At 36.3% G+C, this 57,671-nt stretch carries 46 protein-coding genes and 3 tRNA genes (2 of these 49 running past the window's edge); 20 read left to right on the top strand and 29 right to left on the bottom strand.

Features of this window, described 5'->3' with window-relative positions:
• Window positions 1-832 carry the 5' portion of a DNA polymerase III subunit epsilon gene (gene dnaQ / locus HX005_RS05200; RefSeq protein WP_286376537.1) on the bottom strand. It extends 608 nt beyond the left edge of the window, so the window shows 832 of its 1,440 coding nt (coding positions 1-832); the start codon lies at window positions 830-832; its stop codon lies off the left edge, out of view.
• A 215-nt stretch (window positions 833-1,047) separates the two neighbouring features.
• On the opposite strand from dnaQ, the gene HX005_RS05195 reads away from it, so the two are divergent.
• The 6 genes from HX005_RS05195 (at window position 1,048) to HX005_RS05170 (ending at window position 11,323) form a co-directional block, all read left to right on the top strand.
• Complete coding sequence (locus tag HX005_RS05195) at window positions 1,048-4,350, top strand: LysM peptidoglycan-binding domain-containing protein (RefSeq protein WP_286376536.1); 3,303 nt, start codon at window positions 1,048-1,050, stop codon at window positions 4,348-4,350.
• A gap of 42 nt (window positions 4,351-4,392) precedes the next feature.
• Window positions 4,393-6,237, top strand: coding sequence for an extracellular solute-binding protein (locus tag HX005_RS05190; RefSeq protein ID WP_286376535.1), 1,845 nt, complete (start codon window positions 4,393-4,395; stop codon window positions 6,235-6,237).
• Window positions 6,238-6,294: 57 nt separating this feature from the next.
• Entirely contained in the window at window positions 6,295-7,374 is a 1,080-nt protein-coding gene (locus HX005_RS05185; protein WP_107006458.1) for a microcin C ABC transporter permease YejB, read from the top strand.
• Window positions 7,374-8,387 carry an ABC transporter permease gene (locus HX005_RS05180; RefSeq protein ID WP_107006459.1) on the top strand — a complete coding sequence of 338 codons (1,014 nt, stop codon included), beginning with the start codon at window positions 7,374-7,376 and terminating at the stop codon, window positions 8,385-8,387. The genes HX005_RS05185 and HX005_RS05180 overlap by 1 nt, the downstream gene beginning before the upstream one ends.
• Window positions 8,362-9,960: an ABC transporter ATP-binding protein gene (locus HX005_RS05175; RefSeq protein WP_286376588.1), complete on the top strand. Its 1,599-nt coding sequence runs from the start codon at window positions 8,362-8,364 to the stop codon at window positions 9,958-9,960. Before HX005_RS05180 ends, HX005_RS05175 begins: the two co-directional genes overlap by 26 nt.
• A 118-nt stretch (window positions 9,961-10,078) precedes the next feature.
• Window positions 10,079-11,323: an NADH:flavin oxidoreductase/NADH oxidase family protein gene (locus HX005_RS05170; RefSeq protein WP_107006461.1), complete on the top strand. Its 1,245-nt coding sequence runs from the start codon at window positions 10,079-10,081 to the stop codon at window positions 11,321-11,323.
• Here HX005_RS05170 and HX005_RS05165 read toward each other — a convergent pair.
• The gene (locus HX005_RS05165) at window positions 11,320-12,021 is read right to left on the bottom strand and encodes a glutathione S-transferase (RefSeq protein WP_286376534.1); all 702 of its coding nucleotides are present in this window, start codon (window positions 12,019-12,021) and stop codon (window positions 11,320-11,322) included. The genes HX005_RS05170 and HX005_RS05165 overlap by 4 nt on opposite strands.
• An 84-nt stretch (window positions 12,022-12,105) precedes the next feature.
• Here HX005_RS05165 and HX005_RS05160 point away from each other — a divergent pair, with 84 nt between their 5' ends.
• A complete protein-coding gene (locus tag HX005_RS05160; protein WP_286376533.1) occupies window positions 12,106-12,708 on the top strand; it encodes a YiiX family permuted papain-like enzyme in 603 nt (200 codons plus the stop codon).
• Window positions 12,709-12,771: 63 nt separating this feature from the next.
• Here the strand turns inward: HX005_RS05160 and HX005_RS05155 are convergent.
• From HX005_RS05155 to pyrC, 7 genes are all read right to left on the bottom strand, one after another.
• A tRNA-Glu gene (locus HX005_RS05155) sits at window positions 12,772-12,847 on the bottom strand.
• A 48-nt stretch (window positions 12,848-12,895) separates the two neighbouring features.
• Window positions 12,896-12,971: transfer RNA gene (locus HX005_RS05150), tRNA-Glu, on the bottom strand.
• Window positions 12,972-13,119: 148 nt separating this feature from the next.
• Entirely contained in the window at window positions 13,120-13,992 is an 873-nt protein-coding gene (locus HX005_RS05145; RefSeq protein WP_286376532.1) for a lipase family protein, read from the bottom strand.
• 130 nt (window positions 13,993-14,122) lie between these two features.
• Window positions 14,123-15,538: an amino acid permease gene (locus HX005_RS05140; protein ID WP_286376531.1), complete on the bottom strand. Its 1,416-nt coding sequence runs from the start codon at window positions 15,536-15,538 to the stop codon at window positions 14,123-14,125.
• A 211-nt stretch (window positions 15,539-15,749) separates the two neighbouring features.
• Window positions 15,750-15,825, bottom strand: a tRNA-Glu gene (locus HX005_RS05135).
• A 20-nt stretch (window positions 15,826-15,845) separates the two neighbouring features.
• On the bottom strand, window positions 15,846-16,505 hold the full coding sequence (gene rnt, locus HX005_RS05130; protein ID WP_107006466.1) for a ribonuclease T: 660 nt from the start codon (window positions 16,503-16,505) through the stop codon (window positions 15,846-15,848).
• Window positions 16,490-17,524: a dihydroorotase gene (gene pyrC / locus HX005_RS05125; RefSeq protein ID WP_107006653.1), complete on the bottom strand. Its 1,035-nt coding sequence runs from the start codon at window positions 17,522-17,524 to the stop codon at window positions 16,490-16,492. The genes rnt and pyrC overlap by 16 nt, the downstream gene beginning before the upstream one ends.
• Window positions 17,525-18,064: 540 nt before the next feature.
• Between pyrC and HX005_RS05120 the strand changes: the two genes are divergently transcribed.
• The 4 genes from HX005_RS05120 (at window position 18,065) to epmA (ending at window position 22,828) form a co-directional block, all read left to right on the top strand.
• Window positions 18,065-19,096, top strand: a complete 1,032-nt coding sequence (locus tag HX005_RS05120; protein ID WP_286376530.1) for a L,D-transpeptidase family protein — start codon at window positions 18,065-18,067, stop codon at window positions 19,094-19,096.
• A gap of 281 nt (window positions 19,097-19,377) precedes the next feature.
• A complete protein-coding gene (locus HX005_RS05115) occupies window positions 19,378-20,682 on the top strand; it encodes a GGDEF domain-containing protein (protein ID WP_286376529.1) in 1,305 nt (434 codons plus the stop codon).
• Window positions 20,683-20,771: 89 nt separating this feature from the next.
• On the top strand, window positions 20,772-21,839 hold the full coding sequence (locus tag HX005_RS05110) for a 4-phosphoerythronate dehydrogenase (protein WP_286376528.1): 1,068 nt from the start codon (window positions 20,772-20,774) through the stop codon (window positions 21,837-21,839).
• Window positions 21,836-22,828 carry an EF-P lysine aminoacylase EpmA gene (epmA, locus tag HX005_RS05105; protein WP_286376527.1) on the top strand — a complete coding sequence of 331 codons (993 nt, stop codon included), beginning with the start codon at window positions 21,836-21,838 and terminating at the stop codon, window positions 22,826-22,828. The genes HX005_RS05110 and epmA overlap by 4 nt, the downstream gene beginning before the upstream one ends.
• A 286-nt stretch (window positions 22,829-23,114) precedes the next feature.
• Here the strand turns inward: epmA and HX005_RS05100 are convergent, their stop codons facing one another.
• The 15 genes from HX005_RS05100 to HX005_RS05030 all read right to left on the bottom strand — a co-directional run bounded on the left by HX005_RS05100 (window position 23,115) and on the right by HX005_RS05030 (window position 40,385).
• Window positions 23,115-24,092 carry an acyl-CoA desaturase gene (locus tag HX005_RS05100; RefSeq protein WP_286376526.1) on the bottom strand — a complete coding sequence of 326 codons (978 nt, stop codon included), beginning with the start codon at window positions 24,090-24,092 and terminating at the stop codon, window positions 23,115-23,117.
• Complete coding sequence (locus HX005_RS05095; protein WP_286376525.1) at window positions 24,092-24,655, bottom strand: hypothetical protein; 564 nt, start codon at window positions 24,653-24,655, stop codon at window positions 24,092-24,094. The genes HX005_RS05100 and HX005_RS05095 overlap by 1 nt, the downstream gene beginning before the upstream one ends.
• A gap of 234 nt (window positions 24,656-24,889) precedes the next feature.
• A complete protein-coding gene (locus tag HX005_RS05090; RefSeq protein ID WP_286376524.1) occupies window positions 24,890-26,131 on the bottom strand; it encodes a multifunctional CCA addition/repair protein in 1,242 nt (413 codons plus the stop codon).
• A gap of 79 nt (window positions 26,132-26,210) precedes the next feature.
• Entirely contained in the window at window positions 26,211-28,490 is a 2,280-nt protein-coding gene (locus tag HX005_RS05085; protein ID WP_107006474.1) for an NADP-dependent malic enzyme, read from the bottom strand.
• Between the two features lie 134 nt (window positions 28,491-28,624).
• Complete coding sequence (locus HX005_RS05080; RefSeq protein WP_286376523.1) at window positions 28,625-31,483, bottom strand: sensor domain-containing protein; 2,859 nt, start codon at window positions 31,481-31,483, stop codon at window positions 28,625-28,627.
• 161 nt (window positions 31,484-31,644) lie between these two features.
• On the bottom strand, window positions 31,645-32,358 hold the full coding sequence (locus HX005_RS05075) for a 16S rRNA (uracil(1498)-N(3))-methyltransferase (protein ID WP_286376522.1): 714 nt from the start codon (window positions 32,356-32,358) through the stop codon (window positions 31,645-31,647).
• 36 nt (window positions 32,359-32,394) lie between these two features.
• Window positions 32,395-33,231, bottom strand: coding sequence for a methylenetetrahydrofolate reductase [NAD(P)H] (gene metF / locus HX005_RS05070; RefSeq protein ID WP_286376521.1), 837 nt, complete (start codon window positions 33,229-33,231; stop codon window positions 32,395-32,397).
• Window positions 33,232-33,414: 183 nt separating this feature from the next.
• Window positions 33,415-34,797 (bottom strand): adenosylhomocysteinase, encoded by a 1,383-nt coding sequence (ahcY, locus tag HX005_RS05065; RefSeq protein ID WP_107006478.1) that lies wholly within the window; start codon window positions 34,795-34,797, stop codon window positions 33,415-33,417.
• 394 nt (window positions 34,798-35,191) lie between these two features.
• Complete coding sequence (locus HX005_RS05060; RefSeq protein ID WP_286376520.1) at window positions 35,192-35,701, bottom strand: tetratricopeptide repeat protein; 510 nt, start codon at window positions 35,699-35,701, stop codon at window positions 35,192-35,194.
• Between the two features lie 98 nt (window positions 35,702-35,799).
• Window positions 35,800-36,138 (bottom strand): DUF3325 domain-containing protein, encoded by a 339-nt coding sequence (locus HX005_RS05055; RefSeq protein WP_286376519.1) that lies wholly within the window; start codon window positions 36,136-36,138, stop codon window positions 35,800-35,802.
• Window positions 36,135-37,841 carry a PepSY-associated TM helix domain-containing protein gene (locus HX005_RS05050; protein WP_286376518.1) on the bottom strand — a complete coding sequence of 569 codons (1,707 nt, stop codon included), beginning with the start codon at window positions 37,839-37,841 and terminating at the stop codon, window positions 36,135-36,137. The genes HX005_RS05055 and HX005_RS05050 overlap by 4 nt, the downstream gene beginning before the upstream one ends.
• A gap of 1 nt (window position 37,842) precedes the next feature.
• Window positions 37,843-38,199 carry a hypothetical protein gene (locus HX005_RS05045; RefSeq protein ID WP_502872719.1) on the bottom strand — a complete coding sequence of 119 codons (357 nt, stop codon included), beginning with the start codon at window positions 38,197-38,199 and terminating at the stop codon, window positions 37,843-37,845.
• A 208-nt stretch (window positions 38,200-38,407) separates the two neighbouring features.
• Window positions 38,408-38,794, bottom strand: coding sequence for a carboxymuconolactone decarboxylase family protein (locus HX005_RS05040; RefSeq protein WP_286376517.1), 387 nt, complete (start codon window positions 38,792-38,794; stop codon window positions 38,408-38,410).
• A 174-nt stretch (window positions 38,795-38,968) separates the two neighbouring features.
• Entirely contained in the window at window positions 38,969-39,373 is a 405-nt protein-coding gene (gene paaI, locus HX005_RS05035) for a hydroxyphenylacetyl-CoA thioesterase PaaI (RefSeq protein WP_107006483.1), read from the bottom strand.
• A 223-nt stretch (window positions 39,374-39,596) separates the two neighbouring features.
• Window positions 39,597-40,385 (bottom strand): rRNA large subunit pseudouridine synthase E, encoded by a 789-nt coding sequence (locus tag HX005_RS05030; RefSeq protein WP_286376516.1) that lies wholly within the window; start codon window positions 40,383-40,385, stop codon window positions 39,597-39,599.
• Window positions 40,386-40,938: 553 nt separating this feature from the next.
• On the opposite strand from HX005_RS05030, the gene icd reads away from it, so the two are divergent.
• The 3 genes from icd to HX005_RS19630 all read left to right on the top strand — a co-directional run bounded on the left by icd (window position 40,939) and on the right by HX005_RS19630 (window position 43,160).
• On the top strand, window positions 40,939-42,195 hold the full coding sequence (icd, locus tag HX005_RS05025) for an NADP-dependent isocitrate dehydrogenase (RefSeq protein WP_286376515.1): 1,257 nt from the start codon (window positions 40,939-40,941) through the stop codon (window positions 42,193-42,195).
• Between the two features lie 95 nt (window positions 42,196-42,290).
• On the top strand, window positions 42,291-42,773 hold the full coding sequence (locus HX005_RS05020) for a hypothetical protein (RefSeq protein ID WP_286376514.1): 483 nt from the start codon (window positions 42,291-42,293) through the stop codon (window positions 42,771-42,773).
• 51 nt (window positions 42,774-42,824) lie between these two features.
• Window positions 42,825-43,160, top strand: coding sequence for a pentapeptide repeat-containing protein (locus HX005_RS19630; RefSeq protein WP_353621994.1), 336 nt, complete (start codon window positions 42,825-42,827; stop codon window positions 43,158-43,160).
• Window positions 43,161-43,231: 71 nt separating this feature from the next.
• Here HX005_RS19630 and HX005_RS05015 read toward each other — a convergent pair whose 3' ends face one another.
• Window positions 43,232-44,395 (bottom strand): YbfB/YjiJ family MFS transporter, encoded by a 1,164-nt coding sequence (locus tag HX005_RS05015; protein WP_286376513.1) that lies wholly within the window; start codon window positions 44,393-44,395, stop codon window positions 43,232-43,234.
• A gap of 386 nt (window positions 44,396-44,781) precedes the next feature.
• Here HX005_RS05015 and HX005_RS05010 point away from each other — a divergent pair, with 386 nt between their 5' ends.
• From HX005_RS05010 to HX005_RS04995, 4 genes are all read left to right on the top strand, one after another.
• The gene (locus tag HX005_RS05010) at window positions 44,782-46,173 is read left to right on the top strand and encodes an L-cystine transporter (RefSeq protein WP_286376512.1); all 1,392 of its coding nucleotides are present in this window, start codon (window positions 44,782-44,784) and stop codon (window positions 46,171-46,173) included.
• 134 nt (window positions 46,174-46,307) lie between these two features.
• Window positions 46,308-47,138, top strand: coding sequence for a PhzF family phenazine biosynthesis protein (locus tag HX005_RS05005; protein WP_286376511.1), 831 nt, complete (start codon window positions 46,308-46,310; stop codon window positions 47,136-47,138).
• Between the two features lie 207 nt (window positions 47,139-47,345).
• On the top strand, window positions 47,346-48,521 hold the full coding sequence (locus HX005_RS05000; protein WP_286376510.1) for a winged helix-turn-helix domain-containing protein: 1,176 nt from the start codon (window positions 47,346-47,348) through the stop codon (window positions 48,519-48,521).
• Between the two features lie 115 nt (window positions 48,522-48,636).
• Window positions 48,637-51,405 carry a M16 family metallopeptidase gene (locus HX005_RS04995; RefSeq protein ID WP_286376509.1) on the top strand — a complete coding sequence of 923 codons (2,769 nt, stop codon included), beginning with the start codon at window positions 48,637-48,639 and terminating at the stop codon, window positions 51,403-51,405.
• A gap of 107 nt (window positions 51,406-51,512) precedes the next feature.
• On the opposite strand, the gene HX005_RS04990 is transcribed toward HX005_RS04995, so the two are convergent.
• Window positions 51,513-51,911 (bottom strand): DUF3144 domain-containing protein, encoded by a 399-nt coding sequence (locus HX005_RS04990; protein ID WP_107006492.1) that lies wholly within the window; start codon window positions 51,909-51,911, stop codon window positions 51,513-51,515.
• 54 nt (window positions 51,912-51,965) lie between these two features.
• The gene (locus HX005_RS04985; RefSeq protein ID WP_107006493.1) at window positions 51,966-52,343 is read right to left on the bottom strand and encodes a DUF3144 domain-containing protein; all 378 of its coding nucleotides are present in this window, start codon (window positions 52,341-52,343) and stop codon (window positions 51,966-51,968) included.
• Between the two features lie 90 nt (window positions 52,344-52,433).
• Here HX005_RS04985 and HX005_RS04980 point away from each other — a divergent pair, with 90 nt between their 5' ends.
• On the top strand, window positions 52,434-53,066 hold the full coding sequence (locus tag HX005_RS04980; protein ID WP_107006494.1) for a hypothetical protein: 633 nt from the start codon (window positions 52,434-52,436) through the stop codon (window positions 53,064-53,066).
• Window positions 53,067-53,114: 48 nt separating this feature from the next.
• Here the strand turns inward: HX005_RS04980 and HX005_RS04975 are convergent, their stop codons facing one another.
• Window positions 53,115-54,578, bottom strand: a complete 1,464-nt coding sequence (locus HX005_RS04975; protein WP_286376508.1) for a CHAD domain-containing protein — start codon at window positions 54,576-54,578, stop codon at window positions 53,115-53,117.
• A gap of 193 nt (window positions 54,579-54,771) precedes the next feature.
• Between HX005_RS04975 and HX005_RS04970 the strand changes: the two genes are divergently transcribed.
• Window positions 54,772-56,484 carry an ATP-binding cassette domain-containing protein gene (locus HX005_RS04970; RefSeq protein WP_286376507.1) on the top strand — a complete coding sequence of 571 codons (1,713 nt, stop codon included), beginning with the start codon at window positions 54,772-54,774 and terminating at the stop codon, window positions 56,482-56,484.
• A gap of 148 nt (window positions 56,485-56,632) precedes the next feature.
• Here the strand turns inward: HX005_RS04970 and HX005_RS04965 are convergent, their stop codons facing one another.
• Window positions 56,633-57,671: the 3' portion of a CYTH domain-containing protein gene (locus HX005_RS04965; RefSeq protein WP_286376506.1), read on the bottom strand. 419 nt of this gene lie beyond the right edge of the window; the window shows 1,039 of its 1,458 coding nt (coding positions 420-1,458); the start codon falls outside the window, past its right edge; the stop codon is at window positions 56,633-56,635.

Below are 57,671 nucleotides of genomic sequence, written 5' to 3'. Positions count from 1 at the left end.
TTTCAATCGCTCCAACCTCGACAATACGGTCACTGTCTTGAAAATAAAAACCTGTGGTTTCTGTATCTAAAATAAGTTGTCGTGGACCTTCAATATCGAGTTTTTTTGGAGTAATGACAATATCAGGATGCTGTTGAATATTTGTCGTTGAATGTTCTTGTTCTTTTGCTGCTGTTTCATGACTGAAATGTTGAGCAGAAGAAGATAACGCACCTATATTTTCATGTTCTTCACTTTCACTGCTCAGTTCAGTTTCTTCGGCTGTATCTTCATCTTCATTGACAAGATCAAAACCAAAAGGGTCATCTAAAAGCCAATCTGCTTCAACTTTTTTTTTATCTTGAGTCATGGTGGTCTTTGCCTGAGTTAAAAGTTTCTGAGTCGTGGTAATTTGAGTCTGGGTGATACCTTGCGCTGTATTTGATGCACCTAAATTGGCAAGTTGATCTGCCATTTCGTTGCCCGCATGTCCTGCATGTCCTTTAATCCAGTTCCATTCAATGTCACGATCTTTACATGTAGCATCGAGTTTTTGCCACAAATCAGGATTTTTGACATCTTTCCAGTTTTTCTTTTTCCAATTCTCAATCCACTCAGTGATGCCACGTTTGACATAGTTAGAATCTGTCCACAAAATGAGCTTGGCATCTTTGGGGCAAAATGCAATGCCTTCAATAGCGGCTGAAAGTTCCATCCGATTATTGGTTGTTTCTCTTTCACCACCACACAGTTTATGTTCTTCTGTTTCAGTAATGATATACGCACCCCAGCCGCCTAATCCTGGATTGCCTTTACATGCACCATCGACATAAAGCGTGATTGTTTGAGACATAATGATAACCAATGAATGAAATTTAGTGTTGAACATCGTGAGCTAAGAATTTATTGTATACGCAAATCGCGTTTTCCACCGCTAGAACTCCGATTTTTTTAATTTTTTGTAACATTTGTAAGCAGTTTGCTTGCAATAAGTGCCTTGTATGAGCCAGATGCTCTACTAAAATGGCATGGATAAAATAATTTACTATATGTTGTTCGGAATCCTGTATGTCTAAACCAACCACGATTGTGTGGCAGTCCACTACTCCTGTTTTATTTAAATTATCATTCATGACAACAGCACTGGCTGCCATTGGTTTAATGACAGGGTGTTCTTCTTCTCAAACTGTGAGTAAACCACAGACGAGTAAGCAAACAGGAATGTTGGATGCAACAAGTCTGGACTCATTAGAAGATCTATTATCAGCAACTGATATGCGTGCTGTAGAGGGCGATCGTTTACTTATTTTAAAACATGGTGATGTCTGGAAACGTATGTCAGTCGGTTTTAAAATGAATGAAGATCGTTGGGATCCGCGTATTGATGCACAACGTAGTTGGTTTGCTGCACGTCAGCCTTATATTGATCGTTTAAGTGCCCGTGCATCTCGTTATTTATACCATACTGTCAAAGAAGCTGAACGTCGTGGTTTACCAACTGAATTAGCACTTTTACCTATTATTGAAAGTTCTTATGATCCCGCTGCAACCAGTAGTGCAGCCGCAGCAGGCATGTGGCAGTTTATCCCGAGTACAGGGAAAATTTATGGTTTAAGACAATCTGGTTTGTATGATGGTCGTCGTGATGTGGTCGAATCTACCCGTGCAGCTTATGAGTTTTTAGGAAGTTTATATAATCAGTTTGGTTCTTGGGAGCTTGCTTTAGCAGCATATAATGCAGGTCCAGGACGTATCCAACAAGCAATTAATCGTAATGAAGCGGCGGGTTTACCTACAGATTATTGGTCATTACGTTTACCACAAGAAACCATGAACTATGTACCACGTTTCTTGGCTGTAGCACAGATTGTAAAAAATCCACAAAAATATGGTGTAACACTACCTCCTATTGCCAATCGACCACACTTTAGAGAAGTGTCTGTGCCTGCTGGGGTGCAACTGAATCAAATTGCTGCAACTACAGGTTTAAGCCGTGCAGAATTATATGCTTTAAACCCTGGGCATCGTGGTGAGGTTGTTGATATCTCCAGCCCAATGAAAATTTTAATTCCAGCAGATTTAAATCCAAATATTGATACAAAATTAAGAGGCTTACAGCCAAATTCAGGCTCATATTTAGCAAGTAATACGCCGACTTATGTACCAGCACCGACTTATGTACCTGCAAATACAGGGACGCCTATCGCGCCAACTAGAACGAATCCACCTGTACTAAGTGCAAGTAATACAAGTCCTCAACCTGTTGCACCTGTCACGACAACACAGCCTGTTACGCCTTCAACTGTAACGACAGTTAGAAATACACCACAAGGTGCTTCTGCTTTGGCGGCATTTGCCTCAGATGCAGTTATTCCAAGCGCACCCCGTATTCCTGTAGCCGTGACACAAGCCAGCAATGTAAAACCTGTTACAGTTGAGCCGCCATTATCTGCACAAGAACGTGAGCAAATTATGGCAGCAGTAAAAACTGAGGACGAAAAACTCACAGTTAAGCAAGTGATTGATCCTCAAGCAACACAAGCTGAAAAAGATGAGGTTGTCAAAGAAATTAAAGCAATTGCGCCACAAGGAACTGAAATTGTTGATCCTTATGACGGTAAAATTAAGCTTACAGCGATTCAAACGAGTCAGTCTGTGGCTGAGCAACAAGGACGAGAAAATACAGTCGGCTTTGCTTATCCAAAAGGTGTAGCAGAAACCACAGCGAAAACATCAGAAGAAGCAAAATTAAATCAAGATAAAAACTTTGCCAAAACAGATAGTGAAGTTGTGGTGGTACCACCAAAAGGTAAACGTAGTACTTATACAGTGTTAGCTGGTGACACACTGGCAATCATTGCAATGAAAAATGGTGTAAATTGGCGTGATATTGCAAAATGGAACCAAGTTGATCCAAGTGGGACATTATTTGTTGGTGCAACTTTATATTTGTATGACGCTAAACCACAAGAAGCAGAAACACCATCAAACTCAGTTAAAAAACCTGATCATACCCCTGCAACGTATGTCGTAAAACCAAATGACAGTTTAACAGGCGTGGCAGAACAATTTAATCTGTCTGTTTCACAGTTGGCGAGCTATAATAATTTAACAACAACGAGTAATTTACTGGTTGGGCAAAAGCTTAACTTAAAAGATATAGGACAAGAAAAGCTCAGTGCATTAAATAAAACGCTTGTTCATTCTGACACCTCTAAACCTGAAGCAAAAATTAAGACGAAACCTTATGTTGTAAAACGTGGTGAATATCTGAAAGTTATTGCAGATCGCTATGCTTTATCTGTACAAGAGTTAGCAGATTTAACCCCTGGTTTGGAAGTAGGTAATCTATTTGCTGGGCAAAAAATTAATGTTCCATTGCAAGAAGTACAGCAAAGTGCTGAAAAACTTGAGTCGAAAGTTGTAGATCAAACTAAATTTAATAATGTCAAAGCTGAAACTCAGTATAAAACTGAAAGTTATCGTGTAAAAAGCGGTGATACTTTATCGAGTATTGCAGTTCAGTCTAAGATGAGTTTATCTGAGTTAGCCGCATTAAATAATTTATCTGTTTCAAAAGGCTTATTGGTTGGGCAAACCATTAAAGTGCCAGAAGGTAGTACGGTTCCAGAGAGTTATGTGGTTCAATCGGGTGATAGTTTGACGACTGTTGCCAATAAGTATAATTTGTCTTTAAGTCAAGTTGCTGATTTAAATGGTTTAAGTACAACAGCAGGTTTGTTTGTTGGGCAAAAACTAAAATTATCAGGTGAGCCTGTGCAAGCTGCAAAAACTAAGCAGATTGAACAGCCTGAAATCCAGAGTAATGAACGAAATGTAAGTAAAGATATACATATTGTGAAATCTGGCGAAACGATTGCTTCAGTCGCTAAAAAATATCATTTACAAGTCGCATTTTTAACCGAGTTAAATGGTTTAGCACGTAATGCAAGTTTACGTGCAGGTCAGCGTCTAAAAATTGATGGTGAATTATCGACTAAAGAAAGTAATGTCAAGGAAAAAGAAGAGCCAGTGACGAAAGTGACAGCTTCAACAAAAGCCTCGACTAAAGATACTGAAGCTTATACAGTAAAAGCAGGTGAGTCGCTCAATGTCATTGCGAGCCGTACTGGTGTTTCAGTGCAGGAGTTGGCGGCATTGAATAACTTAAATGTACGTTCAGGTTTGCAACGTGGGCAAAGTATTCAAATTCCAAAAACTGTGACTGAATATAAAGTCAAAAGTGGTGATTCTTTAATTCGCTTAGCCAGTAAATATGGTATAGCAAGTAATGAACTCGCTGAAATGAATAATATTCAGCCAAATACACAGTTGCGTATTGGAACTGTCATTCGAGTACCAAACTTATAATTGATCTGTAAGTTGATTTAAAAGTAAAAGGATAGACTCAATATGCTATTGAGCTTTGCGTATGCGAAACAGCTAGGGGCAGTAGGGGTTTTATGTTGGATCGCAGGTGCATTATATGCAGCACCTCAAACAACCCCTTATATTGCAATTCATGCCACTGCAAAGTACGCAAATGCTCAAGCAATGCCGTATGCTAATCCAGTTGCTCCCAAAGGCGGCATGATTAGTCAGGCAGGAAATGGAACATTTGATAATTTAAATGGCTTTAATGGCAAAGGAACGAGCGCTGAAGGTACAAATTTTTTATTTGATACCTTGATGAGTTCATCACTCGATGAACCAAGTGTTATGTATCCTTTACTAGCAGAAAAAGTGACTTTTGATCCCGATAAAACCAAGTTTGTGATTTTTCATCTTAATCCCAAAGCGCGTTTTAGTAATGGCATACCTGTCACCGCAGAGGATGTTAAATTTACCTTTGATATTATTCAGAGTAAAGCCAACCCTGGCTTTCAAATGTATTTATCTGATTTAGAAAAAACAGAAGTATTGTCTAAATACCAAGTTAAAATGACGTTTAAATCAGATAATAATACAGAAATGCCTTTGATTTTGGCGTCTATTGCCATCTATTCCAAAGCAGACTGGAAAAATAAAGACTTTGCTAAAATTACTTTACAGCCAATTTTAGGTTCAGGACCTTATTTGATTGATCGTATAGATGCAGGACGTAGCATTTCCTATAAACGTAATCCAAATTATTGGGCAAAAGATTTAGCTGTAAATAAAGGACGCTATAATTTTGATCTTGTGAAATTTGTGTATTATCGTAATTTAGATATTGCTTTTGAAGGTTTTAAGTCGGGTCAATATACGTTTCATGAAGAAAAAATGTCTCGAAAGTGGACAACAGAATATAACTTTCCTGCGTTAAAAGCAGGTATGGTCACCAAATATATTTCTAAAACAGCAAACCCTGCACCGACACAAAGCTTTGTTTTTAATACCCGTAAAGCACCTTTTAACGATATTTATTTTCGTCAAGCATTAAGTTATGCCTATGATTTTGAATGGTTAAATAAAGCTTTATTTTATGGGCAATATATTCGTCTAAACAGTTATTTCCAAAATAGTGAGCTTGCAGCCACAGGTCTACCATCTCAGCAAGAATTACAGATGATGCAACCTTATTTAGCGCGTTTGCATCCTTTACAACGTCAAGGCGTTTTGGCAAATTGGAAATATCCACCTTCCGATGCCAGTGGGTTTAACCGTAATAATTTACTCGTAGCGCGAACTTTGCTGTTAAAAGCAGGTTATCGTTATCAAAATGCGATATTGGTAGACCCAAAAGGACAGCCAATTCGTATCGAGTTTATGATATTTCAGGAAAGTTTAAATCGAACCTTAATGCCTTTTGTGCGTAATCTTAAAAAACTTGGCATTCAGGTTTCTATTCGTCAGGTTGATGTTCCTCAATATATTGAGCGAATGCGCCGTTCAGATTTTCAAATGACCACCAATGTGATGCCTCAATCATTGACTCCAGGGAATGAACAAGCGCAAATGTGGAGCAGTAAAGCAGCCGATGAAGTGGGGAATTATAACTATGCAGGGATTAAAAACCCTGTGATTGATGAAGCAATACAAGAAGTGATTCGTGCGCCAAATCGAGAGCAGTTAATCCTACGGACTAAAGTTTTAGATCGCTTATTGCGTTCAGGTTATTATCATATTTTGACTTATGGCAATGATAAAAATTGGTATGCTTATTGGAGTATGTATCAACAACCAAAAGTGAAACCGCAGTTATCACTTGGTTTGGACTACTGGTGGTCTGAGCCAAAACAAGCGCAAAAAATCAATCAATATTTGCGTAAACAATAATTTAGGCTGTATTTGATTGAAAATAAAAGCCATGCGCTTACAAGGAATGTCACATCAATGGGCACATACATTCTCAAACGACTTTTACTTATTATTCCGACATTATTTTTTATTTTATTAATTAATTTTGTGGTGATTCAATTGGCACCAGGTGGTCCAGTAGAGCAAGCGATACAGCAAGCTGAAAGCTTTCAAGGGATGGGGAATGCACCTGCGGGAGCAGAGGTGGTATCCGCTTCAAATAATCCTAGTCAATACCAAGGTGCTCGTGGTTTGAGTGATGAAATGGTTGAAAAAATCAAAGCACAATATGGTTTTGATAAATCTGCACCTGAACGATTTTGGATGATGCTCAAAGGTTATCTTCATTTTGATTTTGGTACCAGCTTTTTTAAAGATAAGCCCGTAACTCAATTATTATGGGAAAAAATGCCAGTGACGGTGTCTTTGGGTTTATGGAGTACTTTGCTGATTTATTTGGTTTCTATTCCATTAGGCATTAAAAAAGCCAAACAGCACGGTATGATTTTTGACAAATCAACTTCTTTGTTGTTGGCGGTTGGCTATGCTGTTCCTTCCTTTGTATTTGCTGTTTTGTTGATTGTGTTTTTTGCAGGTGGCTCTTATTTTCAGTGGTTTCCACTACAAGGCTTGGTCTCGGATGATTTTCATAGTTTAAGTGTATTGGGCAAAATTAAAGATTACTTTTGGCATATGACCTTACCTTTGATTGCGATTGTATTGGGTGGTTTTGCTGGTTTAACCTATTTGACGAAGTATTCGTTTATGGAAGAACTGAATAAACAATATGTTTTGGCTGCACGTGCCAAAGGTTTAAATGAAAATCGAGTGCTCTATGGGCATGTTTTTCGTAATGCTATGCTGATTGTGATCGCGGGTTTACCTGAAGCTTTGGTGGGTATTTTCTTTGTTGGAAATCTATTTATTGAAATTATTTTTAATTTAGATGGGTTGGGTTTACTCGGCTTTGAGGCAATTACTCAGCGAGATTATCCTGTGATTTTTGGTACATTATTTTTATTTACCTTGTTAGGGCTTGTATTACGTTTGATTAGTGATGTGTTGTATCAAATTATTGACCCTCGTATCGACTTTGAATCAAGAGGAGCAAAATAATGTCTCCATTGATGCAAGCAAGATTTAAAAAATTTAAAAAAAATCGTTTAGGCTTTAGTTGTTTTATTCTATTTGCGCTTATTTTTATTTTATCTTTAGGTGCCGAATTTATTGCCAATGATAAGCCTTTATTGGTCAAATATGATCAGCATTATTATGCGCCTGTATTAAAAACTTATTCTGAAACGACATTTGGTGGTGTTTTTGAGAGTGAAGCAGACTATCGTGATCCTGCTGTGCAACAGTTAATTGATGCTAAGGGTTGGGCGATCTGGCCGATCTTACGTTATTCCTATCAAACACCAAATTTAGACTTGGCTGTGCCTCTACCTTCACCACCGACTGCACAAAATTGGTTAGGTACAGATGATCAAGGACGTGATGTCGTCGCACGAATTTTGTATGGTTTAAGGATTTCTTTGTTATTTGGTTTAGCTTTAACGTTATTTGCTTCAGTGATTGGTATTTTTATTGGCGCAATACAAGGTTATTACGGTGGTTGGGTTGACTTAATTGGTCAGCGCATATTGGAAGTGTGGGGTGGTTTGCCAACGCTCTTCATGATTATGATTTTAGTGAGTTTATTTACACCAAGCGTATATTGGCTATTTTTGATTATGTTGGTTTTTGGTTGGCCAGCGTTGGTTGGCTTAGTACGTGCTGAGTTTTTACGTGCACGAAACTTAGACTATGTTCGTGCTGCACGTTCTTTAGGTGTGCGTGATGGGACGATTATGTTTAGGCATATTTTACCTAATGCGATGAGTTCAAGTTTATCGCAGCTTCCTTTTATGTTGACCGCAAATATTACAGCATTAACTGCATTAGATTTTTTAGGTTATGGTTTACCACCAGATGCAGCATCTTTGGGTGAGTTGTTGTTACAAGGCAAAAATAACTTAAATGCGCCATGGTTGGCTTTATCGGGCTTTTTTACATTGGCTTTGGTTTTATCTTTATTGATTTATATTGGGGAGGCGACACGTGATGCATTCGATCCAAGACGTCAATAAAGACGCAAAATTAGTATTGTCTGTGCGGCATTTAAGTATTCAAAATCAACAACATGATTTGGTGCAAAATTTAAACTTAGATTTACATGCAGGAGAAACGATTGCCATTGTAGGTGAGAGTGGTTCAGGTAAATCTATCAGCAGTCTAGCAATGCTAGGTTTATTGCCTGAACATTTAAAAGTTACAGGTGAAGCCAATTTAAATGGGCAAAATTTATTACAAATGAATGAGACACAGTTACGTCAAATTCGTGGTAAAAAAATTGCGATGATTTTTCAAGAACCCATGACGGCTTTAAATCCATTACATCGGGTTGAAAAAATTATTGGTGAGCCTTTGTTGTTAGAGGGTATGCCTAAAAATAAAGTGCGTAAACGTGTGATTGATTTACTCACAGATGTGGGCATTCCTGAACCTGAAGAAAAGTTAAGTCGTTATCCTCATGAGTTATCAGGTGGGCAAAGACAGCGTGTGATGATTGCAGCAGCTTTGGCATTAGAGCCTGAAATTATTATTGCAGATGAGCCAACTACAGCTTTAGATGTGACTTTGCAAGCGCAGGTGTTAAATTTATTACAGCTCTTGATTGTAAATCATGACATGGCAATGATTTTAATCAGTCACGATTTAAATTTAGTGAAACGTTATGCCAATCAAGTCATTGTAATGAATAAAGGTCGAGTTGAAGAAAAAGGTGCGGTGAGGGATATTTTTAATACACCTAAGGCGGACTATACGAAGCATTTACTTGATCATGATTTTGGTATTGCAAATCCTGTACCACGACAAGACCCTTCTGCATTGGTGTTGTCCTTACATCATGTTGGTGTCAAATTCCCCATCAAACAAGGCTTGCTGAATCGGGTAAAAGACTATTTTGTTGCTGTTGAACCTTTAGAATTGAGGTTACATCAAGCAGAGTCAATCGGAATTGTGGGGGAGAGTGGTTCAGGTAAAACGTCTTTGGCTTTGGCTGTAGCGCGTTTGATTGACAGTGATGGCTTAATCGTCTTATTAAATCAAGATCTAAATAGGCTTAAAGAGTCAAAATTACGTCCATTACGTGCTGAATTTCAAATGGTTTTTCAAGATCCATTCAGTAGTTTAAATCCACGTATGACGGTAGAACAAATTATTGGTGAAGGCTTGGCTTTGAAAAAACTCAAAGCAGATGAAATTCAAAAACACATTACAGAAGCTTTGTTAAAAGTTGAACTTCCTGCTGAATTTATATCACGCTATCCACATGAATTATCGGGTGGGCAACGCCAACGTGTTGCATTGGCACGTGCTTTGGTTTTACGTCCAAAATTAATTATTTTTGATGAGCCAACATCGGCTTTAGACCGTACTACACAGCGAGCTATTGTGAAGTTATTACGTCAGTTGCAAGCAGAGTTTCAAATCAGCTATTTATTTATTAGTCATGATTTACAGGTTGTCAAAGCATTGTGTCAAAAAGTTTTAGTATTGCGTCATGCTAAAGTCATAGAGTTTCAGGATACTGAATCTTTATTTAAAAACCCTAAAACTGACTATACTAAGCAATTGATTTCAGCGAGTCAGTATTAAAATAGCGCAGCGTTTAAGTTTGGCATGCAATTTTGACATGAGATATTGTCAGATTTTGCTTGACCATTTTTTTAAATAATTTAGAGTAAATATTCTAAAAATAGATTAGAGATGCACCATGAGCCATATTGCACAATCATTTAAAATACGAAATACCACCTTTAAAAATCGCATTATTAAAGGTGCAATGAGTGAAGCATTAGCAAACCATGCAGGTCAACCGAATAAATTACATTTAGGTTTATATGATGCATGGGGTAAGGGTGGTTTAGGCTGTGCGATCACAGGCAATGTCATGGTGGATTTTCGTGCCAAAAACGAACCTGGTGTGGTTGTGGTTGAAACAGAGCGTGACCTAGAAAAACTCACAGCATGGGCAAATGTCGGTAAAAAGCATGACATGGTGCAACTGATTCAGTTATCACATCCGGGACGTCAATGCCCACGTGGTTTAAATAAAGAAACCGTTGCACCTTCTGCTGTGGCATTCAGCCCAACGTTGGCAACGACATTTGGTACGCCACGTGCTTTGGAAGAAGCTGAAATTCTGGATATTATCCAGCGTTTTGCTGAATCTGCACGCATCTGTGAAAAGGCAGGTTTTGAAGGTGTACAACTGCATGGCGCACATGGTTATTTGATTAGTCAGTTTTTATCGCCATTGACTAATAAGCGTCAGGATCAATGGGGTGGTTCCATTGAAAACCGTTCACGCTTTTTATTGGAAATTTATAAGGCAGTTCGTGCTAAAACCTCAGAAAATTTCATTGTTTCCGTTAAATTGAATTCGGCAGATTTCCAGCGTGGCGGTATTACTGAAGAAGAAGTGATTCATGTCTTTAAAGCCATTGATGCGGCAGGCATTGACTTAATTGAAGTGTCAGGCGGAACCTATGAAGCACCTGCGATGGCGGGTGCCAAGGCGGATAAGCGTAAGGCGAGTACCATTGCCCGTGAAGCATATTTCCTCGATTTTGCAGAAAAAATTCGTAAAGAAGTCAAATGCCAACTGATGGTGACGGGTGGTTTCCGTACTGCACAAGGTATGAATGCAGCTTTGGACAGTGGTGCATGTGAATTTATCGGGATTGCCCGTCCTTTGGCGGTAGAAACAGATGTCAGCAATAGTTTGATTGCCGGGCGTGATGTACGTTATGCCGTGGAGCAAATTAAAACGGGTATTCCATTTGTTGATAAAATGGCAATCATGGAAATTCTCTGGTACGCAGCGCAGTTTAAGGCGATTGGTGAAGGCAAACAGCCAAATCCTAAATTATCGCCATTAAAAGTATTCTTGAACTACGCCAAAAATAATGTCAAAGCTGTGATTCAAGGGCGAGTGAATTCACGTAAATCAGCTTAATGGGCTTTATTCCAATATAACTGAAAATGCTCAGCAGACCATTGTCCTTTCGCTTTTGCACGTTGAAAGGCAGGTCTGCTTTCTATTTGTGCCAGATAGGCATTGATATGCACGTAGTTTTGCAATGTCTGATCTAGCTGTGTGCAGGCAAATAAGGGAAACCACAATAAAATATCAGCAGCCGAAAAGCGTTCTCCTGCAATCCATGGATGAAGTTTGAGTTGTAGCTCAATCTGTTGCATGTGTTGTTGTAGCGCGTTATTTAAATAGCCCTGATCAAAACCATATTTAAATACTTTGGCAATAAAACGAATTGGAAATGGCGTATGTTGCACGATTTGTGCAAAAATTTGTTTGAGTGCCACATTTGGCATAAAAGAAGCATCTGCACAATTTTTCCAATAATAAAAATCAGCAAGTTGCTTATTTTCTGTCATATGATGCGTGGCGAGCTGTGTAGATTGCTGGCAAAGAAAATCTACAATGGCTGTGGTCTCTGCCAATACCAAGGCGGATTGCGCAGGCGGAGCATACACCAAAGTTGGAAATTTTTTACAGGGATGAGGGTGCTTAGGATAGTCTTGTTCTTGTATATGTTCAGTAAAAGTCACGATTTCATAGTCAAGATTTAATTCTTCACATAACCAAACGATGCGTTGCGAGCGTGAGTTTTGTAGATGATATAAAGTGATGTGCATTTGATTGCTACTTTTTGAAATAATGCTTGATGTCAAATTGCGAAACGAAGGTGATTTTAAAAATAATATGAGTAAATTGAAGTGATGTCTCGATTAATTAATACAATATTTTATCTGATTTTAATGCTCATTTGCAGCGCTGTATACGCAATACCATTACAGACTGGCGATTTGATTTTTCAGACCTCTAAATCTGCACAGAGTCAGGTGATCCAACTGGCAACGCATTCACCTTATAGTCATATGGGAATGTTGGTGAATAAAAATGGTCGATTATGGGTCTTGGAAGCAATCCAACCTGTTCAATACACACCATTTGAGGCGTGGATACGGCGTGGTGTGGGTCAAAAATATGTCGTAAAGCGTTTGATTCAAGGTTTAAACTCAAAACAACAAAATGCTTTAATCAAAAATGCAGAACAGTATTTAAATAAACCTTATGATATTTATTTTGAATGGGATGATCGTGCGATTTACTGTTCTGAAATTGTGTGGAAAGCCTATAAAAATGCTTTGGCAATAGAATTGACACCCTTGCAACAATTAAAAGCGTTTGATTTAAGTCATGTAAAAGTCAAAGCCTTAATGAAGCAGCGCTATGGTGAACATATTCCATTACAAGAAAAAGTGATTAGCCCTAAAGCACTGTTTGATTCTCGATATTTAAAAACAGTGTATAGTCGATAGGCATAAAAAAACCTGAGTCATGATGCTCAGGTTTTTTATAAGAATGTAAAACATTCTAGAATGTGGCGACCCTACGGGGATTCGAACCCCGGTTACCGCCGTGAAAGGGCGATGTCCTAGGCCTCTAGACGATAGGGTCAATAAAATGAGGCATACCTTTGAATTTAGAAACTAAACCATAAATTAATGGCGACCCTACGGGGATTCGAACCCCGGTTACCGCCGTGAAAGGGCGATGTCCTAGGCCTCTAGACGATAGGGTCGTTTCAGAGGTGGGCGTATATTAGGGTGAATAAGTGAATGTGTCAAACACTTTTCAGCAATAAAAAAGAAAAAATAATTTGAATGTATAAATATAAAACAATATTTTGGGTTTTGGTTGAATTTAGCACAGTTTTGGGGTTATGTGAGCTAAAGTGCTTGAAGAATAGCTTGAATGACAGCAGGATTTTGTAAATAACCAGCAATATTATGTGGGCGGTCAATAAATGTCCGAATGCGTTGATTTAGAATATGAGGTTCAAAATTAAAAGGTGCATTGCTTAAAGGAAAAGCACTTAAAAAATCGTCTTGAGAATAAAAATTGAACCAATCACCCTGTAAAATTGTTGGGCGCAGAATAGGATGCAAAATTTTGGCTTGAATGACACGAAAAGCTAAGGGAGAAGCGAGAGTAATAAAACGTTGTATATTATATTTCGGATTAAGTCTTTGTAATAAATTATAGGCAATCACAGTGCCAAGTGAATGCGCAACAATAATATGTGGCTCATGTTCATCTAAACACTTTAGAACCCGTTGATGTACTTCTTGTAAAAAGTTTGCATTATCTAAATATAAATAAGTTTCAATCAGAAAACGATGAATCATACTTTCATGCAGTTGAGGAAAATGATTTAAAAGTAATACAAATTCTTTTAATGCACTGTCTTTGATCATCTCTGATGCTAAATAGAGTTGTGTTTTAAGTGCAACAGGTTGCTGAGGAGAAAGTGTCGGAATAAATGGAGGAGGGTGAATAGAAAGTGTAGAGGGCTTTTTAGCAAAATATGGGACATGAAAATTAAGCAAAAATTTAGGCAAGAGCATTTCTAAATCAAAATGATTACTCAAATGATGTGTGGTGATGAGATCGCCATAAAATGCCAATTGAATATTTAATGGAGATTTGAGCGCAATTTGCTGAGCATTTATACCTTGCTGAAAAATATCACACCAATATCTTTGTAGAGATTGAGCTGTGTGGTTTTGTTGATTCATGCCATGAATAAAAATAATTTTCATTAAAATTTTAAAAAATAGTTTTTTATTTCATCCAATATAACAATTGTCATCATCATTAGGGAGTTTAAAATATAAAAAAGTGCAGCTTACGCTACACTCTTTTAGGCTCATTGCTTTTGTTTAGTTATTATTATTTTGATTTATAAAAATAAGCATAACTTGCATAACAACCTGCAATAAACACTAAACAACTGATAAAGCCAACATGCATTTCGGGGTCAAACACCATACTAATTCCTGTAATTAAACAGAAAATAAACCCTAAAATTGGAATAATAGGAAAGAAAGGCACGGAAAAAGCAAGATCAGATTTACGATGTCCTGCTTTATACCATGTACGACGAAAATTAAATTGACTCCAGCAAATACTCATCCACACAATTACCATTGTAAATGCTGCAATTCCTAATAGATTTTTAAAAATCTTTTCAGGTGCAAATTGCTCAGACAATAAGCCAGGCATTGCGCCTAACATGGTCACTAACACTGCAATATAGGGAATACCACGAGCATTTAATTTAGAAAATATAGCAGGGAGCTGTTTTTTTGCGGATAACGACCACATCATACGTGAAGCTGCAAATAAACCTGAGTTTGCTGCTGATAATAATGCCGTAATAATCACAAAACGAATAATATCTTCAGCATAAGGAATACCAATATGCGTAAACACCGTAACGAATGGGCTACTACTAACACCTTCAGCATTTAAGCCTGCCAGTTCATGCGGAAGAAGTGCGCTAATTACAATGATTGTACCCACGAAGAAAATTAACAAACGCCATAGTGCAGTATTAATCGCTTTAGGTACATTTTTTGCGGGGTCTTTGGTTTCACCCGCTGCAACGCCGATCAACTCTGTCCCAGAAAAGGCAAAATTAACAATTAACATTGTGGTAAAGATAGGAAACAAACCTTGTGGAAACCAGTCTCCTGCTGTCAAGTTGCTAAAAAGAGGTGCTGTGCTATAGCCGTCGTAATGAATGACACCAAAAATAGCCAGTAAACCTAGCAGAATAAAAGCAACAACAGTCACTACTTTGATTAAAGAGAGCCAGAACTCAGATTCAGCAAACCAGCGTGTCGAACTCATGTTGAGTATAAGTACAATAGCTGCAAAAATAAGTGTCCATAACCACATAGAAACTTGTGGAAACCATTCTTGCATCAACAAGGCGGCGGCGGTAAATTCGGTACCCAAAGTCGCTGACCATGTTAACCAGTACAGCCATGTCACAGTATAACCTGTTGCAGGACCAATATATTTTTGAGCATAAGAGCCAAAAGAGCCTGATTCTGGCATGTGTACAGCAAGTTCGCCCAAACATAGCATCACCATATAGGCAATAATACCACCCAAAATATAGGAGATAATGGCACCAATAGGACCCGCTTGAGCAATAACTTCACCAGAGCCTAGAAATAAGCCTGTGCCTATTGCACCACCTAGTGAAATCATCACCAAATGTCGAGTACTCATTGCACGTTTTAATTGTGCAGAATCGTCCTGAGTTTGGTTGTCATTCTGAGTATGAGATGGCTGCATAAAAAGTAATGAAAGATAAATAGGAAGCGCAGTATTGTAGGTGTTATTGCGTTAGAGTTCAAAGCCGAACTGATAAATTCAGTGTAATTGTATAGATTGTTTGAACAATTAATAAAGTCGGATGTTAAAAAATAGACAAGATGAGATGCAAGAAAAAAATGCTTGGAGTTCTAAGGAAATTGAGATGAGTATATGAAATACTAAAAATATATGGCGACCCTACGGGGATTCGAACCCCGGTTACCGCCGTGAAAGGGCGATGTCCTAGGCCTCTAGACGATAGGGTCGTTTAGAAGATGGCGCTATCTTATTGATCCGCCATCAAAGTGTCAAGTACATGAGGAGAGAGTTTGTTCAAAATATAGCAAAACAGTTCAGCAGTTTTTTGAGTGTCATATAAAGCAGAGTGTGCTTCTTTGCCATCAAACTCAATTCCTGCCTGAATACATGATTTTGCTAATACAGTTTGACCAAACATCACAGCACTCAAAGTGACTGTATCAAATACAGAAAAACTATGAAATGGATTTTGATTTTTAGTTCCTGTACGTGCAATGGCTGCTTTGAGAAAACCTAAATCAAAATGTGCATTATGCCCAACCAAAACCGCATGCGTACATTGTTGTTGGCGACGAACTTCATTCACTGCTTTAAACATACGTTTTAAAGCTGTTTTTTCGTCTTCAGCCATCGCAATACGCATAGGATTTGATGGATCAATCCCAATAAAATCTAATGATCGACGGTCTAAATGAGCACCTTCAAAAGGATTAATGTGTGCGTGATGAGCCTCACCAGGCACAAATTTTCCTTCAGCATCATAAATAATTGGAATACACGCAATTTCAAGTAGAGCGTCTGTATCTGCATTAAAGCCTGCTGTTTCAACATCCACGACAACGGGTAAAAAACCACGGAATCGTTGAGCAATTACAGGCTGTATTTCAGTTGTCACACTTTTCTCCATTGAATGGTTTTACCCGCATATAATGGAATAATATTTTCACCATCCAAATAGTCTAAACTTTCAGGAATCACTTGGTCTTCTTTTACAAGGGTGATGGTTTTGGTATTACGAGGAAGTCCGTAGAAATCAGCACCGAAATGACTTGCAAAACCTTCTAAACGCTCAATTTTACCAATTTGGTCAAATGCTTGAGCATAAAGTTCAATTGCTGTTGGCGCACTATAACAGCCTGCACATCCACAAGCATTTTCTTTAGCATTTTTTGAATGCGGAGCACTATCAGTACCTAAGAAAAATTTAGGGTTACCGCTACTTGCAACTTCTAATAATGTTTGTTGGTGAACTTGACGTTTTAGAATTGGTAAGCAATAAAAATGAGGCTTAATGCCACCCACTAACATGTCATTACGGTTAAATAATAAATGTTGTGGTGTGATGGTTGCAGCAACATTACGATCTTGTTCTAAGACAAAATGCGCAGCTTCACTGGTTGTGATGTGTTCCAATACCAATTTTAATTTTGGAAATTGTCTTAATAAAGGAACTAAGACTTCATCTAAAAAGCGTTTTTCACGATCAAAAATATCAACATGGTTATGTGTAACTTCACCATGTAATAATAATGGGACTTGATGTTCTTCAAGCTGTTCAATGACACCGTAAACCTTACGAATATCACTCACGCCATTATCTGAATTTGTCGTAGCGCCTGCTGGATAAAGTTTAATTGCATTGACATGGGTTGAGTCTTTAATCTTTTTCACTTCAGAAGGTGCGGTTTGATCTGTAAAATACAGCACCATGCGTGGGTCAAAGTCCATGCCTTCAGGTACATGTGCCATGATACGTTCACGATAAGCCAATGCTTCTTCAACTGTTTTTACAGGTGGAACAAGATTTGGCATACAAATCGCACGAGCAAATTGTTTTGCTAAATCAGGAACAGTACGTTTTAATGCAAGACCATCTCTAAGATGAGCGTGCCAATCATCGGGCTGAAGAATAGTAATCGTGTTCAAGGCAGTTCTTACTGAAAAATAAAGTAGATGATAATCCATTCCAACAAAAATGGTAACCGCTATTTTTCGCTTGCTAAATCTTTGCACATATTCTATAGATTGAATTGATGTTTTTTTAGCAATATTTATTTCTATTTTAAAATTAAATGTTTATTCTTTATACAATACTTTAAAATAGTCAGAAAATAGCAGAGGAAAAATAAATACTTTGATTTAATGTAGGATAATCAAATAAATATTTTCTATTGAGTAAAGAGTCGGCTTATTTTAAAAAAACGCAATAAAATTACACTTTCCTTTTGATAAAGTGTTAAATTTGTCACGTTTTTTGATGCAAATATATTTTGAGTGAATAAATTAATCTTTTAAATGATTGGTATATTTAACAGGCTGATATTCAAAAAATAATTTATTGGTTTTACTTTGGGTAAAGTATATTGTGTTGATAGGGTTATGATAAAAAGCATATCGGTTAGACTAAAAAATTTAGATAACGATTTGTTTTTTAATATTTAAAATGAGATGAATAGAGAGTAGAAAATGCGCAAAAGTGTGCCATTCATCATGTTGTTTGCATGTGTCACGATTTTTAATACATCAATTTATGCGACAACAAGCAAAGCTGCGAATGATGATAAAAAAACAGCTCAAGTTGCATCTGCACCATCCGTTAGTTGGGATAAAGAGTCCATAAATAAAGCTGTGTGGTCTGCTCAATTAGCACGTGGACAGTATCCTGCTTATGCACGAGCACAAGTCATGCTCAACAATTTACATGCTTCTCCTGGTCCAATTGATGCAAAAAGTGGTAAAAATTTCTTGAAAGCAATTTCTGCTTACCAACAAATGAATGGTCTAGAAATTACAGGGGTTTTGAATCAAAGCACATGGAATAGTTTGGTTGCTCAGCAAACACAACCTGCCTTTACTGAATATACGATTACAGCACAGGACTTAAAAGGTCCTTATGCGAAAAGTATTCCACGTAATTATGCTTTACAAGCGAAAATGAAAGGCTTGTATTACACGCGTATTACTGAAATGTTGGGCGAAAAATTTCATATTGATGAAGAATTTCTAAAACAAATAAATCCTAAAGTAAATTTTAATAAAGCAGGTCAGAAAATTATTGTACCGAATGTACGTAATGATTTATCTGCGGATATTACTTTGATTGTGGCACATAAAGGCGCACGTCAATTATATTTGTTTAATCATTTAAATCAATTGGTTGGGTCTTTCCCTGCAACCATTGGTGGTGCTGATACGCCTTCGCCTAAAGGTACACATAAAGTCGTAAAAGTCGCAGCAAATCCTTATTATGGTTATTCACCAAAGAATTTTGTACAAGGTGGTAATAAGAAACCTTTAACATTACCACCTGGTCCAAATGGTCCTGTGGGTAATATGTGGATTGCTTTAAGTAAGCCGTCTTTTGGTATTCATGGCACACCAAATCCATCTTTAATTTCGAAAACAGCATCGCATGGTTGTATTCGTTTGACCAATTGGGATGCGAATGATTTAGGGCGTAAAGTTCAAGAAGGCGCTGTAGTAAAATTTTTAGAGTGATTTTAGCCCTTAAAATTTTTTGTTTATAAATAGAGGTATTTTATACCTCTATTTTTATTTTAAATTTATTATTTAATAATATTAAAATAATTATTTATTATTACTTTAATATTATTGTGATTTAAATCGCTTAATATAATAAAAATGTGATTTATTTTATTTTTATAAAGTTGGAATTAATTATTTCATTGCATTATTTATAATGTTAATCTTGTTGAGGTTTTATTTATTTTTAAAAATAAACTTTAAAATAATGGAATGTAAAAGTAAGTAGTAAATAGATGAATAGTAAAATAGAAGATGAACCCGAAATCCAAGAACTAGAAAGACAGCGAAAAGAATACGAGTGCTTACTCGAAAATCAATCAAAAAGTATGTCATCACTTTTTTCAAAATCATTAGAGTCTAAGTTTTGGAAAGATCGTGAAGACAGATTAACTAAATTAATTGTACGTGCATTTTTTCCAGCCACCATTTTCTATTTTTTATTTGAACTGATTAGTTTACCCATTAACTATTTTACGACTGAGGTGATGTATCGCAAACATGATGTTCTGATGACGCTTATTTCATATAGCACAGGATGGATTGCATTATTAACGGTTTACTTAATGGCAAAGCATCCTATATGGAAAGTTTATTATCGTCATGTTGTTATGACTGTCATTATGATCGGTTTGAGTATTGTACAAATTGTTTTATTTTCAACTCAATCAGGATCTATGACATGGCGAGGCACATTAATTATTATTTTTGCATTAATGTTTGCTTATATTTGTTCAGGTATACGTCCGCGATATACTTTTATCGCAGGTATGATGTCCGCACTCATAACATGTTTAGTGTTATGGATAACAGGGAAATATGTACCACAATGGGTATTATTTAATGTCTTAGTCTTAGGAAATTTAGTCGGTTTAGGTCTTGCAGTTTTAACCATTTCAACAGAAAGAATCCGTTTTTTGCAGTCGCTTATTATTGATCTTGATAAAAAAATATATGCTGCTTTAAATCAGCATTTAGTACGGTTAAGTCATCAAGATACTTTAACATTACTCGATAATCGTAGAAGTTTTGAACAGAAATTTTCACAAAGTTTATATCGTGCAAAAGATAAATATCAACCTTTAGCATTATTATTTATAGATGTCGATTTTTTTAAGTTATTTAATGATTATTATGGGCATCAACAAGGAGATATGGCTTTAATCTCTGTAGCTGAAGTATTAAAAAAGAATATTCAAGACGATGATATTGCAATTCGTTATGGTGGAGAGGAGTTTATTATTTTATTAAATAATAGTTCTTATGAAGCCGCGATTAAAGTTGCAAAAAAATTACTTGAGGATATGTATAAACAAAAAATTCCACATGAGCATTCTAAAATTTCCAAATATTTAACGATCAGTATTGGTTTAACGGTTTATTTAGGAAATGAGCATATTTTAGAAAAAGAGCTTTTAAATATCGCGGATAATGCCTTATATCAAGCCAAAAAACAGGGACGCAATCAGTATATTTTTATGCCTACCAATACCAATATGCATGATATAGAAGTCAATAAAAACCCAGTTAAAAACTCATAGCTGAATTCTGTATTGTATTCATCCGTATTCGCATAGTCAGTGATCGCGCAAAGGGTTATTATAGCTGCATTATTGCATTGGAATGAATTATGAAAATTGTTGCAGATGAAAATCTAGCATTTACTGAATACTTTTTTTCAGAATACGGGGAAATTCATCAAGCAGCAGGGCGTACTTTGACCCATGATGATGTCAAAGAGAGTGATGTTTTATTGGTGCGTTCAGTGACCAAAGTTAACGAAGCATTGATTGAAAATACAGCACTTAAATTTGTTGGGAGTGCAACGATTGGCACGGATCATTTAGATATTGAGGCTTTAGAAAAGCATCAGATTGCTTGGTCAAATGCAGCAGGTTGTAATGCTCAAGCTGTTGCAGAATATGTGATTACGGCATTATTACATTTAAATGTAAGTTTAATTGATCAAAATAAAACATTTACTTTAGGGATTATTGGACTGGGTAATGTAGGTTCACGTTTGGCTTATATGGCAACTTTACTTGGTTGGCATGTGATCGGTTATGATCCCTTTGTAAAATGTAATTATATTCAACAAGTTGAATTAGAAAAATTATTAAAAACAGCCGATGCAATTAGCATACATGTTCCACTCACCAAAACAGGTGAGCATCCAACCTATCATTTGATTAATGCTGAAGCATTAGCAATGATGAAACCTGAGACAATTTTAATTAATTCAGCACGTGGTGCTGTCGTAGAAGAAGCTGCGTTGATTGATGATATTAAAAAAACACAGCGTAAAGTCGTACTGGATGTATTTGAACATGAGCCTGAGATTTCTCAGCAATTATTAGACTTAATCCGCATCGTCACCCCACACATTGCAGGTTATAGCCTTGAGGGTAAGGCACGCGGTACACAAATGATCTATGAGGCATTTTGTAAAACGTTTGACTATGCTGCACACAAAAAATTTGAGAGCCAATTGCCTGCATGTGAACAATATTTTTATGGCAATAATATTAAGCAAACATTGAAAAAGTATCTTACAGAAATTTATGACATTCAACGTGATGATGATAATTTAAGAGCTTGTTTAAAAGATGGTAAAGTAGATCAAAAAGCCTTTGATTATCTTAGAAAAACTTATCCTTTACGTCGTGAATGGGCTGCACACGGGGGACCTAAAGCATGAGTTTATCGCTTTCTGAAAACATAAATTATCAACCGACTTGTGATTTGGCTGCACTCAAAGCCCGTGCGAAAATGTACAGTCAAATTCGTCAGTTTTTTGCTGAACGAGATGTGTTGGAAGTTGAAACGCCTGTCTTGTCACAAGCGGGTGTGACTGATGTGCATTTGGCTTCTGTGCAAGCGCAACGTCATGTACAAGGTAAAAAGCAAACGCATTATTTGCAGACTTCGCCTGAATTTGCCATGAAGCGTTTGCTCGCAAGTGGCAGTGGTGCGATTTATCAGATTTGTAAAGTGTTCCGTGATGATGAACATGGGCGCAAACACAACAGCGAATTTACCATGTTGGAATGGTATCGACCTGCATTTACACTGAAAGATTTGATGTTGGAAGTGACTGATTTATTGAATGTGGTTTTGGCGCAACGTTTCGGTGAAGTTCGCCCAACCATTTATAGTTATAAACATGCATTTATGGATCGTTTGGATTTGAATCCATTGCAAGCAACTTTGGCGGAATTGAAAGATGCATGTCACCGTGTGGGTCTAAATCTAGATTTGGGTGATGATCGTTTAGGGTATATCGACCTGTTATTTTCACACATGGTTGAGCCAAGTTTAGGTTTTGATACACCTGTGTTTTTAACCGATTTTCCACCTGAGTTGGCTTCTCTTGCTAAGACACGTGTAGATGAAGATGGTGAGTTGGTTGCAGCACGTTTTGAGCTTTATATTGAAGGTTTAGAGCTTGCCAATGCTTATGATGAGCTAATTGATGCCGATGTATTGCGTGGTCGTTTTGAGGCGGATAATGCTGAGCGTGAAAAACTCGGTTTGCATGTGATGCCGATAGATGAATACTTACTTGCAGCTTTGCCGAATATGCCTGAATGTTCGGGAATTGCTTTGGGAATAGATCGTCTGTTGATGGTGGTTCAAAATCAAATGAAGCTTGAAAAAGTGGTGAGTTTTACAGCGGGTGTGTCGTGATGATTGTTTACAGATGCATGGGTATAAATTTAACCAGTTTGGCATTCCACCGTACAACGGTGGAACGAGATGAAATCTAAATGTTATTATTTCGTTGAAAAATGTGATAGAACTGATCAAAAAAAGTGACTTAGAAATAAGTCGCTTTTTTTTGATGAATGGTAGTTTTTAAAAATTTTAAATAATATTTATATTTTGCATAAGCACCATTATGTTATATGAAGTAAGTTATCTAAGTATTATAAAGTTAAATAGTAGCTCAAATTCGTCTTAATGCGACAGAACCTCATTTTGAATGTTCAGTAGCCGCCTTATCTTTTTTATAAATGTACTCTGCATCCTCGCGAATTGCTGTAATACCTTCACGTTTAGGAAGCCTACTTGGCACTTGAATATCCCATGCAAGTCCAAAGACTTCTAATAATCTAATAAAATGCCATCCAATATCAATTTGACCTTTATATAGCCCATGTTTAGCTGATGCAGGAAATGCATGATGGTTATTGTGCCAGCTTTCTCCAAATGTTGGAATTGCCATTAAGGGAACGTCGTGAGCTTGAACACCTGCACCATCAACCAACCAACTTTGAGGTCCACTTGTATGCGCAAAATATGAAATATACCAATGCATCGTTGTGCATGCAGCAACACGGACACATATACCCCAAATTAACCATGACATGCCACCCAACATGTATAAAGCTAAAGCTATTGGCAGTTGCTGTAACATCCAGGTTTTTTCTAGGAAAAAAATAAACTTGTCATTTAATATCTCTTCACCAGGATTAAATTCAGGTGGTTTATCCATTACAAATTTACAGTGTAGGTTGTACCATGCATCTTTTAGCATGCCTTGTCGATGTGCCAAGAAGTCGTGACAACTTGGCTGCCGTTGAGCCCAATCTCGAGTATCATGAGTTTTGATAGTCCAAAGCGGACCACCTATACCAACGATTGTTCCCATCCATAATAGAAAATATTCGACCCATTTATGGCATTTAAAACTTCGATGAATGAGTCTACGATGAAAACCAACCGAGTGCCCCATACAAAGTGTTAAAGCACTGAGTAATAAAAATACAAGAAATGCAGACCATGTAAAATAGATAGGAGCTAAAATAATTGCAGTCAAAAAAATAAATGAGTTCCAAAGTGAACGCCATTTATCCCATATTATTTTTCCTGTTAAGGGACTAACATCTTCATTCAGAATTAGTGAATTAACTTTAAATGCACCTTCTGAAGCGCCACCATGTGTTGCCATCAAATCAAACCTTTTACTATGAAAAACATGGTTAGAAAAGGAGTTAAAACAACTACTCCAGATAGAGAAACGAGTTTAATATATTGATAAAAATCTTTAACAGTAGCCTTATAATGTGATTTTGGTAAAATTTCCTCTCTCATTTCACCAATAGTCATATCTAGTAATGCATCATAAGAATAATTTTCATAAAGAGTTTTACTTTGCCGACCTCTTACAAATGCTCGGAATTGCTTTTTTGGAATTAATATTGCACCCATACTGACTAAAGGAATGCAAAAAAGTGTCGTATATAAATTGGGGTATTTACCAGCCGCAAACTCCCATGCAGAAATTTGAAACTCCCCAATCGGTGAACACGGATATCCCGTTAAAATATGATGCAAATCGTGAAAAGGAATGGCTTTTTTGCGCCATTCAAAATTTGGCAAGTATACTTTTAAATCTCGACAACCAAATGGAGACCACTTATCTTTGCTTACACCACCATCTGATGGAAATCCATTCATCGTATAAAATAAGTTTAGAGCCTCTCTCAACTTCATTTCCGATGCAAACGCCATGCAGTTGTACCTATTAAAGAAATCATTAAGTGAATATAGCTTAAAATTAATTCAATTTGTACATTGAATAAACAATATTTAGATGACCTTGCTTAACTGCAAGAATGTAGATACTACCATTTCGGATGTTTCGTATTAAAACGGCTTTGTTACACAAAGCTATTTGTAAAGTCAGATTCAGTAATATAATTTTAGAATGAATAAACCCACCCCCATCCCTGAGAGGATTTTTCTTTAAACGGTATGACTATGATGCCCCAACTCATGCTTTAACTGCGCAATCGCCTCAATCCGTTTTTGAATGAGCATTTCACCAATATCCACACCTTTGATCTCAGGTGGTAGGTCAGAAGCCTTGATGGTACGAACACGTTGCGTGATTTTCCATAAAAACTCAGCTTGAGGATAATCACGATCTTCCATACCTAAGCGACCACGTGCATCACATTCACAGGCTTGTAAAAATGCCTCCACACGCTCAGGACGACGCAATACATCCAAACGCTGTAACAGACGCCACAAAGTCCCTGCTTTTAAGGTAAATGCCTGATGACATTTTAAATGCTCCTTGCACACAGCAAGCGCAAGTTGTTTGGTATGCGTTGGTACTTTTAAACGATCACATACTTCAGTCACAGGTGCTATACCACGTTCTTCATGCTGAACATGACGCGGCAATTCATCAACAGGGGTGAGTGCTTTACCCAAATCATGCACTAAAACCGCAAAACGAACATCTAAAGAATAGTTGGCTTTACAGGCTTGGTGCAAAGACATTAATGTGTGAATACCACAGTCTATTTCAGGATGATATTCAGGACGCTGTGGAACACCAAACAAAGCATCTATTTCAGGAAATAAAACTTTGAGCGCACCACAATCACGTAAAACCTGAAAATACATATCGGCATGATTTTCCATCAAGGCGCGCGAGGTCTCTTTCCAAACCCGTTCAGGGGGCAGTGCTTCAAGTTCACCTGACTCAGCCAATTGACGCATGAGCGCCAAAGTCTCATCGGCAATGCTAAAACCATATTGTGCATAACGCGCAGCAAAACGCGCTACACGTAGCACACGCAAAGGATCTTCGGCAAAGGCATCCGAAACGTGACGCAGGATTTTATTGTTTAAATCATTTTGCCCATGATAGGGGTCAAATACCTGACCTGTATCATCCATTGCCATAGCATTGATGGTGAGGTCACGGCGAATCAGGTCTTCTTCCAAAGTCACATCAGGATCGGTAAAAAACTCAAATCCATGATAACCATGTCCTGACTTACGCTCAGTGCGTGCAAGTGCATATTCTTCTTTTGTTTCAGGATGCAAAAACACAGGAAAATCTTTGCCCACAGGTTGATAGCCTTGAGCGATCAGTTGTTCTGGTGTTGCACCGACAACCACATAATCTTTTTCGTGATAGGGATGTCCGAGTAAATGATCTCTGACGGCACCGCCTACTAAATAAACTTGCATGAAAAAACCTCTATTCTTCAAGCCATGATGCTACAGAATAGAGGTTTTCTCAAGTCACAAGATGTGAGTAAACGTGCAATTAAAGTGCAGCTTTCTCATTTTCCTGAATTTCAGCAACGGTTAATGCTGTCATATTCACAAGGCGACGTGTCGTTGCAGTCGGTGTCAAAATATGAACAGGTTTTGCTGCACCCAGTAAAATAGGACCAATCGTCACATTATTACCCGATGTAGATTTTAACAGGTTGAATGAAATGTTTGCCGCATCAAGATTTGGCATAATCAACAAGTTTGCAGAACCTTTGAAACGCGAGTTCGGGAATGCAAAATGACGTATATTTTCATCCAATGCCGCATCGGCATGCATTTCACCTTCAACTTCAAGGTCAGGTGCAATTTCAGTCAAAATTTCAAAAACTTTACGCATTTTTTGTGCGCTTGGGTCATTTTGATCTGAACCAAAACTTGAGTGTGACAATAAAGCAACACGAGGTGTCATACCAAAACGACGCACTTCTTCAGCCGCTAAAATGGTCATTTCAGCCAACTGTTCAGCCGTTGGGTTACGGTTGATGTACGTGTCTGCAATGAAAATATTACGATCTTCAAGCATCAAAGCGTTCAACGTAAAGAAGTTATTACGACCTTCTTTTAAACCAATGACATTTTTCACGAAATCAAGGTGAATGTCATAGCTTGAATACGTACCACAAAGCATACCGTCAGCTTTACCAAATTTGACAAGCATGGCTGCAATCAGTGTAGAGCGACGACGTGATTCACGCTGTGCATATTCAGGTGTAACACCTTTGCGTTGCATGATTGTGTGATAATCATCCGCAAATTTTTCATAATCAGGGTTATTTTCCTGATCAACAATCGTGATATTTTCACCATTTTGCAGACGTAAACCAAGTTTTTTGATATTCGCTTCAATCACTGCGGTGCGACCAACAAGAATCGGTTTAGCCAAATCTTCATCTACTGCAATTTGCACAGCACGGAGTACACGTAAATCTTCACCTTCTGCATAAACAATACGTTTAGGGTCAGATTTTGCTTGAGCAAAAATTGGTTTCATCATCAATGCTGAGTTATAAACAAACTCAGAAAGACGTTGACGATATGCAGAGAAGTCTTGAATTGGACGACTGGCAACACCTGAGTCCATTGCTGCTTGTGCAACAGCTGGCGCAATTTCAAGAATTAAACGTTGATCAAGTGGACGTGGAATTAAATAATCACGACCAAATGATGCAGATTTTTCACCATAAGAGGCTGCATCTGCTTCAACATGCGCCATGCGTGCAATCGCATGTACACAAGCAATCTTCATTTCTTCATTGATTGTCGTTGCACCAACATCAAGCGCACCACGGAAGATATAAGGGAAGCAAAGTGCATTGTTCACTTGGTTTGGATAGTCTGAACGACCTGTCGCCATGATCACGTCTGGACGAACTTCATGTGCATGTTCAGGTAAAATTTCAGGATCTGGGTTTGCCAATGCAAAGATGATTGGGTCAGCCGCCATCACTTTAACCATTTCTTTGGTTAAAATACCCGCAGCAGAAAGACCAAGGAACATATCTGCATCTGTAATAACATCTGCAAGTTGAGAACCTTCAATATCTTGTACATAACGCTTTTTAGAGTCATCCAAACCTTCACGTTTTGTGGTTAATAAACCACGTGAGTCAGCAACGATGATATTCTCTTTTTTTGCACCTAATGCGCATAATAAATCTAGGCAAGAAAGTGCTGCTGCACCTGCACCTGAAGCGACAATTTTAATCTCTTCAATTTTTTTGCCATTGAGTTGCAGTGCATTTAAAAGTGCTGAACCTACAATGATAGAAGTACCATGTTGGTCATCATGAAACACAGGAATGTTCATGCGTTCACGGAGTTTTTGTTCAATATAGAAGCATTCAGGTGCTTTGATGTCTTCTAAGTTGATCCCACCAAAAGTAGGCTCTAATGCAGCAACGATATCAACGATCTTATCAGGATCGTTCTCAGCAATTTCGATATCGAATACGTCAACACCAGCAAACTTTTTAAACAGTACGCCTTTACCTTCCATAACAGGTTTAGAAGCTAAAGGACCAATATTTCCCAGACCTAAAACGGCAGTACCATTACTGACCACTGCCACCAAGTTTCCACGTGCAGTATACAGTGCTGCTTTAGACGGATCTTTCTCGATTTCCAAACATGGCGCAGCAACACCTGGAGAATAGGCAAGTGCTAAATCATGTTGGTTAACGAGTTGTTTACTTGGAGTAACGCTGATTTTCCCTGGGCTTGGGAATTCATGGTAATAGAGGGCTTGCTGTTTTAGTGATTGATCGTCCATTTACATCTCGTTTGTTACAATGTACCAGCGGGGGCTGGCGATTTTGGCTAGATTTTCTTGAATATACCATTTGTTGAGCGATACGGACAGTCGAAAAGATATCTTTTTAAACAAGATGTGCAATTACGGATTATTCAACTACGGTAAACAGAAGCGAGTTTGAATTTTGAAAGATAATCAATACATTCTTGAGCCGTGAGAGGCTTAGAATAATAATAACCTTGTAAAATATGGCAGTCGTGTTTTTTGAGAAAGTTAATTTGCTCAATCGTTTCTACACCTTCGGCAACAATACTGAGCCCCATTGCTTTACCCATTGCAATAATTGCACTCACAATAGCTTGATCTTTTTCTTGCTCAATTTTTGCAATAAAGAGTTTATCAATTTTCAAAGTATCAATAGGATAATTGATGAGATAAGCAAGAGATGAATAGCCTGTTCCAAAATCATCTAAAGAAATAGAAATATGACGATGTTTCACTTGCTGCAAGAGCGTGAGTACATTTTCTGATTTTGCAATGAGTGATGATTCTGTAATTTCAAGTTCAAGCATATCGCCAGAAACATTATATAGTTCTAAAGCTTGATCAATATCATGAATGAGCTCACCACGATGAATTTGTTGAGCAACAACATTGACAGATATGCGTAAATAATCAAAATTTAAATCTTGCCAAATTCTGATTTGTTTACAGGTTTCAAATAAAACAAAACGTCCAATTTCGGTAATCAGACTAGATTCTTCTGCGATTGGCAAGAAAATATCAGGCGTTAATAAACCTAACTTAGGATGTTGCCAACGAATTAAAGCTTCAAAGCCATACACTTTTTCTGTTTTTGTACAAATTTTGGGTTGATAGTAAACCAGTAACTCTTTGTTTTTAAGTGCTTGTCTTAAATCACCTTCTAAATTTACTCCTTGGTGAAAGAGTCGTGTATTTTTATTGGTGTAAAAATAAGCTGTATTTCCCCCTAGACTTTTGGCTTCAGCTAATGCTTGTTCTGCATGGCTGTTGAGTGTATCAATTTGTCGACCATGTTCAGGATAAAGCGCAATACCAATTGAGGTTGAAATAAAATGCTCATTATTTTGAATGACAAAAGGACTTTCAAATGCTTCTAAAATTTTCTTAGCAATTTGTTGGATATTTTTTTTGTTTTGACCATATTTATAAATAATCGCAAAATCATCATTATTTAAATAAGAAATTAATAAAGCATCAGGGCAGGAATGTCTTAATCTCTGTGCAGTTTTTTGCAGTAATATATCACCTGCTTGAGTGCTTACAAACTCATTAAATGATCTAAAACGATCGATATTAATGCGGATTACAGCTAAATTTTGTATTGAATCATTTGGATCCGTTAGATAATGATGTAGTTGCAAATTAAAATAAAAACGATTTGGTAAATCTGTTAATAAATCATAGTTTTCTAAATATGAAACACGTTGTTCTTGTTTCTTACGTTCTGTTAAGTCAGTAATAATGCCAATATAATTGATGATTTTATTTTTTTCATCAGTCACTGCATTAATATGCACCCATAATGTTAAAACTTTACCTGTTAAAAACTCAATTTGTAATTCTGCATCATATTCACCATCTGCTATGAGTTTCTTAGTAACATCAAAATGCTGTGACAAAATTTCTTTTTTTGTATTGACTGTAATATCAAATAAATGTTTACCAAGTAAGTCACTTTGATGATAAGAAGTAAGCTTTTCAAAATAAGGATTAACCTCTAAATAACACAAATTATTGTCTAAAACAAAAACACCTTCTGCGACATGTTCAAACACATTTGCTGCTAATTTTAATTGTTCCTGATCCGTCTTTTCTTTTTGAATATCACGATGAATTCCAACCATTCTCAATGGTTTATAAGACATAGGGTGGCGTGCAACAACTTTGCCAGTATCTTGAATCCAGCACCATTGTTGATCTCTTTTAATACGATAACGTGCTTCAAAACGTTCTGTTTTACCTCTTAAATGTTGACGCATTAATTTTTGATAATTATCTAAGTCATCTGGATGAATTAAGCTTTCAAATTGAACTTCATTTTCACTAATATGGTTGAATAAAATTTTTGATTTTGTATCAAATATTTCAATACTACGTTTTTCAATATTCCATAGCCAAGAATTAATGCCTGCAGTTTCATGGGCAAATGCTAAGTTTGCTTGATGGTTTTCTAAACGATCATTAATTTGTTTAATATCATAAGTACGTTCTTTTACTTTTTGCTCGAGGAGTTGATTGTGTAATAAAAGCTCATTTTGCATTTGATTTGATTTTTCAACTGCATTTTTTAAATTAAGACCCAATTGATTCTTATCTTGCGTAAGCTGTGTTTCTTGGAGAGAAAATTTATTATTTTTAAAAGATAATAAGCTTAATTGTGTGTGATATCTATGCACAATAAAGGCACAGATAATAATAAATAAAAAAATAAAATTAAATGTAAATTGATAATAAGTAGATAATGGCGTGAAGAAAATAAACTTATATAAAATACATGGCGTAATAAAAGGAATAAATAAAAATAAAAAATATCGAAATCTATTGCTTAAATACAAAATAGAAATGGTAGATGTCGAAAAAATTAAAATCCCTGATAATATGATTAAATGATTTAAAGTCATATTCGGGGTATCAATATTGACATAATGATGTAAATTAAAAACACCAAAACCTAAAATACATCCTAAAACTAGACAAATAAATTGACAGAGTGCATCTAAATTAAAGGTATTATTATAAGGAGAGGCGATAGTTGCTTTAATTAATAACCAAAAAATACTCAGAAGAATAGAAACTGAAATGAACCATAAATTAAATGCAAATGAGAAGCTTTCAAAATAAAAAAAGTGAACAAGATCAACATATGCAAGAATGCCAAAAAGACAGACTAGAAAACGCTGTAAATGAACTGCTGCACTTTTAATCTGTGAAGTGTACAAAAGTTCATCTTGAACATCTATGACCATTCCTAATGCCTTTTCCTTATTTTAAATGCTTTTAGAATTTAATTTTATAGACAACATTTAATATTACTTTAATAATTGCTCAAGAAATATGTAAATTACTTATTTTTTTTGGCAAAATCAATAGATTTTTAAGGCACAGTTCACAAAAAAAGATTAAATATTTATTGAAATTTATAGTTTAAAATGGACAAAGCAACAACAGGGGCTGTTTCTGTTCGTAATACACGTTCACCAATACACCAATTTATAAAGCCTTTCTGATTTGCATTGTTTATTTCAGTATCACTTAAGCCTCCTTCTGGTCCAATTAATAAAGCTAGATCAGTTGTTACATTTGCTAATACATTGACTTCTTCTTTATTTGGCGCAAGAACTAATCGTGTTGTAGGAAGTTCGCTTGTTAGCCATTGCTCCAAATTAAGTGGTGCAAGAATTTCAGGTACAATATTCAATCCACATTGTTCGCAAGCCGCAATCGCAATACCTTGCCAATGATCAAGTTTTTTTTGGTCACGATCGTATTTTAAGCGCATTTCACAACGTTCAGAGGTGAGGAGTTGAATTTTTGATACTCCAAGCTCAACGGCTTTCTGAATGGCATAATCCATACGATCACCTTTGCTCATGACTTGACCAAGGAGTGTGCTGAACTTTGTAACACGATTAATAGGATTAAAATTATTGACTTTGACTATGGCTGATTTTTTAGAAATATCAGTTAATTCAACTTCATATTCGCCACCTTGCCCATTAAACAAAGTGGCTTGTTCACCGATTTGCGCACGTAAAACTTTTACCCAATGATGAAATACTGTTTCAGTCAGTTCAACTAGAGTATCAACAGCTAAATCAGTTTCAATATAAAAGCGGGGCATGTAGTTTTACTCACAAATAACGATGATGGTTTTGACTTAAGCTAGACCGAGGTCAAGCACAAGCTGACGATTTGGCTCTGTATGGTTCATGGTATAGAAATGTAGACTTGGTGCGCCGCCTGCAATGAGACGTTCGCAAAGCTTAACAACAACTTCATGACCAAAGGCTTTGATTGAAGCTGTGTCATCACCATAGGTCGCCAGTTGTTTACGAATCCAGCGTGGAATTTCTGCACCTGTACCATCGGCAAAGCGAATTAGATTACTTGCGTTAGTGATTGGCATAATGCCGGGTGCAACAGGAATATCTATACCTTCTTTTTGAATGCGATCTACAAAATAGAAATACGCATCTGGATTAAAGAAGAACTGTGTCAGTGCCGCATTCGCACCTGCACGAGCCTTGTCACAAAAGCGTTGAATATCTAAGTCAAAACTGTCTGCTTGAGGATGCATTTCAGGATAAGCTGCTACTTCGATATGAAAGTGATCGCCTGAATGTTCGCGGATAAAACGTACTAGATCGGTTGCATAAGGTAATTCACCTAAGCCCACCTGACCAGAAGGTAAGTCGCCACGAAGCGCAACAATACGGTCAATACCTTGTGATTTATATAAATCAAGTAATTCAGCAATACGTTCTTTACTGTCACCAATACAAGAAAGATGCGGAGCAACAGGCGTGCCTTTGCCATTGAAATCATTCAGTGTAGACAAAGTGCGTTCACGGGTCGAACCGCCTGCACCATAAGTCACAGAGAAAAATTCTGGATTTAATAACTGAAGTTCTTGATGAACAAGTTTAAGTTTTTCCGCACCAGCATCTGTTTTGGTTGGGAAGAACTCAAAGGAAATCGGGACACGTTTGGTCATGGTTAAGTCCTTTTTTATAAATACTTATATTTTAAAACCCTCTCATCCTAACCTTCTCCCTCGGGAAGAAGGGACTTTCATTGCGTGAGTTAAGACGGTTTAAATTTTATCCTCTATCTTATTTTCACAATGAAGGATTCCCTCTCCTTTTAGGAGAGGGCTAGGGAGAGGTCTTAATGAAAATTAATATTTATAAGCCTCAGCTTTAAATGGACCTTCAACAGCTACACCTAAGTAATCTGCTTGTACTTGAGTCAATTGAGTCAAGACACCACCAAAACCTGCAACCATTGCCGCAGCAACTTCTTCATCGAGTTTCTTAGGAATAAGTTCAACACGGATCGCTGCTTGTTTTTGATCTTCAGGAAGATCAGCAAATTTCTCAGCAAACAAGTGCATTTGACCTAAAACTTGGTTAGCAAATGAACCATCCATAATGCGTGATGGGTGACCTGTTGCATTACCAAGGTTCACTAAACGACCTTCAGATAAAAGAATTAAATAGTTATTTTCATCTTCTGAACGATACACTTGGTGAACTTGTGGCTTAACTTCAACCCATTTGTAACCACGTAAATAGTTCGTGTCGATTTCAGTATCAAAGTGACCGATGTTACAAACCACTGCGCCAGCTTTTAAGCTGTCTAACATTGCAGCGTCACATACATGATAGTTACCAGTTGTAGTCACGATTAGGTCAGTATTTTGAAGAAGATCAAGGTTGATGTCTTCTTTTTTTCCAGTTTGTACACCGTTTTTGTACGGAGCAACAACTTCGTAACCGTCCATACATGCTTGCATTGCACAGATTGGATCAACTTCAGTGACACGTACAATCATGCCTTCTTGACGAAGAGATTGTGCAGAACCTTTACCTACGTCACCATAACCAATCACAAGCGCACGACGGCCAGATAAAAGCATATCTGTACCGCGTTTGATTGCATCGTTTAATGAATGGCGGCAACCATATTTGTTGTCGTTTTTAGACTTGGTTACAGAGTCATTTACGTTGATCGCAGGAACTTTTAAAGTACCATCACGGTGCATTTCATACAGACGTTGAACACCTGTTGTTGTTTCTTCTGTAATACCGTGGATTTTTGCAATCACTTCAGGATATTTTTCATGAACAAGTGCAGTTAAGTCACCGCCATCGTCCAAAATCATGTTGGCATCCCAAGGTGTACCATTTACGTTAACTTGCTGTTCTAAACACCAAACGTATTCTTCTTCAGTTTCGCCTTTCCAAGCAAATACAGGAATACCCGCAGCAGCAATCGCAGCAGCAGCATGGTCTTGTGTAGAGAAGATGTTACAAGATGTCCAACGAACTTCTGCGCCTAATTCAACCAATGTTTCAATAAGAACAGCAGTTTGAATAGTCATGTGGATACAGCCGAGGATTTTCGCACCTGCAAGTGGTTTTGCAGCAGCATAACGCTTACGAAGACCCATTAAAGCTGGCATTTCTGCTTCAGCAAGTTTGATTTCTTTGCGACCATAGTCTGCAAGTGAAATGTCAGCAACTTTATAATCTGTAAATGAAGCATTAACCGCGTTCATCACGATCTCCTTAATAAAAATAAAAATTGATCAGTATGTTCGCGGATGCCGTTGTTGGTATATCTGAATAGCATACCGATGGTCGAGCCTAGCGATCTTACATTTAGTGCCTGTAAGAAAGTCGCAGCATCCCTCGACTGTGGCGTATTGTACTTGGAAATTGGTTTGATTCCAATGTGATCTTGTTGCTTTATTCATCGAGCTGTATCTCAATGCCTAATTTTGTAAGGTGAGATTAGATCGCTTCTTCTATTCTTTGAAATAACAGTGTTCGCTCTGTTAAATGATGTCTTTCATTATATTTTTTTGAATTAAACGCTCAGTTTAATCTTGAAGTTTTTTTGAGTAGAATGAATCAGCTCATTGAAAAATATATTCAATGAGCTTGCTACTTTTATTCCGCTGCTTTTACTTTTTCCGCCCAAAAATCAGCTTTTGCTTCATCAATATCTATACCCAAACCATGTTCATAAATGGCGACAAGGTCACGCATGGCTTGTACTTCGCCAAGTTTAGCAGCTTGTTCTAGCATTTCGATTGATTTAACCACATCCTTTTCTACCACATCCCCACGGCGGTAAAAATTGGCTAATTCAAAAATGGCAGCAGGGTGATGGTGTTTAACAGCTTGTTCTAACCAACGATGTGCATGTTCAAAGTAGGCTTTCGCTTCTTCAGGATCTTCTTCTAGCATATCTTTTGCATAGACTGCATAGCCTTCACCCAACCAGTACATCGCTTCTACATGACCCAGTTGTGCTGCTTTCAGTGCCCATTCTTCAGCCAATTCAACATGTTCATCTTTGTCACTTTGCATATAAATTTCAGCAAGTTCAAATTGAGCATTACGGTTGCCAGCCATCGCACGGTTATATAGTTCAGTTGAAATAGGGAGATCAGACATATTCAAAAATCCAAAGCATCAGAGCGTCATAGCCTAAAAGGTTACCACAAAAAAGCCAATCCGAAGATTGGCAGGCATCACAAAGGTATCTGAAACAATCAGAGCAAGTAAAGTAAACCACTAATTATAGAAAGTAACAGACACATTTGCATAAGTTTTTTAATTTTTTCAGGAAAATAACTGAGCATTAACCCAATAAAAAACGCAGCAAAGGTCAGCACACCGACCCAATAGCTTATCATATTGCTTATTTGTCCTTGAGAAATACAAATTCCTAAGGTGACCAATAAAATCAACCAACCGATACAGCGTGCAAAACGAGTTTTAGATGTATCTAACTCGGTCAAATAGATCTGCTTTTGATGTTTTGACATTGAACTAGCTAAAGCAAAAAAGCCAAGATTAGACAAAGACCAAATGATGAGAAAGAAAATCATGCTTCATTCTCCTGTACTTTATGCGCTATTTTGGCTTTTTTACTCGGTAAACCTTGGTGTTTTTTCACTTTATAAAAACTATAAGCAAAGAGTGCAGCAAGTACCCACATTGCAATATCAAAACTTGCAATCATCCATAAACCTTGTGGGATGGACTGCCAAAGTGCTGCGCCACCTGTTGCAAAATTAATGATAGGTAATAGTGCAAATGCAAGCGTTGCCAACATTAATAATTCTAACCATGCTTGGCGATGAGGGCGTAGTGTTGCATAGATTAAGGTCAGCAGCCAGATGATAAAGAACGTACGAATTTCCCAATTTAAGCGTAATTCTATTTCTGTGGGAATAAAACGGTTCGCATAAAAATATGCAGCACAGGCAATCGGTAAGCCAATAATTGCTGCAATATTTGTGACTTCAACAACACGATAACCAAAAGATTTATAACCCTGTTTTTGTTGCTGTGGCGCACGTTTGACACACCATAAAATCAGTCCTGTAGCGACCATCATTGTGCCTACAATGCCTGAGAAAAATAACAGCCAACGTAAAGCATAATCAACACCACGTGCTTCATGGAGTACAGTTGTGACATTATAAATCCCTGTTGGAATAGAAGGATTGAGTAGTTTTGCACTGTCATCTGTGGTGTTCTGACCTGTCACGCCATTAAATTCTAAACTGGCATAAATGTTACGATGTGCCACGCTTTCGCCATGTAAAGCACGTAATTCAATTTTGGCTTTGTTGGTATTAGGGTTGATGATATTAATGCTTGCAATCGGATTGTCTTTCCATTTTGCTTGTGTTGCAGCAATGATCGGTGCAAGATCAGCCAATGGTGCAGATTGAGGCGCTTGGCGTTGACGACCTTCACCGCGTTCACCACGAGAGGCTCTTTCACCACGCGCTTGTGAATTTTCACCATTCGCAGGGCGTTCGCCACGTTCGCTATTATTTTGCTGTACTAAAGAGCGGCTTTGATCTTGTAGGAATTGTCCACGATTTTCATATAGTTGATTGACCCCCCACGGCATAATGGTAAATAACAGCAGCAATAAGCCACTAAAAGTAATCATAATATGGAAGGGAAGCGCAAAAACTGCTGTGGCATTATGTGCATCAAGCCAAGAGCGTTGTCCTTTACCTGAACGAAAGGTAAAGAAATCTTTAAAGATTTTTTTATGTGTGATAATTCCACTGATAATTGCAACAAGCATCATCATCGTCGCAATACCGACAATCCAACGCGCCCATGTACGTGGTAAACCATAAAGCTCAAAATGAAAACGATACAAGAAACTACCGCCACGTGTATCACGTGCAGTTAAAACTTCACCTGTCTGGCTATCAATACTCACACGTTCACCACCACGACGTGCACGGGGGTCTTCACCTTGTTTACGAATGGTTAAGGTTGTGACATTTTGTCGTGAATTTGGCAGTTGGATCGACCAACTCCCTGCTTCAGCATGATTTTTTTGTAGATAATTTAAAGCGACTTGCGTATTTTGAATTTGTGATTGGCTTGGTATGGATTGATGAAATTCAGGTTTCATCCATGCACTAATTTCCGATTGAAAAAAACTGAGCGTTCCAGTCAAGAAAATGGCGTAAAGTAACCAACCCAAAATTAAACTTGCCCATGTATGTAACCATGACATTGATTGGCGAGGGCTTTCAATTTTTTCATCAGTTCTCATTTTAGTTGCCCAAACCTTTATAAATTAAAAATAAAATGAGAATGGGTAGGAAAATACCTAAAGTGGCTTTTAATGTTTTATTCACCATAAAAACCCAAATAAACACAGCACAATGCAGACTAAATGCAATCAAAGTAGCAGCCATAGCAGCACTTGAACGATACTCTACAAAAGTTTGTGCGATGAGTATTGCTGATAAAGAAGCAAGAATGTAGCCGCCTAAAATTGCCAAGATAAAACGATAAAAAATCATGATTCGATATGTGAATAATGACTGAGTTTTAATGCTTTTTTTTACTTTTTCGGATGGCGAAATAAGAGGGGGAGATTTTTGCATCTCAAGATTGGCGCTAGACATACATATTGATCATAGGGTTAATATTAATGCAAATGATAACAATTATTATTAAAATTTAAAACAAGAGAAATCAAAAGCCTAAACAAATATAGATTTTTTAAAATTAAATCAGGTGAATATCGTGATTATTGAACGCAGAATGTAGATTTATAATATGTTTGATCAATCAGCATAAGGCTAGATTGTAACTAGCCTTATACTTTTATTTTTATTCAGTTTTTTGGTATTCATTAATCACTTCAAGTGCTGCACGAAAAGCTTCTTGAGTCGCAGGTGCGCCACAATAAGGTAGGCTATGCAATAAAACTTCTTGGATTTCTGCGACAGTCGCACCATTATTTAATGCACCACGCACATGACCTTTTAATTCAGTTGGGCTTTTTTGAGCAGTTAAAAATGCAATGGTAATGAGAGAGCGATATTTACGTGGCAAAACATCTTCGCGTTGCCAAGTTGAACCCCATGCGTGTTCATTGATCCAATCTTGTAAAGGTTGTGTGAAAGGTACAGTATTTTCTTGTGCGCGTTTTACAAAGCTTTCGCCCATAACTTCTGTGCGGACTTTTAAGCCATTTTCATAATCTTGTTGTGACATTGATCTTGATCCTGATCATTCAATATTATGTGTTATAGCCTAAAGCTTTTTAGCAAGAAAACCATAGGCGGAACGTCTAAGTTTAGAAAAGTATTACGCTCAAGTGCTGTAAAAATTCAAATCTTTCAATCAAGATTGAGCAATTCTGTCTTGCAGATGTACTTTTTAGTGATATTAAGTATTTTTTATTTTACTGACCATTCGTGATACACCTCGAAATTCTGCAATGATTTCATTGTGTTGGTTTGTTAGCGTAATATCATAAATTTCAGAGCGACCGCTAGGTGCTTTAAATATCGCTTTTGCAGTTAATGTATCTCCAACATTTCCAGGTTTTAAATAGCTAATCGTACAATGTTGTCCAACGGCTGTTGTTTCAGAATTACATGCAACCGCAAATGCACCATCTGCAAGTGTAAAGATAATACCACCATGACAAGTTCCATATCCTTGTGTATGGTCAGTGGTAATGGTTAAGGAGAGCTGTGCTGTTTTATGTGAATAGTGATCAAGCTGAACACCTAAATTTTGCATTACGGCATCATTTTCAAAAACGTTTTTTTGTAAATCCTGTGTCATTTTAAAATTCCTTTATTGATACTTAATTATTTTAAAATATAAAATAATGTATCATGAATATCATTTTGATGATGCTAAGACAAGATGAATACAGCGTAAAACTGTAATTATTTTTAAGAACTGAGTTAGACTTTATATAAAAATATAAACTTATGCAGCGTAGAAAATTAAAAAAGCCCACATATGTGAGCTTCATTAAAACTTAAAACTTAAAACTTAAAACTTAACGACCATTACGTCCACGACCACGCGGTGCTTTGGTATTTGGACGCGTCGTACCGTTGGTTTTACGCTTTGGTTTTTCACTATCATCCATTTGCCAGATCCGCTTTGTCCCTGACTTTTTCACAGAACCATCTTTATTCTTACGAACCATCGGTTTACCACCTGTACCACCCGGTTTTTTTACATAAGAACGTGAACGATAAGGTTCTTCCGCAGGTATATTTTGGAAGTCTGGATATAAAAGTGGTTCAATCTCTTTGGTTTCACCAGGCTCAAGTGCCATTTGCACCAAATCAATCGCACCAATTTTAGTACGAATCAAACGTAAAGTTGGAAAACCCACAGCCGAAGTCATACGACGAACCTGACGGTTTCGCCCTTCACAAATTGAAATTTCAATCCAAGACGTTGGAATATTGGCACGGAAACGTACAGGAGGATCACGCTCCCATAACCATTCAGGTTGTGCAACTTTTTCAGCTTTGGCAGGTAAAGTGATACCATCTTTAAGTTCAACGCCTTTACGCAGTTGCTCTAAAGCTTCCTCAGTCACATCACCATCAACCTGAACCAAATAGGTTTTAAACTTTTTATTGGCAGGATTGGTAATAAATTGGTTCAAGCCACCATGATCGGTTAAAAAAACCAATCCTTCTGAGTCCATATCCAGACGACCCGCAATACGTAATGTTGGATCAGCGACAAAGTCCGAGATCGTCATATGTGCTTCGTCTTTACGAAATTGGGAGAGGACGTCATAGGGCTTGTTTAGAATGACAATTTTCATCTTAAGCTACTAATATCATGAGAAATAAAATAAATCGAGTACGGTATAAGCCGTTCAGTTAAGCAAAATAATTGGCTAAATTCCTAAAAATCTCCCCTAACCCCTCTTTGAAAAGAGGGGAACTTCCACTAACTAAAGTCATTTTTAGTCATGAAAAGTTCCCTGCTTTGAAAAAGTAGAGTTGGGAAGGATTAAAAATGCTTAAATGATTGGCATTAGTTCAGTGACCCGTTTTAACAAAGGTGGGGCAGGCATCAAAATAAAAAGCCCGCAGGATTGAGGGCGATTATAACAGAATTAAATTTTATGCTCTGCAACTTTATGCTTTGCATTCATCAACAGTCAGTAAGATGTGTTGAAACATGTGGATTGAGTCCAGACAATGTAAAAGCATGTCGCTTATTCAATTAAGAAATGTAGTTATTCCTGATATAAATCTCAAAAACATGCAAATTCGATTAATCTCTAAGAGATAGGGAAAGATGCAAAATCTCTTTTTATTACTGTGAATTTTTAAAAATCGCCAATTATAACAACAGGGAGATCCTGAAAAATGGGTTATCAAAAGATCGTTGTACCTGCGGACGGCAGCAAAATTACCGTAAATGCAGATCTGTCACTCAATGTTCCGAATCATCCTATTATTCCTTTTATTGAAGGAGATGGCATTGGTGTGGATATTACACCGGCAATGAAAGCCGTGGTCGATGCTGCGGTACAAAAAGCCTATAGTGGCAAACGTTCGATTGAATGGATGGAAGTGTATTGTGGCGAAAAAGCCAATAAAATTTATGGCACTTATATGCCCGAAGAAACCTTTGAGGTTTTGCGTGAATATGTCGTTTCAATCAAAGGTCCATTAACCACACCTGTAGGCGGTGGTATTCGCTCTTTAAATGTCGCATTAAGACAGGAACTTGACCTGTATGTCTGCGTACGCCCTGTACGTTGGTTTGAGGGAGTGCCTTCACCATTGTTACATCCTGAGCTGACTGATATGGTCATTTTCCGTGAAAATTCCGAAGATATTTATGCCGGAATTGAGTGGAAAGCTGACTCGCCTGAAGCGAAAAAAGTCATTAAATTTTTAAAAGAGGAAATGGGTGTTACTAAAATCCGCTTTGAGGAAAATTGTGGTATTGGAATAAAACCTGTTTCCAAAGAAGGCACACAGCGATTGGTGCGTAAAGCCATTCAATTTGCCATAGATAATGATAAACCTTCAGTCACTTTGGTGCATAAAGGTAATATCATGAAATATACCGAAGGCGCATTTAAAGAGTGGGGTTATGAACTTGCACTTGAGCGTTTTGGAGGTGAATTATTGGATGGTGGTCCTTGGGTGAAAATCAAAAATCCAAAAACAGGTAAGGACATCATCATTAAAGATGTGATTGCTGATGCATTCCTGCAACAAATTTTAATGCGCCCTGCGGATTATTCTGTGATTGCCACCTTAAACTTAAATGGCGATTATATTTCTGATGCCTTGGCTGCTGAAGTGGGTGGTATTGGCATTGCACCGGGTGCCAATATTGGCGGGGCAATTTCAGTTTATGAAGCGACACATGGCACAGCACCTAAATATGCAGGACAGGATAAGGTGAACCCCGGTTCGATTATTCTTTCTGCGGAAATGATGCTGCGTGATATGGGGTGGACTGAGGCAGCAGATTTGATTATTAAGGGTATTTCGGCTGCAATTGAAGCTAAAACAGTGACTTATGATTTTGAACGTTTAATGAAAGGTGCAAAATTATTACGTTGTTCTGAATTTGCTCAAGCGATTATTATACATATGGACAGTTAATTCATTACATCCATTACAATACAATAAAAAGAAGCTCATAGAACTGATGGGCTTTTTTATATTGTTGGTTCTGTAAACTTAAAGATTGGATAAAAATGATAAATGAATTTTATAAGACATTGATTTCACTTCGTGTTCCAGCACGCTGGAGTATTGCAAAGAATAATTTAATTCAAGTTCCCTTAGATGTGATCAATGCTTTGAATGAAGATGATCTATTTGAAATTACTGAATTTTATCTTGGCTATAATGTTTTTTTGGCAGAGTTTATTTGGACAAAACAATATAAAGTGACATTGTGGGTCAGTTCGTATCCGCGATATGAACACGATAAAATTGTGGATTTAAGCTATGAAATTGACCTTTATGTGATCAATGAAGGAATTACAAGTAAAAAGCGTAGCCAGATTATTTTCTCAAAAGTGTTGGAAATAGCAACTTTTGAGCAATTACAGGCAAGTTTAAATACCTTAATGCTAAACACAAGCTATGGCTTTGATGCGTGTTTGAAAAAGGGATTATTCTCAGATTTATTATTGGATCTTGATCCTCAAATTGTACAAACAGATTATCGCTAAGATTAGTTTTATGATGACTTTTTAAAATCGCATGGGAGACGCTTATAAAGCATGATGTATGATTTTATGTTTGAACAAAATTTTAGAAGTTTTGTTTTTATCGGAAAATTTCAGTTTAATGCTGTAAATTTACATAGAGTGAGATTTTATAATATCCATTTTATAGGGTTTACATGGTTTAAAACCAATTTGCGTGGTGCTTTTTTTATAAAATGTCATTTTGAACATTGTTATTTTATAGAAACCAATATGATTACATTGATTATTCATCAATCACATATCGAAAATTGTACTTTTAAGTGTTGTAACATGAAATATATGCAAATTTCTAAGACTGAATTTGTGAATTGTCAGATTAATTCTCAGTTAAGTTTGGATTTTATCTAGAAAAATATTTTTAAAAATATCAGCCTAATAAGCGTTTATGTATGTTCAATAGCGTATTAACTTGGATGATATTAAAGCGGCTTTGCTCGCAGGCTATAAACAAAAAATTGTAATGTACCGACCATTAACACAGCAGCAGCAAGTATAAATTGTTGATGATAATTTACTCCAAAATGTTGTAAAGCACTAAAACATAAACCACCGACTAATTGTGTAAGCGCAAACGCCAAGGTCGCTATACTCCAAAGTTTTTTATACGCCACGCCATAAAGCTGCATAATGGTAAATGAGGTTAAAAAAACTACAGCAGGGTTGAGTAAACCTGTAAAAAATGAAGATATATAAGTAAAAATAGGGTTTAAATCTAAAATGGCAATAATAATTGCTACAACATACAAGCTATATAAGATTTTAAGTGCCGTAAAATGCCCAAAAATCCGTGCGAATACATAAGCACTAATTGCACCCAAAGCACTCCCTGAACCATATAAAATCCAATTAAAATTAATATGATATAAATCAAGAGCCAAAGTGTTTTTTAAATAATCAATCCAAAATAAAGAGTGCGGCACATAGGCAAATGCACTACAGGCATAAACCAGTAATAAGCTAAAATACATGCCATCCATCACATTGTTTTGTTGGAGTGGCATTTGAATATTATTGAGATGATTTTTAAAAATGTTAAGCAAATATAAAAGAATGAGACAAATAATAAATGAAAAAGCAAATAAAATGAGCCATGCAGTTTGTGTTGAAATATGATCTAAATACGGCATAAATAAAGTTGCAATTAGGACACCAATCCCAATTCCACTAAAACCAATAAAGTTAATTTTTAAGCGATCTTCTACGGCACAACATTGCACTACAACACTCGGTGCAAGAATCATCAATAATCCACCACTGACACCTGAAATAATACGCCAAAAAACATACCAACTTGCAGGAAGCTCAGCAAAAGCACAACTGAGTAGACTTAAACTACCTGCAAATGCAGCATAGAGTAAGTATTTTGCCATACTCTGATTTTGTGGTAGCTTCATTGCGAAAAAAGCCCCTATCAAATAACCAAGAAGATTGGCACTGCCTAACATACTGGCAAAGTGAGCTGTCCATTCATAACTTTCACGTGTTGAAGGAAGAAGAGCTGTATAAGAAAAACGCAATAAACCAATGCCTAAACATGTACTTAAGCAGAGAAAAAGACTCAGTTTAATTTTGCTTATTGACATGATTTGATTACTCAATTTTTTATCATCTGTTTTAATCATGAGTCTTACACTAAATTGCTGCTTAAAACTTGGCAAGTTATTTTGATTATTTATTTGAGGAATACTTAAACTGTGATGATTTATGTTTTTTTTCAAATGAAAAAGACACTTATATAAAAAATATAAAGAGTGTTACAGTCATTTGAGTTTGGTTTGAATGTTATACACTTATATATTTTATTTTTAGAAATACTTATTATTTTTTTAGATATAAGCAAGAAGTATTTGATTTATCAATTTATTATAATTTGGGTGAAAATTCGCCATTTATACATAAAAATGCTAAATAACAAGGAATTCCACTGAATTAGAATATAATAAAAGCAGTGTAAAAAATTGGAAATTGAATGAATTATCCGCTCATTTTGAATATTTTGATATTCGCAGGTTTAATTCTGATCTTGATGCAAACCCGAAAAACGAACTGGAGTCTTGCTAAAAAAGTTTTCGCAGGCTTATGTTTAGGTGTGGGATTTGGTTTAGGTTTACATCTTGTTTATAGCGCACAGCCAGAAATATTAACTGAATCTATTCAATGGTTTAATATCGTAGGTAATGGTTATGTAAAACTATTACAAATGGTGGTTATGCCATTGGTATTTATTTCTATTCTGAGTGCTGTGATTAAACTTCATGATGCAAGTTCATTGGGTAAAATTAGTATTTTTAGTATAGGAACTTTACTATTTACGACTTTGATTGCCGCATTGGTTGGTGTATTTGTAACGAATTTATTTGGTTTAAGTGCAGCAGGACTGGTTCAAGGAACGCAAGAAACAGAACGTTTAGCAAAGTTAAATTCTGATTATGTTGGTAAAGTAACCGATTTAAATGTTCCAGATTTTATTTTATCTTTTGTTCCTACAAACCCTTTTGCTGAATTAACAGGTGCAAATCCAACTTCTATTATTAGTGTTGTAATTTTTGCGACATTTTTAGGTCTTGCTGGTATTCAATTGATTAAAGAGAATGCTGAAAAAGGACAGCGTATTGTAACAGCCATTGAAACATTACAAGCTTGGGTGATGAAGCTAGTTCGTTTGGTTATGTTACTTACACCTTATGGTGTTTTTGCATTGATCACAAAAGTCGTTGCGAGTTCTAAACTTGTGGACATTATAAACCTTGGTGGTTTTTTAGTGGCTTCTTATGTTGGTCTTGCCATTATGTTTATTGTGCATGCCATCATTTTGGCTTTAACAGGTGTCAACCCGATTCGCTTTTTTAAAAAAGTTTTACCTGTGCTGACCTTTGCTTTTACCAGTCGTTCAAGTGCCGCAAGTATACCTTTGAATATTGAAGCGCAAACTCGTCGTTTAGGTGTGCCTGAGTCAATTGCCAGTTTTTCAGCTTCGTTTGGTACAACCATTGGTCAAAATGGCTGTGCTGGTTTATATCCTGCAATGCTTGCTGTTATGGTTGCTCCAACAGTTGGAATTAATCCACTAGATCCTGTTTGGATTTTAACATTGGCATGTATTGTCACCCTGAGTTCGATAGGTGTAGCAGGTGTCGGTGGTGGCGCAACCTTTGCTGCTCTTATTGTTTTACCTATTATGGGATTACCTGTAACTTTAGTGGCATTGTTAATTTCAATTGAACCTTTGATTGATATGGGGCGTACAGCCTTAAATGTGGATGGATCCATGACTGCGGGCATGGTCACCAGTCAATTGATGGGGCAAACTGATCAAACCATTTTACAGTCAGAACAATATGAAGAATTACAGCAGCGCTAAGCTTTGCTGAGCATTTTTATTTAAAAGCATTATGGTCACATAATGCTTTTTTTGTATCTGGTTAAAAATAAAAAGTGTATCTGTTTTTCAAGCAATGGTTTTGGCTAAAATACCCATGAATGAGGAGATTAAACATGAAAATGTATCAGGTTGATGCTTTTACCCAACAATTATTTAAGGGTAATCCTGCGGCTGTATTGGTTCTGGATGAATGGCTGGAAGATGCCCTCATGCAGAAAATTGCCTTGGAAAATAATCTGGCTGAAACTGCATTTGTTAAAAAAATGGATGCGGAAAACTATGCAATCCGTTGGTTTACCCCAATTTTGGAGGTGGATTTCTGTGGACATGCAACTTTGGCATCAGCTTTTGTTTTATTTGAACATTATACAGTGGCAACCACACTGCAATTTCATGTTGAAAATTTAGGTATTTTTATTATTCAGCGCAATGAAAATGGAATGATTCACATGAATTTTCCAATTCGTAGAGCTGAACCTTTGCTGAATTATCCTGAACTGTTAAATCAGGTGATTGATCAGCCTTTTGAAGAGGTTTATATCAGTCCGCAAGCTTTTATTTTGGTATTAAAGTCAGCACAAGCGGTTCAAGATGCTATTCCAAATTTAGATGTAATTCAGAAACTTGCAGCATCCTATAAAATTTCAACTGCAATCACTGCCAAAGAAGATCAATTGGATCTGACCATCACGGCAGCTTCTTCAAAATATGATTATATTGCACGTTATTTTGCACCACATAAAGGCATTGATGAAGACCCTGTGACAGGTTCCATGCATACAGGATTGGCACCGTTATGGGCTGAGAAACTCGGTAAAGATCAACTGATTGCTTATCAGGCTTCTGCACGAGGCGGAGAGTTATATTGTAAAATTTTGAATGATCAACGTATTGAAATTTCAGGTTATGCGCAGTTGTATATGGTGGCTGAACTTTCTCTGTAAATTCTGCATTGTATCTTAAAAAATAATGTTGGCATGCTGGAGACTTTCTTGAGGGAAAGTCTGCTTGAGTGATCTTTTAAGAAGTGACATTTTAAGGCTGATGTGGATGCTTCAACTTTTGTATCATTCTGCTTTGCTCATTCAAATCAGTATTTAAATCTATAACTTTAATATTCACCTGAAAATAACAGCTATATTGTGTGATTTATGCATCAACAAAATTTAAGACAATTGGCATTGGCTCATCAAAAATTAATCCCAGATGCTACGGAATATATCGGAAAGTCAGGAACATTGAGCATGATTCAACACTTGGGTTATGTGCAAATTGATACCATTTCCGTTGCGGAGCGGGCACATCATCATGTGTTATGGAATCGTGTGCAGGATTATCAGCAAGATCATTTGAATCATTTGGTGAAAGATCAACAGATTTTTGAATATTGGGCACATGCTGCAGCATATTTACCCATGCGTGATTATCGTTTTGCTTTAATCCAGATGAATGCAGTCCGACGTGGTGAAAGCCGTTATTTTAATCGTGGTGAGCCTCAGTTAATGACTGAAATCATGGCGCAAATCACAGCAGAAGGTCCACTCAAATTACGTGATCTGGAGCTTCGGCATCGTCAGGTTGCGGGACAAGGATGGAAGTCAAGTACAGGAAGACGTGCACTTGAGCAGTTATTTATGCAAGGTGATCTGATGATTTGTCAGCGTCAGGGCATGGAAAAAATTTATGATCTGACAGCGCGATGTTTACCCGCAGATCTCGATTTAAGCGAACCTGATCTGCAACAATATGCACAATATTTATTTGATCAGACGCTACGGGCACATGGTATTTTCAGTTTAAAACAGCTATTGCACTTAAAAACAGGTCAGTCACTACAAAAGGCAATGCGTCAAATTATTGATGAACAGCTTCAGCTTGGCACTATTATGCCTATTCAGCAGGCGAATGGGCAGCTTTTATATGTCGACACGCAGGCTTTGGCGCATACGCTACAGCCACAAGTACAGCTTAAAATTCTATCTCCTTTTGATAATGTACTGATCCATCGTGAACGCTTAGAGCAGATTTTTGCGATGGATTATCGGTTGGAGTGCTATTTACCTGCCGAGCAGCGCCGTTTTGGCTATTTTTGTTTGCCTATTTTATATGCTGATCAACTGGTAGGGCGGATGGATTGTAAAGCGCATCGGGGAGAAAAAATTCTGCAACTGTGTAGTTTTCATTTACAGGATGAAGCCAAATCATGGCTAGATCAGGATCAGTTTTATTTTCTACTGATGCAGGAACTGGAAAGGTTTGCAGCATTTAACCAATGCAATGTGGTGGATACGACTGAAATAAAATTTTTACAAAAATGGCAGTCCTGATTTTTAAATGTGATTGAACAGTAAAAAGTTTCAAAAATTAACTATTTATTGCAGTCTTTCTTAAGCTAAGCTGTTTACAATTTTTTAAAATTTATCCAAAAAATCTGGAATTTCTATGTTAATGCGGTTGAAAAAACTCACTTTATCTCTTTGTTTAATGGGCGTCGGGATAGCGGCTTTTGCCCAACCTGTTTTAGTTAAATCTGAACATAATATTGAAGAATATACCTTAGAAAATGGTTTTCGTATCTTATTAGCACCGAATGAGAAAGAGAGTAAAGTCTTTGTTAATACAGTATATTTTACAGGTTCTTTGAATGATCCAAAAGGAAAAGGAGGCTTAGCACATTTACTAGAACATCTTGCTTTTAAAGGAACAAAAAATGTTCAAGGCGAAGAATTTCAACGTCGACTTGATCGTTATACTTTAATGACGAATGCGAGCACAGATTATTATTCAACAAAATATACCAATATTGTACGTCCTGAAGCGAATGCTTTAAATGAAATTATTTATTTAGAAGCAGAACGGATGGATCAGTTGGTTTTACAAGAAAAATATGTACCTTCTGAAATTAATATTGTCATGCGTGAGCGTGAAGTCAGAATGGATCAGCCATTTGCTGTACTCATGGATCAAATGTGGAAAGCAGCTTATGGTAATCAATTCTTAGGACGTTTGCCGATAGGTGATTTACCTGAGTTACAATCCATTAAAATGAATGAATTGAACAAGTTCTATAAAGATTGGTACGCACCCAATAATGCGGTTATGGTCATTTCAGGAAAGTTTGATAAAGCTGAGGTTTTAAAGCAAATTGATCAAAATTTTAGTGCCATTCCAAAACGTGCATTACCAACACAAGCACAAGTTCCCTTATTAGATTCAGCAACTGTAAAAAATCGCCAATTTATTGTAAAAAAAGGCAGTGATTTGGCAAAATTTAATATTTATATGAATGGGAAAAATGAAGCAATTCAACCCGTTTTAGCATTAACACCTTATTTATATACATTGCAGCCTAGTGGTCATTTATATTCCAGTATGGTTGAAACAGGTATAGCAACGAATGTGCAATCAACAACTTGGTTAGATGATGATTTTAATCTGATTTTAATGGGGGCAATTTATGCACCTACACATGATGCAAAACGTATTGATCAAGCCTTAATTTCAGGTGTAGAACAAAACCCAGCATTTAATGAAGTTGAGTTAAAACGTGTTAAAAATCTCTTGAAAAATGCACAAGATAATCTATTGAGTAGTGCATCAGCAGTCGGCTCAATGTTGAGTGATTATGTTGTATCATCACATGGTGATTGGACACAATATTTTAAAGACCAACAAAAAATACAAGCTTTAACAGTCGCAGAAACCAATCAAACCTTAAAAACATTTTTAACGTCACCACATCGTTTTAGTGGGGATATACAGCCTACTCCTGAAGATCAAAAGAAAGCCCTTGAGCAAAAACAGTCTACGGAGTCTAATAAAACATTAGATCAGCAGACCATTGCTGAAGAGCCACTAAAGTCAGCAGATGAATATAAAAAAGAAGTAGCGCAGTATGTTGATGTTTCAAAACAGCTTTTGCAAAAATCTGAGCAAAAAATTCAACGTGGTCAACTGAAAAATGGAATGCAATATGCGCTATTTCCAACGACCACTCGTGATGATAAAACCTATGCAACCTTGAATGTGGAGTTCGGTACAGCACAGTCTTTATTCAATAAAGATGAGATTATTGAATTTACTTCTTATTTGTTATTGCGTGCTTCAGACCAATATAGTTTGCAAGATATTGCAGATAAAACGATAGAAGCAGGTGGTTCAGCCAGTGCAGTTGCAAATGGCAATGGGATGCAAATCCAAATTTCTGCGAAAAAAGATAAGTTTGATGACTTTTTTCAATATATTTTAGCTGTGATGAAAAAGCCAAAGTTTGAACAATCACAGTTTGATTTAATCAAGTTACAAAGTTTAGCGACTTTAGATCGTCCTTATACCGAGCCTGAAACTGTAGCTGCATTAACCATTTCTCGTTTGCTAGAAACTTATCAAGCAGGTGATTTGCGTTATCACTATGAACCAGAGTTGGCAAAACAGCAAATTAAGTCAATGACGAATCAGCAAGTGAAAGATTTATATCAGAAATTTTTTGCAATGGATCATGCGCAAATTGCTATTACAGGACAATATGATGCTAAACATATTCAAAAGTTACTTCAATCACAGTTAGGAAATTGGAAAAGTAAAGAAAAATATGAGCGTTTAAGCTCTGATTTTGAAGCATATAAAGCACAAAAAGTTCATGCACTTTCAGAGCAACGAGAGTTTGGTAATTATCAAAGTATTTTGACAATTCCTGTTGGGGCATATCATGTGGATGCACCTGCATTAATTGTATTAGATAATATTTTAGGTGATTCACAATTATCTTCTCGTTTAGGTAAGGAATTGCGTGAAAAGAATGCTTTAGTTTATGGTTTTGGTAGTCAATTGGATCTGGATGACGTTGTTGAGTCTGGTGCAATCAAGATAGAAGCCAACTATACTGCGGGAAAATCAGCCCAAGTTTCACAAGTCATTCATCAAGTATTAACTGAATTATTAAGCAATGGCATAACGGAACAAGAGCTTGAAGCAGCAAAAGCCAGAATCATGAAAAAACGTGTTACTTCACTTGAAGATGATCGTATTATTCATCGTATGTTAGTTTCCCAAATGCAAAATAAACGTAACTTATTGGATCGAGCACAACGTGATCAAGAGTTTGCAAAATTGACCAAAGCAGATGTAGATGCTGTGATTAAGAAATATATTGATCTGAATCAGTTGGTTGAGGTAATGGCAGACCAATATGGTACGGCACAGAAACCATAATTTTTTGTAATCACATATTTTGATCGATTGTTTTTATTTTAATGATCTGTAAAGGAATAAAAAAGCCTTGTAATTGACAAGGCTTTTTTCATTTTTAGGTCTGTAAATTAGTGTTGATGATGGTCATGGTCATGCTTATGTGTGTGAAATTCTTCATTTTTACGGAAGCGTAAATAGTTCTCGAATTGTTCACAATATTCGTCATAGTTGTCTTCTAACATCATTTGAAACTGTTGAAGTACATAAGACATTACTTGCTCTTTGGCATCACGCATTTCGTTGCCATCTTTAAAAGTATTGGCTGCAACCCATGTATTAAAACGAGCTGTGGCAAATAACATGGCTGCACTGACCTGACCACGTAACTCATTTGGATCAGGTTTTTGACCTTTTGGTGGGCGGCAAAATTCATTGGCTTGTTTGATGAACTCATCGGCACGCTCAAAAAAAACGGCATTTAACGCTTCTTCTTCAGTGACATCCGCAGCATCGATTTTTTGAGACATGAATATTTCCACAACGATTACATAAATATTCTCATATTATAGGCAATCTCGCCTTTAAACGAAATGCTTAACTTCATCCTGTGGTGGATTCATATATTCTTCAAAGTTATTTGCATATTCTTCAAAATTATCTTCTAACATAACTTTATATTGCTCTAAAAAATACTGCAAAATTTGTTCTTTGTTGGCTTGCATATCTTCAGCTTTGTCATAACCACATGCAGTCAACCAAATGTCAAAACGTGCATTGGCATACATCAGTGAAGCACTGACTTTTGCAGCAGATTGAGCGAATTGTTCAGCATCATCTGTCGTGTCTGCAAGCTCATTTGCAAGTGCAATAAACTCATCTGCACGTTGATAAAATTGTTCATCTGGTGCAGATTCGTTTTGGTCTAATAAACCATCAAAATTATTTGAATTGTTTGACATTTAAAATCTCTCAATATCTTGTATGTATATTTAAACTATAGCATACTTAAAATAGCCTAAGTATAAAATTAAACAATTTAAGAGGTGTATATGCAAGATGCTATTGCGGTACAAAGTTTAAAAAGTGATATTGCCTTATTGCGTCAAAATATTTGGCCGCCAACAGATTTAGCAAATGTTGAAGGTCTACCTATTTATTATGGTTCAAAACAACAAGTTGCCGAATATTATCATCAGTGGACAGGGTTGATTGAACGTGCGCAAGACTTATTTCAACCCTTTATGGAAGATGAGGTTTTAGATGCTGTCCATCTCCCTAGCCACTTAAATTTACCCTTATTTTTCTTTCATGTAGATCGTATTCGTATTAATAAAACACGAGCAAAAGAATCTAAAACTTTTCGTGGTTTAGCCAGTTTGATGGATAAATGTGGTCAGTTTGAGCCTGAACAAGTTTTAGCCATGAAACATTGGTTAAATAGCGATGATACCGCAGCCTTAGTGGCACATCGTGAGTTTATTGATTTAAGAACGTATATTTTTCAGCATGGTCAAAGTGAATATACACGTACTCGTTTTTATGTGAATGGTTTAGTATTAAGCACAGAAGAGCATTTTGAATTGATTGATGCACGTGATAAGCCACGTAAGCAACGAAATGACAGTTATAGTGATCCTTTAGCAGATAACCAAACTTGGAAAATATTTGGGAAATATCGTTAATCGCATTTTCCCAAATAAAATCTAAAATATTGTAAAAATTAAGATTATTTACTTCCAAAAAGGTACAGCTTGAGAAAGATGGCGTAACTCTTGGGCTGATTGTGCTAATAAATCATGCTTTCGTGCAGCAATCCAACCTAGAGCAAATAATGCTTTAGGTTCATGTTCTGAGATGCTTTTAAAAATATTTTCAGCAACAAATAAATCATTGTATAAACCTAAAGCTTCTTGTGCAGGTTTCAGTGCTTTTAAATATTCTTTTACCTTTTCAGTAGGATAGAGCGATGCGATAAACTCAATGCTATAACGTAGACGTTTTAAGCGTTTACGAACACGGTGTTGGTCATCTATTGCTAATTCTAAAAAATTAAATGAATTGTTGATAATATTTTGATGTAATTTTTCAATCTCTTTTCTAAATTGTTTTTTCAGATTGAGAGAAGGTGGCTCACTATGCTGTGTATGGACAAACTGCATCAAAGTTAAGATAAGAGCGTGAAAATTAAATGACTTAAACACATCATCTAGTTTATTTTCATCTATATTTTTGTGTTTTTTCAACGTTATGTTGGGTGCGCCATCAGCTAAAATTTGCGGTAAAATGGTACTTTCAACCATATCAAGATCACGTTGATGACCCAGTTGGCGGAAAAGTTCAGCAAGTTGTTGTTCCCATATCGGATCAAGATGAGATGACCAATGCGCAAAAGTTTTGAGTGCACTGCGTAACCTACGGATCGCAACACGAGCTTGATGTACATGTTCCTCAGTAAAGTAGCCTGAGGCAATGGCAGAACTGTTCGGCAAAAGATGCTGTAAAGTATGTTGTACAATCTTTTTAATGGCTTGTTCAGGTGAGCTTTTTGGGTCTAATTGAAATGGTGTTTGAAATTGAGCAGGGATGTTCTGACTGAGTAAATCATCATAATGTGTTTTAGCTTGTGTATTTAAATATAAGGCATAACGTTTAATGCGAGGCAGAACAAAAGAAATAAAATCCTGAATATTACCTTTTTTTAACTTAAATGTTATTTCAGAAAACTCTCGTTTTTGTTGCTGAGAATAAACAACACCTTGATCAAAATACACTTCAATGAGGCTTTTTTGAAAATTAAATAAGGTGATAAAGCGTTCAATATCTATGCTAAATTTCACATACAGTTCAGATGAAAGATCATTTAATAATTTTTGAGTATTTTTGCTGATGCTTTTATGATGGTTTTTATTACCAAAATTTTTAAACTCGAAATTGTTGGGGGCTGTTGTTCCTAAATTGATTTGAAATTGGGTGGGTGCCAGTTGTTCTGTATTGGATAAATGTAGTATTTGTATCCATTGACCATTTTCTAAACGTTGTTGTAATCCAATACCTTGTGTAGATAAAGGGCTTTTATCATGATCAAAGTATTGAGTATGTATAGTGGATTTATCACACTTTTTTCTTTGCAATGCTTTGAGAAAGGCATCTTTTTTATCATTTTTGATTTGAAATTTGAGTTCTATTTCAAACATGGTCTAACATCCTGTTATAGAAACTTTTTCTTATATTAGAACAATATAAATTTAAAACCTAGTACATAATTGGATACGTTTAAATATTAAGATAAATTGAATCACTGTTCACAATAAATACATGGAAGCATTTGATCTGCCATGATTAGAATAAGAATAAATTGACTAAAAAATAGATAAAAATAGGTTTTGGATGAGTATAAAAGTTTTAAAAAATTATCAAAATATTTGGAAAATTGTCAAAAATCGTTATCCCAGACCGATACAAGATATGCTGATTTTAGGTCTATTCTTGATGATTCACACGTTACTTTCAGTTGCAGTGCCTTATATTTTAAAAGAAATTGTTGATCAGTCTCATACGACAAATGTTGTAACATTTGACCAGTTATTTACATGGAAAAATCTCTACATTTTAGCAACAGCCTACGCTTTAGGATGGTTGCTGATGAATGTGTTAAATCATGCAGCGAATTTCTTAAGTGCAAGATTAATGACTAAATTTAAAATTGCACTTTTACATGGTGGGGTCAAACAATTTTTTGAGGCGACATTTGCTGAACAGAAAAAAATTGAATTGGGGGTTTATCAAACTGATATTTTACGTGGAGCTGACTCATTTGGTACGATTACCTACGTTATTTTATTTGTATTAGTTCCTATTCTATTCCAAATTTTAAGTATGGTTTGGGTGCTTGCACATGCTATTGAATTAGCTTATGCCTTATATTTTATGTTATTCGCCGTGATTACTTTTGCATTGAACATATATTTTACTGCAAAGGGAAATGATATTTTTACTGCAATGTATAATGCGCAAAATCAGGTCGGTCAGTTTTTAGTTGAAAAAATTCAAACAAATTATGATATTAAGGTTAATGGTGCGCAGCAATATGAAATGAATTTATACGAAAAGCGTTTAGAACATTATAAAGATGAGATTTTAAGTAGCCATAAAAAACTTGCTGGTTTAATGGTTATACAAGTTTTATTTGTGGGTTTTTTTCTTTTATCGTTTATGTTGTTGACCGTTTATCTGTTCAATCAAAAGCAAGTGACTTCAGGTGATTTTGTCCTCATTAGTACATATATTATTGCATTAACCATGCCTTTATTAATGGTGTCACAAAGTATTATTCATTTGAAAGGTGATTTTATTGCCATCGAAAAATTTGAACAATATTTTCATTTAATGACAGATCAACTCAGTTCTGAAGTTATTATTGATCAGCCTATTTTCTATGCGTTTAAACAAGCCGAATTTTACTTAGGTAAAAACCTAATTACAGATTTTGACTTTGTCATAGAACAAGGGAAGAACTATATTGCGATTGGGCAAACAGGTATAGGAAAAACGAGTTTTATCAACTATTTAATTGGCTTAGAAAAGATAAAAGCAGGGCAATTGTTTTATAAAAATGTGGAAATCAGTCAACAATTCTCTGAAAATATTTTTAAAGAAATTGCAGTTGTGAGTCAAATGCCTGTAGTGTACTCGGGAACATTTAGAGAAAACTTAGTTCATAATAGTCATTATACATATACAGATGATGAGCTTTATGATTATTTAGAACGGTTTAATTTATTGAATTTAATAAATAAAAATAATTTAGCTTTAGATGATAATATTAAACATGTTTATAAAAGTTTTTCAGGTGGCGAAAAACAGCGTATTAGTATTATTCGAGCACTACTTAAAAAACCACAATTATTAATTATGGATGAGCCAACAGCCGCATTAGATGAACAAACAAGTATGACATTAATGAAATTTATTCAAAGCCAAGTAAAAACAACTTTTATCATTTCACATGCAAATTTTGCCCAACAATATGCAGATGAAGTCATTAATTTTGATACTTTAATTCAAAAAAGTGCTATTCAAAAAACTGATTTAGAACAATGAGGTTTTTAAATATCACTAAAAATAACTAAGTAAAACTTGATGTTTGTTACTCAATAAGGTGACCACAACATATCAATGTCTTGATCACCTGATAACATAATACAAAATAAACTTAAATGTAAAATATTGAATATTTTATAGTTTAACCTTATTTTAAAAACTTTCGACTGATTAGAAATTGTTCAGTTGCTTCAAGTAGTTTTTCTGCATAAGCTTCTTGCTTTGCAGTTAACCAACCTAATGCAAACCAATCACTGGCTTCTAGTTCAGTTTGTTGTAAATAAGATGAAGATGATGCTAAAACTTGATATTGCTCAGATGCTTGCTGTGCATCGTTCAGTGATTTTCCATATTTTTGTAGATTTTTTACATCATAAATTTGGGTTAAAATCGGGAAGCTAAATTTTAACTCATTCAGTCTTTGCGCTAAAAGTTCAAGGCTTTCCAGATGATTTAAATCGGCTTGACTCAAAGCCTCTTGTAATAATTTATATTGATTTTGCAGCGTATTTTGTGCAAACCATTTTAAATCATGAGTGGATTGTTCAGCCTCTACAAGGCTAAACATGAGTAATTCTAAATAATGCTGCACATTTTGTGTAGATTTAACTAAATTATTCAACTTTTCCTGTGCATATAGAATGTCTTTATCTAAACTTTCAGCCGTTTTAGGGTTTTGTAGCAAAGCACCTAAAGTATTTTGCATGTGTTGAAAATGTTGTAAATTTTGAAAATGACTTTCAAATGCAGCAAGCTGATGTGCCCATTTTTCAGTTTTTACATGTGTCCAATCTTTAAATAAAGATAAACTGAGATGTAAATGGTGTAAGGCAAGCTGAGCTTGTTGAATGTGTTCTGCTTCAGCGACTTGTGCTGAAATTGCGGCAATATTTGGTAATAGATGTTGCATATGATTAGCAATCATCGTTCTTAAGCTTTTGTCTGAACTATCTTTTTTGTTCAGGATCATTTCTTTAGCGATATGAGCAGGGCTGACAGTTTGATTTAATGTCAATAAGTTACCAAATTCGGCTTTACTACGAACATCTAACCAAAGTTGATATTTTTTCACCCATTCAAAACTAAAAGCCAATAAAGATTGGATAGAACCATTTTTTAGTTCAAATTCAACTTCATGAATTTCATGACGTGCTGTTTGAGTACGCACTTCACCAATGTCTAAACTG

The sequence above is a fragment of the Acinetobacter sp. R933-2 genome (genome assembly GCF_030325485.1).
GTDB classification, from domain to species: domain Bacteria; phylum Pseudomonadota; class Gammaproteobacteria; order Pseudomonadales; family Moraxellaceae; genus Acinetobacter; species Acinetobacter sichuanensis.
The sequence above is the reverse complement of the archived record's forward strand: the minus strand, read 5'-3'. Positions and strand labels throughout refer to the sequence as shown.

What these genes read in the sequence shown, in the direction of transcription:
- HX005_RS05140 (WP_286376531.1), bottom strand. Translation starts at nt 15,538, where the DNA reads ATGCAGCCATCTCATACTCAGAATGACAACCAAACTCAGGACGATTCT.
- HX005_RS05165 (WP_286376534.1), bottom strand. Translation starts at nt 12,021, where the DNA reads ATGCACATCACTTTATATCATCTACAAAACTCACGCTCGCAACGCATC.
- HX005_RS05090 (WP_286376524.1), bottom strand. Translation starts at nt 26,131, where the DNA reads ATGCAAGTTTATTTAGTAGGCGGTGCCGTCAGAGATCATTTACTCGGA.
- HX005_RS05060 (WP_286376520.1), bottom strand. Translation starts at nt 35,701, where the DNA reads ATGTCTGATCTCCCTATTTCAACTGAACTATATAACCGTGCGATGGCT.
- HX005_RS04995 (WP_286376509.1), top strand. Translation starts at nt 48,637, where the DNA reads ATGTTAATGCGGTTGAAAAAACTCACTTTATCTCTTTGTTTAATGGGC.
- HX005_RS19630 (WP_353621994.1), top strand. Translation starts at nt 42,825, where the DNA reads ATGATGTATGATTTTATGTTTGAACAAAATTTTAGAAGTTTTGTTTTT.
- HX005_RS04970 (WP_286376507.1), top strand. Translation starts at nt 54,772, where the DNA reads ATGAGTATAAAAGTTTTAAAAAATTATCAAAATATTTGGAAAATTGTC.
- HX005_RS05080 (WP_286376523.1), bottom strand. Translation starts at nt 31,483, where the DNA reads ATGGTCATAGATGTTCAAGATGAACTTTTGTACACTTCACAGATTAAA.
- HX005_RS05000 (WP_286376510.1), top strand. Translation starts at nt 47,346, where the DNA reads ATGCATCAACAAAATTTAAGACAATTGGCATTGGCTCATCAAAAATTA.
- epmA (WP_286376527.1), top strand. Translation starts at nt 21,836, where the DNA reads ATGAGTTTATCGCTTTCTGAAAACATAAATTATCAACCGACTTGTGAT.
- HX005_RS04975 (WP_286376508.1), bottom strand. Translation starts at nt 54,578, where the DNA reads ATGTTTGAAATAGAACTCAAATTTCAAATCAAAAATGATAAAAAAGAT.
- rnt (WP_107006466.1), bottom strand. Translation starts at nt 16,505, where the DNA reads ATGGAGAAAAGTGTGACAACTGAAATACAGCCTGTAATTGCTCAACGA.
- HX005_RS05160 (WP_286376533.1), top strand. Translation starts at nt 12,106, where the DNA reads ATGTCTCGATTAATTAATACAATATTTTATCTGATTTTAATGCTCATT.
- paaI (WP_107006483.1), bottom strand. Translation starts at nt 39,373, where the DNA reads ATGACACAGGATTTACAAAAAAACGTTTTTGAAAATGATGCCGTAATG.
- HX005_RS05040 (WP_286376517.1), bottom strand. Translation starts at nt 38,794, where the DNA reads ATGTCACAACAAGATTATGAAAATGGCTTAAAAGTCCGCACAGAAGTT.
- HX005_RS05010 (WP_286376512.1), top strand. Translation starts at nt 44,782, where the DNA reads ATGAATTATCCGCTCATTTTGAATATTTTGATATTCGCAGGTTTAATT.
- HX005_RS05175 (WP_286376588.1), top strand. Translation starts at nt 8,362, where the DNA reads ATGCATTCGATCCAAGACGTCAATAAAGACGCAAAATTAGTATTGTCT.
- HX005_RS05190 (WP_286376535.1), top strand. Translation starts at nt 4,393, where the DNA reads ATGCTATTGAGCTTTGCGTATGCGAAACAGCTAGGGGCAGTAGGGGTT.
- HX005_RS05185 (WP_107006458.1), top strand. Translation starts at nt 6,295, where the DNA reads ATGGGCACATACATTCTCAAACGACTTTTACTTATTATTCCGACATTA.
- HX005_RS05020 (WP_286376514.1), top strand. Translation starts at nt 42,291, where the DNA reads ATGATAAATGAATTTTATAAGACATTGATTTCACTTCGTGTTCCAGCA.
- HX005_RS05005 (WP_286376511.1), top strand. Translation starts at nt 46,308, where the DNA reads ATGAAAATGTATCAGGTTGATGCTTTTACCCAACAATTATTTAAGGGT.
- HX005_RS05120 (WP_286376530.1), top strand. Translation starts at nt 18,065, where the DNA reads ATGCGCAAAAGTGTGCCATTCATCATGTTGTTTGCATGTGTCACGATT.
- HX005_RS05180 (WP_107006459.1), top strand. Translation starts at nt 7,374, where the DNA reads ATGTCTCCATTGATGCAAGCAAGATTTAAAAAATTTAAAAAAAATCGT.
- HX005_RS05145 (WP_286376532.1), bottom strand. Translation starts at nt 13,992, where the DNA reads ATGAAAATTATTTTTATTCATGGCATGAATCAACAAAACCACACAGCT.
- HX005_RS05075 (WP_286376522.1), bottom strand. Translation starts at nt 32,358, where the DNA reads ATGCCCCGCTTTTATATTGAAACTGATTTAGCTGTTGATACTCTAGTT.
- HX005_RS05110 (WP_286376528.1), top strand. Translation starts at nt 20,772, where the DNA reads ATGAAAATTGTTGCAGATGAAAATCTAGCATTTACTGAATACTTTTTT.
- HX005_RS05055 (WP_286376519.1), bottom strand. Translation starts at nt 36,138, where the DNA reads ATGATTTTCTTTCTCATCATTTGGTCTTTGTCTAATCTTGGCTTTTTT.
- HX005_RS05100 (WP_286376526.1), bottom strand. Translation starts at nt 24,092, where the DNA reads ATGGCAACACATGGTGGCGCTTCAGAAGGTGCATTTAAAGTTAATTCA.
- metF (WP_286376521.1), bottom strand. Translation starts at nt 33,231, where the DNA reads ATGACCAAACGTGTCCCGATTTCCTTTGAGTTCTTCCCAACCAAAACA.
- HX005_RS04980 (WP_107006494.1), top strand. Translation starts at nt 52,434, where the DNA reads ATGCAAGATGCTATTGCGGTACAAAGTTTAAAAAGTGATATTGCCTTA.
- icd (WP_286376515.1), top strand. Translation starts at nt 40,939, where the DNA reads ATGGGTTATCAAAAGATCGTTGTACCTGCGGACGGCAGCAAAATTACC.
- HX005_RS05115 (WP_286376529.1), top strand. Translation starts at nt 19,378, where the DNA reads ATGAATAGTAAAATAGAAGATGAACCCGAAATCCAAGAACTAGAAAGA.
- HX005_RS05085 (WP_107006474.1), bottom strand. Translation starts at nt 28,490, where the DNA reads ATGGACGATCAATCACTAAAACAGCAAGCCCTCTATTACCATGAATTC.
- HX005_RS04990 (WP_107006492.1), bottom strand. Translation starts at nt 51,911, where the DNA reads ATGTCTCAAAAAATCGATGCTGCGGATGTCACTGAAGAAGAAGCGTTA.
- HX005_RS05030 (WP_286376516.1), bottom strand. Translation starts at nt 40,385, where the DNA reads ATGAAAATTGTCATTCTAAACAAGCCCTATGACGTCCTCTCCCAATTT.
- HX005_RS05195 (WP_286376536.1), top strand. Translation starts at nt 1,048, where the DNA reads ATGTCTAAACCAACCACGATTGTGTGGCAGTCCACTACTCCTGTTTTA.
- HX005_RS05050 (WP_286376518.1), bottom strand. Translation starts at nt 37,841, where the DNA reads ATGAGAACTGATGAAAAAATTGAAAGCCCTCGCCAATCAATGTCATGG.
- ahcY (WP_107006478.1), bottom strand. Translation starts at nt 34,797, where the DNA reads ATGAACGCGGTTAATGCTTCATTTACAGATTATAAAGTTGCTGACATT.
- HX005_RS05170 (WP_107006461.1), top strand. Translation starts at nt 10,079, where the DNA reads ATGAGCCATATTGCACAATCATTTAAAATACGAAATACCACCTTTAAA.
- HX005_RS04985 (WP_107006493.1), bottom strand. Translation starts at nt 52,343, where the DNA reads ATGTCAAACAATTCAAATAATTTTGATGGTTTATTAGACCAAAACGAA.
- HX005_RS05015 (WP_286376513.1), bottom strand. Translation starts at nt 44,395, where the DNA reads ATGTCAATAAGCAAAATTAAACTGAGTCTTTTTCTCTGCTTAAGTACA.
- HX005_RS05045 (WP_502872719.1), bottom strand. Translation starts at nt 38,199, where the DNA reads ATGTCTAGCGCCAATCTTGAGATGCAAAAATCTCCCCCTCTTATTTCG.
- HX005_RS05095 (WP_286376525.1), bottom strand. Translation starts at nt 24,655, where the DNA reads ATGGCGTTTGCATCGGAAATGAAGTTGAGAGAGGCTCTAAACTTATTT.